Raw genomic sequence first — 54,926 nt, 5'->3', positions numbered from 1 at the left:
ACGCGCTCCGGATCGTTCAGCGCCCGGGAGGCGGTGATGGAGGAGACGCCGGCCAGTTCGGCCACCTGAGCGAGGGTCGGCTGGGCGGAACCGCGCCGTTGGCGTGTGTTGGCTTTGCGTTTAGACATTGGTCGTACCTTGCACCCTGGGCCTTGCTGGCTCAATCCCGATCTACTACAAGAATGGTAGCGCTAACATGTTAGCGCTACCAGTTAACTTTCATTCGTGGCGATCGATGCCATCTACCGTAGGAGCGCCAGGTGAGCCATCCAACCAATAGCCCGGATAGCCCGCGTATCGGAGTCATCGGCCTGGGTGCCATGGGCCGGGGCACCGCGCTGGCCCTGCATGAGCGCGGATTGGACATCCTGGGCTGCGATATCGCCGGCCAGGCCCGGCAGGCGTTCGAGGCCGAGGGCGGGCGCAGCGTCGCCACGCCGTCTGAATTGGCGGCGTGCGAGATCGTGGTGGTGCTGGTGGTCAATGCCGAGCAGGTCGAGGCGGTGCTGTTCGGCGAGCAGGGCGTGGCAGCCCGGATGGCGCCGGGGAGCCTGGTCATCCAGTGTGCCACCGTGGCGCCGGCCTTCGCCCGCGACCTCGGTGCCCGCCTGGAGGCCATGGGGCTCGCCATGCTCGATGCACCGGTGAGCGGCGGGGCCGCCAAGGCGCGCAGCGGCGAGTTGTCGGTGATGGCATCCGGCGCACCGACGGCCTTCGACCGGGCCGCGCCGGTGCTGGATGCCATGGCGGCTACCGTTTATCGGCTGGGCGATACCGCCGGCGTCGGCTCCAGCATGAAGCTGGTCAATCAACTGCTGGCCGGGGTGCACATCGCCACCGCCGCCGAGGCTATGGCGCTGGGCATACGCCTGGGACTCAACCCGCAGACCGTCTATGAGGTGATCACCCACTCGGCGGGCAACTCGTGGATGTTCGAGAACCGCGTGCCACACATCCTCGCGGGCGACTATACGCCGCTCTCGGCGGTGGACATCTTCGTCAAGGACCTGAACCTGGTGCACGAGACCGGCCGCGAGCTGGCCATGCCCACCCCGGTGGCAGCCTCTGCCCTGCAGCAGTTCATCGCCGCCAGGGGCGCCGGGTTCGGCCGCGAGGACGATGCCGCGGTGATCAAGGTCTACCAGCGGTTGTCGGGCATCGAGCTTCACGAAGCCGCCAACGATGCCGGGGGCGAGTGAAATGTCTCTCGTGCTGGGCGCCATCGCCGACGATTTCACCGGTGCCACGGATCTGGCCAACAACCTGGTACGCGCCGGCATGCGTTGCGTGCAGACCATCGGCGTGCCGCAAGCCGGGGTCGACCTCGGCGACGTCGATGCCGTGGTGGTGGCATTGAAGTCGCGCTCCACGCCTGCCGAGCAGGCGGTGGCGGATTCGCTGGCAGCGCTCGATTGGCTGCAGTCCCAGGGGGCCAGGCAGGTTTTCTTCAAGTACTGCTCCACCTTCGACTCGACCGACGCCGGCAATATCGGGCCGGTGGCCGATAGCTTGATGCAGCGGCTCGATGCCCGTCAGACGGTGATGGTGCCGGCCTTTCCCGCCAATGGTCGCACGGTCTACCAGGGCCACCTCTTCGTCGGCGACCGCCTGCTCAACGAGTGCGGCATGCAGCATCATCCGCTCAACCCCATGACCGATGCCGACCTGGTGCGGGTGCTGGGCCGACAGACGCCGCATGCGGTAGGCCTGCTGGCGCGGCCGGTACTGGCCAGCGGTATCGAGGCCACCCGGGCGCATCTGGCGGCGCTGGCCGCCGAGCGGGTGCGCCACGTGATCTGCGATGCCCTGGACGAGAACGACCTGGCGTTGCTGGCCGAAGCGGTCGTCGACTACCCCCTGGTAACCGGCGGCTCGGGACTGGGCCAGGCGCTGCCCGAACAGTATCGCCGCCGCGGCTGGCTGGCCGAAGTCAGCGAACCGGGCCGCCTGGCACCGGCCACGGGTAGCGCCCTGGTGCTTTCGGGCAGCTGTTCAAGGGCCACACTGGGCCAAGTGGCCCGCTTTCTCGAAGGTCAGCCGGGTTTCGCCCTGGACCCGCTCGCGCTTGCCGAAGGGGACGCCCACCTGGAGGCGGCGCTGGTCTTCGCCCGCGAGGCGCTCGCCAAGGGTGGCCCTGCGCTGGTCTACGCCTCCGCCGACCCTGAGCGGGTCCAGGCCGCTCAGGCTGCGCTTGGCGTCGAACGTGCCGGTGAGCTGGTCGAACAGGCACTGGGGCGGCTGGCTAGAATCCTGGTCGATGAGGGCGCGGGGCGCCTGGTGGTGGCCGGCGGCGAGACCTCCGGCGCGGTGGTCTCGGCGTTGGGGATTCGCCAGCTGCGGATCGGTGGCCAGATCGACCCCGGCGTGCCCTGGACCCAGGCGCCGCTCGACGGCCGTGAGGCACCGCTGTCGCTGGCGCTGAAGTCGGGCAACTTCGGCGCCGAGGATTTCTTCTCGCACGCCTTCACGGTGCTGGAAGAAATGACGGGGGAGGACAAGGCATGAGCATCCATGACGAGACCCGCCTGCGCGAGCAGATCGCCACGCTGGGTCAGTCGCTGTTCGAGCGCGGCCTGACCATGGGTTCCAGCGGCAACATCAGCGTGCGCACGGATGACGGCGGCTGGTTGATGACGCCCACCAACGCCTGCCTGGGGCGGCTGGATCCGGCGCGCATCTCGCGGCTCGACCGGCAGGGCGCCTGGCAGGACGGCGACAAGCCCACCAAGGAACACTTCCTGCACATGGCGATGTACGCCGAGCGCCCCCAGGCTCAGGCCATCGTGCATCTGCATTCCACCCATTCGGTGGCCGTCTCCTGCCTGCCCGACATCGACCCGTGCGACTGCATCCCACCGCTTACCGCCTATTACGTGATGCGCGTGGGCCGGCTGCCGCTGGTGCCTTATCACATTCCCGGTGACCCGGCCCTGGGCGATGCGGTGCGCGGCCTGGCGGGAGCGCACAGTGCCGTGCTGCTGGCCAACCACGGCCCAGTGGTGGCCGGCAAGAGCCTGGAGGCGGCGGTCTACGCCACCGAGGAGCTGGAGGAGACCGCCAAGCTGTACTTGCTGCTGCACGGCAGGAACCCGCGAGCCCTGACCCCCGAGCAGGTAGCGGAGCTAGAGGCGCGTTTTCCTCGCGACTAGGCTCATGCCCGAAAACTGACTGCGCTCGCCCTCACCGTAGGAGCCGATGATGATACGACTGGCCGCCAACCTCAGCATGCTGTTCACCGAGCATGATTTCCTCGACCGCTTCGCGGCGGCGGCCGAGGCAGGCTTCCGCGGCGTCGAGTATCTTTTTCCCTACGCCTGTACTCCCGAGGCGCTGCGCGCGGCGCTGGCCGAGAGCGGCCTGGAGCAGGTGCTGTTCAACCTGCCCCCCGGCGACTGGGAAGGCGGTGAGCGTGGCCTGGCCAGCCTGCCGGGACGCGAGGCGGAATTCCGCGATTCGGTGGTGGAGGCGCTGCGCTACGCCGAGGCGCTGGGCTGCCCCCGGGTGCATGCCATGGCGGGGCTGCTGCCGGCGGATGCCGATGGCCGCGCTCGAGAAGAAGCGAGGGCCGCGCATCACGCCAGCTATGTGGCGAACCTGCGCTACGCCGCCCGCGAGGCAGCGAAGCTTGATCGCGAGGTGCTGATCGAGCCAATCAATACCCGCGACATGCCCGGCTTCTTCCTCTCGCGCCAGGCCCAGGCCATGGCGGTGCTGGAGGAGGTGAGCGAACCCAACCTGCGCCTGCAGTTCGACCTTTACCACTGCCAGATCATGGAGGGCGATCTGACCCGCCATCTGGAGCGGCAGTTCGCGCGGATCGGTCACGTGCAGATCGCCGGTGTGCCGCAGCGCCACGAGCCGGACGTCGGCGAGGTGCATTACCCGGCGCTGTTCACACGGCTGGAAGCGCTGGGCTACGACGGCTGGGTCGGCTGCGAGTATCGCCCCGCGGCAGGTACCCGCGCCGGGCTCGGCTGGGGGCGGGACTACGGTCTGCGGCCCTGAACCAACCACAAGCACAACCACGGGAAGCACGACACCATGCATATCGCCATCACTGGTGCGGCCGGTTTTCTGGGGCATCGCCTGATCCAGCGACTCCTCGAGCGCGGCGAGCTCCGCGGTGAGCCGATCCGCCGGCTGACCCTGATCGACCAGCTCGAGGCCGGCGCCCCCGAAGCGGCCGGCGTAGAGATCGTTTCCCAGGCGCGCGACATCACCGCTCCCGGGGCCTTTGATGCCATGCTCGACGGCCGGCCCGACGTCATCTATCACTTGGCGGCGGTGGTGAGTTCCGCCGCGGAAGCCGATCTCGAGCTGGGCCTGGCGGTGAACTTCGACGCTACCCGGGCTCTGCTCGAGGGCTGCCGTAGCCGTGGTCTCTCGGCTACTCGCCTGGTCATGGCCAGCTCGGTGGCGGCCTACGGCGGCGAGCTGCCCGAGACCCTCGACGACATGACCGCCCTGCAGCCGCAGAACTCCTACGGCACCCAGAAGGCGATGTGCGAGCTGTTGATCAACGATTACAGCCGTCGCGGCCTGGTGGATGGCCTGGTGCTGCGCTTGCCGACCATCGTGATCCGACCGGGGCGGCCCAATGCCGCGGCCTCGAGCTTCGCTTCGAGCATCCTGCGTGAGCCACTGAACGGCGAGGAGGCGATCTGTCCCGTGCCGACTGACCTCGACCTTTTCGTGATGTCGCCGCGCAAAGTGGTCGAGGCACTGGTGCATGGGGCCGAGGTGCCTGGCGAAGTGCTGGGAAGCTTCAGGGCCTTCATGCTGCCGGGCATCACCGTTAGCGTTGCCGAGATGCTGGAGACGTTGCGTGAGCTGGCGGGGCAGGCGGCCGTGAAGCGCATTCGGCACGAGCCGGACGCGCGCATACAAGCCATCGTCGGCAGCTGGCCGACCCGTTTCAATACTCGACGTGCCGACCGGCTTGGCTTCGAAGGTGACAGAGACTTCCAGGAAATTGTCGAGGCTTTCCTCGTCGATTCAGGAAGGTAAGCAAGGGGAGAGCCGCTCCCCGGATGGCTGGCTCACGCAAACTGCGACTATGGTCGCATTTGACAGAGACAGGTGATTATCATGTCATTATACCAGTTGCGTACTGGCGACCGAGGGTCGTCGATTTCCACCAAGCCGTAACACCCAAGGGGATATAACAATGACCAAGCGCTTTGCTCGCAACGCCCTGCATGCCGCCGTCGCCGGTGTCTCGACCCTGGCCCTGGCCGCCACCAGCCTGGGCGCGCTGGCCGCCCAGTCCGTCACCGTGGGGCACACCACGTCAGACAGTTCGCACTATTCGGAGGGCATCGATGCCTTCGCCGCCAAGCTCGAGGAGCTCAGCGGAGGCGAGTTCACCGTAGAGGAACATCCCTCCGGCGCCCTGGGTGGGGAACGCGCCATGATCGAGGGGCTGCAGATCGGCACCATCGACATGGTGGTCACCTCGACCGGCCCGCTGGGAAACTTCGTACCGCAGACCTACGTGCTCGACCTGCCGTTCCTGTTCGAGGATTACGACCAGGCACGTTGCGTGCTCGATGGCGAGATTGGACAGGAACTGCTCGACCAGATGGGCGAGCATGAACTGGTGGGCCTGGCCTGGACCGAGAACGGCTTCCGTCACCTGACCAACAGCCAGCGTGACGTTCAGACGCCGGAAGACGCCAAGGGCCTGAAGATCCGCACCATGGAAAACGAGATGCACATGGCGGCTTTCCGCGAGATGGACGTGCATCCCACTCCCATGGCCTTTCCGGAGCTGTTCACCGCCTTGCAGCAGGGCACCGTCGACGGCCAGGAGAACCCCATTTCGGTGATTCTCACCGGCAATCTCTGGGAAGTGCAGGATCGCCTCTCGTTGACCGGCCATGTCTACTCGCCGGCGATCATGCTGGCCTCGCCGATCATGTGGGATGGCCTGAGCGACGAGGAGAAGGGCTGGTTCCGCGAGGCCGCCCGTGCCGGGGCCGAGGCCACTCGCGCCATGGTCTCGCGGCTCGAGACCGAAGGTGTCGAGGAACTGAAGGAGAAGGGCATGACGGTGGTCGAGGACATCGACAAGTCCCAGTTCCAGGAAGCCGTCGAGCCTTCCTACAAGGTCTTCACCGACGAGTACGGCAGCGAGATGCTGGATCGTATCCGTAACAGCAGCTGCTGATCGCGTTCACTGCCGCCCCCGACGTGCCTGCCGGGGGCGGCCCTCGCTAGGTGAATACCATGGTGGAACTGTTCCTGCGCTTCGAACGTGCGACCTCGCGCGTGGCGCTTGCCGCGGCCGTGCTGATGCTGTGCGTGTCGGTGACCACGGGCTTCTATCAGGTACTGACACGCTTCGTCTTCGACGCGCCTTCGACCTGGTCGGAGGTGGTGGCCCGGTCGTCGATGATCTGGTGTGTGTTCCTCGCTGCCGCCGCCTGTTTCCGCGGTGGCTACATGATGTCGGTCGAAGTCATCTACAAGATGATCCCCGCGCGCCGCCTGATCCTGCTCGAGGGAGCTATCGCCCTGGGCTGCCTCGTCGCTCTTGCCGTGCTGGTCTACTTCGGCACCGCTATGACGTTCAGGGTCCGCAATCAGATGCTCTCGGGCCTGGGTATCTCAATTTCCTGGGTCTACGCGGCCATTCCCATCGGCGCCGGCTTCTCCGTGCTGGCGGTGCTGGCGCGGCTGGTGGCGCAGGCCACCGGGCGTGAAGCCGTCGGGCTGGCCGACGTCGAGGCCGAGGCACCCCCCGCGGAGACGCTGCCTCCGGTTACTGCAGACGACACGCCGACGCCATCCGCGATAGTGCCGAACGGCGACGATACCGCTCAACCGACTCGGAGGTCCGGACAGTGAATCTCGCCATCGGTCTATCGCTGATCATCTTCTTCGCCGTCGGCGTACCCATCGCCGTCTCCATCCTGCTGGCGTCTATCATCGGCATCGAGTTCTTCACGCGGTTCCCGTTGCTGATGGTGCCCCAGCAGATGTTCGTGGGTATCGACAACTTCCCGCTCATGGCGATCCCGTTCTTCATCCTCGCCGGCAACCTGATGGCCGCCGGCGGCATCTCCCAGCGCCTGGTGGACCTGGCCAAGTCGATGGTGGGCGGCTTGCAGGGCGGCCTGGCCATGACCTGCGTGCTCACCTGTATGCTGTTCGCCGCGGTGTCGGGCTCCAGTGTGGCAACGACGTTTGCCATCGGCTCGATTTTGATCCCCGCCATGGTCAAGCATGACTACCCGCGCCCCCTGGCGGCTTCCATCCAGGCCTCGTCATCCGAGCTCGGCGTGCTGATTCCGCCCTCGATCCCGCTGATCCTCTACGGGGTCAGCACCGATACCTCCATCGGCCGCCTGTTCATTGCCGGAATCGGCCCGGGGCTGCTGATCGGCGGGGCCTTGCTGGTTTTCCTCTACTTCTTCTGCAAGGTGCGCGGCTACGGTCTGCGTGACCGCGACGACCGGGTTCCCTTCCTCGCCGCTTTCCGGCGTTCCTGGGCGGCGATGCTGATGCCGGTGGTGGTCATCGGCGGTATCTACGGTGGCGTCTTCACGCCTACCGAAGCCTCGGCGGTGGCGGTGGTCTATGCGCTGGTCGTCGGAGGACTGGTCTATCGCGAGCTGAGCCTCGGAGACCTGTGGCCGATCCTGCGCCAGAGCGTCATGGCGACCGCCACGGTAATGCTGATCATCTCCGCGGCGGCGCTGTTCAGCTTCCTGATCAGTCGCTCGGGGCTGCCGTCCCAGGTGGCCGACTGGGTCAGCCTGGTGTTCGAGAGCCCGTTCACCTTCCTGCTGGCGGTCAACGTCATGCTGCTGATCGTCGGCATGTTCGTCGAGACCTCGGCGGCCATCCTGGTGCTGGCGCCGATCTTTACCCCGATCGCCGTGCAGTACGGTATCGACCCGGTGCATTTCGGCCTGATCGTCGTCGTCAACCTGGCCCTCGGCATGTTCACGCCACCGCTCGGCGTCAATCTGTTTGCCGCCTGTGCGGTGGCCAAGCTCTCCATCGACCAGTTGATTCCCTGGCTGCTGCGCTTCGTGCTGGTGGTGCTCGCCTGTCTCATGGCGATCACCTACATGCCGTGGATCTCGCTGGGGCTGGTCGATCTGCTGTATTGATTCAAGACGCAGGACTGACGCAAGACACAGGAGTTCCTTGATTGGGAGAACGATCAATGTCAGAACAAAATGACATGCCCCGCAGCCAGGCCTTGATCGGCGGCGAGTGGGTGACGACCCAGGCCACGATCGAGGTCGAGGCGCCGGCACGCGGCGAGGCGATCGCCCGAATTGCCCGTTGCCAGGCGGAGGAGGTCGATGCGGCCGTCCAAGCCGCCGGGCAAGCCTTCTCCGGCCAGTTGGGGAGCTGGGCCAGTTGGAACGCCCGTCGGCGCAGTGAATGGCTGCTGGCGTTTGCGGCGGCCATTGAGGCCGACCATGAACGGCTTTCCGCCCTGGAGTGCGCCGATACCGGCAAGCCGATGACCCAGGCGCGTGGCGACATCACCGCCTGCGCGCGTTACTTCCGCTTCTATGGCGGGGCAGCCGACAAGCTGCACGGCGAGACGATTCCCTTCGAGAACGATTTTGCGGTGATGACCCTGCGCGAGCCTTATGGGATCTGCGCCCAGATCATTCCCTGGAACTATCCCGCCCAGATCTTCGGGCGCTGCGTGGCGGCGGCGCTGGCGGCCGGCAACACCATCGTGCTCAAGCCCGCTGAGGATGCCTGCCTGAGCGTGTTGCGTCTGGCCGAGCTGGCCTTGGAGCAGGGGCTGCCGCCCGGTGTTCTCAACGTGGTGCCGGGGCTGGGCCGCGAGGCCGGAGCCGCGCTGGCGGCGCACCCCGGTATCGATCACCTCTCGTTCACCGGCTCGCCGGAAACCGGCACCCTGGTGACCCAGGCCGCAGCGATGCATCACGTGCCCGTGACCATGGAACTGGGCGGCAAGTCGCCGCAGATCCTGTTCGGCGATGCGGACCTGGGCGCGGCGTTGCCTTTCGTGGTGCGCGGCATCATCCAGAATGCCGGCCAGACCTGCTCCGCGGGGAGCCGCCTGCTGGTGCAGCGCGACATCGCCAAGGAGGTGCTGGAGCGCCTTGCCGAACGCTTCGAGACCCTGCTCTGCGACGCCGGCGAGGCGGATGCCGACTGCGGCCCGCTGATCAATGCCCGGCAGAAGGCCAAGCTGGAGAGCCGCCTGGAGGCGGCCCGCGCCGATGGCATTCGCACCCTGGCTCGCGGCCGGCTGGCGGAGGGGGCGCCGTCAGGAGGGCACTTCGTGGTGCCGCAGGTCCTGAACGACATTCCCGAAGGGCACGAGGTATTACGCGAGGAGCTGTTCGGGCCCGTGCTGGCCGTGCAGCTGTTCGATGACGAGGCCGAGGCCCTGGCGCTGGCCAATGGCACCGACTTCGGCCTCTGCGCGGGTATCTGGACCCGCGACGGCGGCCGCCAGTTGCGTATGGCCAAGGGCGTGCGCAGCGGCCAGGTATTCGTCAACAACTACGGCGCCGCGGGCGGCATCGAATTGCCGTTCGGTGGTGTCGGCCGCTCCGGCTACGGCCGCGAGAAGGGCTTCGAGGGCCTCAAGAGCTACACGCGGATCAAGACGGTGGCGATCCGCCACGGCTGATCCACCCCAACCGAGAGACTGAGCCAACCGGGAGACAGAGATGACCCACAAGATCGCGGTACTGGCGGGGGATGGTATCGGCCTGGAGGTCGTGCCCCAAGGTTTGCGTGTGCTGGAGGTGGCGGCGCGGCGCTTCGATTTGCCGCTGGAGTTCGAGCACTTCGACTTCGCCAGCTGCGCCTACTATAGGGAACACGGCGACATGTTGCCGGACGACTGGTACGAGACCCTTACCCGGTTCGACGCCATCTTCTTCGGTGCCGTGGGCTGGCCCGACACGGTGCCCGATCACGTCTCGGCCTGGGGTTCGCTGCTCAAGTTCCGGCGCGCCTTCGATCAGTACGTCAACCTGCGACCGTGCCGGCTGATGCCGGGCATCGAGAGCCCGCTCAAGGGGCGCGAGCCCGGCGACATCGACTTCCTGGTAGTACGCGAGAACACCGAGGGCGAGTACTCGCGGCTCGGTGGGCGAGCCTTCGAAGGCACCGACCGCGAGGTGGTGCTGCAGGAGACGCTGATGACCCGCACCGGGGTCGACCGGGTACTGGCGTACGCCTTCGAGCTGGCCCGTTCGCGGCCGCGGAAGAAGCTCACCTCCGCCACCAAATCCAACGGCCTGTCGATCTCGATGCCGTACTGGGACGAGCGAGTAGCGGCGATGAAGGCGAACTACCCCGACGTCGAGGTCGACCAGTATCACATCGACATTCTCACCGCTCACTTCGTGCTGCATCCCGACTGGTTCGACGTGGTGGTGGCCAGCAACCTGTTCGGCGACATCCTCTCCGACCTGGGGCCGGCCTGTACCGGCACCATCGGCATCGCCCCCTCGGGCAACATCAACCCGACGCGCGAGTATCCGAGCCTGTTCGAGCCGGTTCACGGCAGCGCCCCGGATATCGCCGGGAAAGGCATCGCCAACCCCATCGGCCAGATCTGGTGCGGCGCCATGATGCTCGAACACCTGGGTGAGACCGAGGCCGGCACGGCGATCGTCGGCGCCATCGAGACGGTGCTGGGGCAGGGCGACCCGGCGGTGCTGACTCCTGACCTAAAGGGCAGCGGTACCACCGAGACCTTGGGGCGTGCCATCGCCGAGGCGCTGGACGAAGCCTGAGCGAGGGTGGGGGCTGGGTGTTTCAAAGGAACGCTTACCTACTGGGAGAAGAGACGAGATGAGCAAGACCTATCAGGTCGGCATGGTCGGCGTAGGGCTGATGGGCCACGGCATCGCCGCGAGCCTGCTGCGCGCCGGTCACCGGCTGAGTTTTCTCGATCATCCCGGCAACCAGCCGGTCGACGACCTGCTGGCGGCCGGTGCGGTGAGCCGGTCGAGTGCCCGGGAAGTCGCCGCCGATGCCGAGGTGGTGATTCTCTGCGTCACCGGCACGCCCCAGGTGGAGAGCGTGCTGTTCGATGCCGGCGGCGTGCTCGAAGGGCTGCGGGCCGGTGCGGTGGTCGTCGACTGCTCGACGGCCATTCCGCGCTCAACCGAGACGATCGCCGGGCGCCTTGCCGAGGCCGGCGGACGCTTCATGGACGCTGCAATGACGCGTACCCCCAAGGAGGCCGCCGAAGGGCGCCTCAACCTGATCGTCGGCGCTTCCGACGAGCTGTTCCGCGAGCTGCGGCCGCTACTCGAAAGCTTCTCCGAGCACATTACCCACGGTGGGCCGGTGGGCGCCGGGCACAAGCTCAAGCTGCTGCACAACTTCGTGTCGCTGGGCTTCACCGCGGTGCTCGCCGAGGCCGCCGCGGCCTCGCGGCGTGCCGGCATCGACGATGCCGTGTTCCTCGAGGTACTCGGCAACGGCGGCGGCGGCGGGGTGGTGCTGGAGCGCCTGCGCCCCTTCATCGTCTCCGGGGATCCCTCGGGCTTTCGCTTCAGCCTGGCCAACTCGCTCAAGGACGTCGGTTACTACCACGCCATGGCCGAGGACCTGGGTGCGGCCCGTGGCGTTGCCGAGGCCATCGACGCCCTGTATCGCGACATCAACGCACGCGGTCACGGCGACCGCTTGACGCCCGAGCTGGTGTCCCTGCTGGGCGAGTCTTGAGCGACGGGGGCTTCAATTTCTAGTTTATTATCCTTTAAAGCGGATAGCATGCTATTATCCTCTTGTGCGGATAAAGAATGAAATATCCGCTATGGAGGATGCACATGAAGATCACCTCGCCCGAGATGCTGGCACAGTCGATGAAGAATGCACGGCGCCACCACCAGCTGACGCAGCAAGGCGCCGCGGATCTGATAGGTATCAAGCAGGCGACGGTGTCAGCGTTCGAGAACCATCCGGAGAGGAGCCGCATCGAAACTCTTTTCAAGTTACTCTCAGCCCTGGAGCTCGAGCTGCACGTCACCGAACGCAACCGGCCGGAAGCGAAGGCGGCTGACGAGCGGGGCTGGGATCAGGAGTGGTAAGGCCATGGCGAGCCTCACCGTTGCAATGAATGGCATTGAGGTTGGCGTACTGTCGATGGCACGAACCGGTGCCATGGCGTTCCACTATCTCGAAGAGTGGGTCAACCGGCCAGGTGCGCGCGCCATCTCGTTGTCGTTACCGCTCTCGATGGCGCCTTACCGGGGGCCCGTCGTTTACAACTTCTTCGACAACCTTCTTCCGGACGCGGAATCGATTCGCGCTCGGATGCAGGCTCGATTTCGGATTCCGACCCGACATCCATTTGACTTCTTGGCCAGCATCGGCCGCGACTGCATCGGTGCCATACAGCTCTATCCGGATCAGATGCCGGTGCCGGACGTCAGGCACATGACTGGCGACCCGCTGGATGAACAGTCGATCGAGAGCTTGCTGGCAGGCTATCAGGAGACGCCGCTGGGGATGAGCCGGAACGATGATTTCCGCATCTCGCTGGCGGGTGCGCAGGAGAAGACGGCCCTGCTTTGGTATCGGGATCAGTGGCACCGCCCCTCCGGTAGTACACCGACAAGCCATATACTCAAGTTGCCGATCGGCTTCCTGGAACACAGCAATATCGACTTGCGACAAAGTGGTGAGAACGAGTGGCTCTGCCTACGGCTCCTTAAAGCCTTCGGACTCCCTGTCGCACATGCCGAGTTGGCGAGATTCGGCGGGCAGGATGCGCTCGTGGTCGAGCGGTTCGATCGGCGTTGGTCGAGAGACGGCGCTTGGCTCATGCGTCTTCCCCAAGAGGATTTCTGCCAGGCGTTGGGTGTATCACCGGCATTGAAGTACGAGAGTGATGGAGGACCGGGCATACAGGCCGCCATGCAGTTGCTGCTGGGCTCTCAGCAGGCCAGGCAGGATAGGGCACAGTTCTTCAAGGCCCAGGTGCTGTTCTGGCTGATGGCGGCTATCGACGGTCATGCCAAGAACTTCAGTCTCTACATCGAGCCGGGCAGCGCTTATCGCATGACCCCGCTGTATGATGTGATATCCGCTTATCCCCTCATGAACCAAGGCAGCCTGGCCCCCGAAAAGGCCAGAATGGCGATGGCATTGAAAGGCAAGAATCGCCATTACCGCTGGTCAAGGATGGAGCCCAGGCACTTCATCACCACGGCAGGCCAGGCGGGCTTCTCTGCTGACCAGGTAAACCGCATCATTCAAGAAATCGCCGAGCGCGCCGCCCCTGTCGTTTCGGATGTCGCTGGTCGAATTCCTCGGGACTTTCCCGCTGCGATCAGCGATCCCATTTTCGACGGCATACTCCGGCAGGCAGCCAAACTGGAAACCTTTCTTTCCCAGTAGCCTTTCTTCCTTATTAATAATGGTCAGTAGTGGTGGACCGATGCCATCACGATGGCGGCGCCATGCGCTGTTTTCGTCAGTCGAGGTCGGCGTTGCGGATCCTTCCAAAGTAGGCATCGTCGCCGACCTGACCGCCCTTGAAGGCGATCTGCAAGCCGTCGAGGGCGGGGTCGTTGCTGTGCGCGGTGCACAGCGGCGAGCCTGGTGTCTGCGGCAGCGGCAGGCAGGTGGTCAGCGCCTGGATGCCGAGTTCCTGGATGGCGTGGCTCGAGGTATCGCCCCCGGCGACCACTACGCGAGTCAGCCGCTGGCTGTATACCAGGTCGCGCAACAGCCTACCCAATCTCCGTCCGATGGCATGCGCACCATCTTCTCCGGAAAGCTTCGCCAGGCCGCCGTCCGGGCCCAGTGCGGTGTAGACGATTACGCTGCGCCCCGCTGCGAGCGCCGTCAGGGCCCGGTTGCCAGCCGTTGCCAGCTCGGCCTCGGCCTGACGATCGTCGGCCAGGCGCGCCGCATCCAGCTGGATGCCATCGAAGCCGTGAGCCTCGGCCCAGCGAATCTGCCGGGCAGTGGTCTCGGAGCAGCTTCCCGAGACCACCGCGATGCGCTCCACCGGGCCAGGGTTGGAGAAAGTGTCGGCGAACGCGGCGCCGGGGGAGGCCTCGACCAGTCCCAGGCGGCGCCATTCGGCGAGCAGGGCATACTCGACGCCCGAGGAACCGACGACGAAGCTTCCCCCCGGCGCACGTGTGCGCCATAGCTGGCGCCCGACCGCCGCCTGGCTGGCGGGATCCATCACGTCGTAGAGCAGTGCGGCATGCCGGGCGCGGGCAGCCTCGACCTGTGCATCGAGCTCGTCGCTGGCCAGCATCACCAGGTCGATCAAGCCGATGTCGAGCTCGGTCTGCTCACCCAGGTGGCGCCGCAGGTCGGCCTCGTGCATCGGCGTCACCGGGTGCCGCGACATGATCGGATGCCGGTCGATTCGGTACACCTCGCCCCGGACGGCGGCGAACAGCTGGCCGAAGGCAGTGTAGCGGCGCAGCTGCGGCGCGCCGACCACAATAGGCACGCAGCCCTGATCATGCAGACGGCGGCCGATCTCCATTGCGCGACCGATGCTGCCGACCTGGGGGGCGCTGTCGAAGGTCGAGCAGGTCTTGTAATGACACAGCGCCGCGCCGCGCTCGCGCAGCCAGGCCAGTGCCGGGGTCAGGTGACGCTCCATCCAGTCCGGCGTTTCGCTGCGGCTGGTGCCGGCCAGGCCGATGGCCCGGCAGTGACGGAAGCGCGCCAACTGGAAGGCATCGGGCAGGGCGGTGAACAGCACGGTGTCGACGCCTTGACCGCTCAGGGCTTCCATGACATCGGTGGAGCCGGTCAGGTCGTCGCCGTAGTAGGCGATCAGTGGTGCGCTGTCGGTCGGTGTCATCGGCGGAAGGTCTCCAGGGCACGGGCCAACTCGCGGTGATCGCGGGCGTAGGCGTCGACGTCGATGCCCGCCACGGCGGCATCCCAGGCCTGGCGCAGGCTGTGTACCCCGGCGCCGATGCCGTCGGGGTGGGCCATGATGCCGCCGCCGGCACAGAAGATCAGGTCGGTGCTGGCGATGGCGGCGTAGGTGTCGGCGGCCTGGTCGGCGGTCTGGCCGGAGGAGAACACCGGCATCACCTCGCAGCCCGGCGCGGGTGGGTCGAACATCGGCGTCAGGCAGGTGCGGGCGCTGGCGATCACGCTGGCGTCCTCCTCGCTGAACTTGTTGTGCAGGCCGTTGACGTGGATATGGTCGACGCCGGCCAGGCGCCACAGCTTCTGGTAGGCCACGAAGCTCATGCCCAGGTGCGGCGAGCGGCTGAACATCCCCCAGCCGGCGCGATGGCCATGCAGGGCCACCTGGCAGTGGCGGCGCAGTTGGGTCACGCCGGCAAGGCCAACGGCATTCAGGGCGACCATCACGCAGCTGCCGCCGGCAGCCACCACGTAGTCATGGTGCCTGCGCATCTCATCGGCTTCACCGGTGATGTTGAAGGCGTACATCACCTTGTGCCCGGTGCGTTCGGCATGCTCGCGAATCACCGGCATCACGGCGTCGACCCGCGCCTCGAGCGGGTTGTGCGGGCCGTTGGCCTGCAGCTCGTCGTCCTTGATGAAATCGATGCCGCCCGCCACCAGCTCGCGCACTACCTCTGCGGTGGCCGCCGGCGACAGCCCCACGCTGGGCTTGATGATGGTGCCGATCAGCGGCCGCTCGGGAATGCCGGTCAGCTCGCGGGTGCCGGCGATGCCGAACTGCGGGCCCGGGTAAGCCTCGGCAAAGGGTGTCGGCAGCGTCAGGTCGAGCAGCTTCAGCGCCGAGAACTCCTTGAGCTCGAAGAGGTTACCGGCCACCGTGGCGACCAGGGTGGGCAGCGAAGGGCCGAGGTTGGCGAGCGGCCAGGAGAGGGTGATCCGGGCCCGGCGGTAGACCGGCCTGCCGTTGCCGGGGGGCGGCGGCAGGGGCAGTGAGGGCGAGTCGAGGCTCTCCAGCGGCTCGATGCGCTCGACCCGCGCGCCGTGCGCCTCGCGCAGCGCATCGGTCTCGCTGGCCAGGCGGGTGAAGGTGCCGCAGGACTGTTCTCCCGCCATCACCTCGGCGGCGCGCTCCAGCGGGTAGGGGGTCTCGATCAGGTAGCTGGCCTGGATGCGATCACTCATGGGTCGACCTCGGTCAGGTGATCCGACGTATGCTGTCGGCGATCTCGTCGGGTTCGAACACACGCTTCCAGTCGTCGCGCATCAGCATCGGCTTGCCGTTCTCGATGGCCTTGTTGCAGGCGTCGGAGAAGGCGCCGGGCTGCACGTCGAAGATCACTGCGCCGAGGATGTTCATATGGCCGAGCAGGAAGTCGCGGGCGCACTCCTCGGGGACGCCGCGGTTCACCACCTCATCCATGGCTTCGCGCATCACTGCCAGCAGGGTAGCGCAGACGGTTTCGGAGAGCCCCGGCTCGAGCAGCGCCATCTGCTCGACGCTGACCCGATGGGAGCGGCCCACGGGGGCATAGATGGTTCGTGCCACCGCCTCGCCCAGGGCGTAGCTCTCCTCGGGGCCCTGCATCAAGGCGCTGACGATGTGCTGGGTGGCCTTGTAGCCGCCGAAGTAGTCGCGCTTGGCTTCGAGCTCGGTCTCGTCGTTGAAGATCGACGGGTGGCAGGGATGGCTGACGAAGTACACCAGGTCCTCACGCTCGGGCAGGTGACCGGCGAAGGGGGCCGCGGCATCCAGGGTGACCAGCATGGTGCCGCTTTCCATCAGCGGCGACAGCTGCCGGGAGATCTTGCCGATCAGCGTGTCGGGAACGGCCAGGATGACGACTTCGGCACCGGGTACCGCCTGCTCGGTGTCGACGCAATCGATGCCCAGCTCCTCCTTGAGGCGGGTGCGGCCGGCCTCGCTGACCTCCACGTGGCGGACCTCGAATGGCGAGGGCTTGAGGTTGCGGGACAGGCGAAAGCCCATCTTGCCGCCGGCACCGATCAACGCGATGGTGGTCATGAAGAATTCCTCTCTGGTCTGCTTGGATCAGGACATGGCACCCGGAAAGATGGGAATTGCCGAGCAACTGGTATAATGACATGATAATCACCTGTCTCTGTCAAATACGACGATGGTCGCAGGAGTGCTATCGATTTTTGTCGTCGATGCGTAAGCTGCGCTTCTGCTGCCGCCTTAGGAAGGTCAACGATCCATGAGTGATGCCTTGAAGATCAGCCGTCGCAAGCTGTCCGATGACGTCTTCGATCGGCTATACGCCATGCTGCTGAACGGCGACTACACGCCGGGCGATCACCTGCCCTCGGAGCGGGAATTGATGGAGCTGTTCGGGGTGGGGCGGCCGGCGATACGCGAGGCAATGCAATCGCTCGAACGCCTGGGCCTGGTGGCGATCCAGCATGGCCAGCGGCCACGGGTACTGGCGCCGACGGCCGAAGGGCTGCTGTCGCAAATCGAACTGACGGCCATGCACATGCTGTCGAGCTCGCCGCAGTCGCTCGAGCACCTCAAGGAGGCGCGTACGTTCTTCGAACTGGGCATGGTGGCGCGCGCGGCGAGAACCGCCGAGGAGGCGGATATCGTGCGCCTGGAGGAGCTGGTGGAGCGGCAGCGCCATGAGCTGAATCGCGATGCCGGGGCTTTCATCAAGGCCGACATGGCCTTCCATCAGGCCATCGCCGAGACCACCGGCAACCCAATCTTCATTGCGGTGAGTCGCGCCATGCTCGATTGGCTGGCGCACTTTCATACTTCGATGCTGCACTGGAAGGGTAACGAGCACATTACCCTCGAAGAGCACGGGCGCATTCTCGAGGCCATTCGCCGGCATGACGAGGCGGGGGCGGTGGCGGAGATGCGGGCTCACCTCGAGAGGGCTCGGGCTCTCTACGTATCGGAGCAGACCTGAGCGAGTTGCACTGGGCTATCGCGGCCGCGCGAATACCTGCGTCCAGAAGGGCGAGTAGCGCGACGCTTCGGCCTCGACCGAGGCGGCACCCATTTCCGTGAATTCATCGCTCATGATGTTGCTGCAGTGCCCCGGGCTGTCGAGCCAGCCCTGCATCACGGCCTCGACCTCGGCCTGGCCGGCGGCGATGTTCTCGCCCACGGCCATCCATTCGTAACCCGCTTCGTTCACCCGCGCGGCAACCCCTTCGTCGTCTTCACCGGCATGGCCGAAGAACTCCTCTTCGGCCATGGCTCGTGAATGGGCCTTGGCCGCCTCGGTCAGGCGACAGTTCCACTCCAGCGGCTCGGCCGCTTCATGTTCCTCGTCGCCGCACTGGCGTGCCTCGCTGCGCGCCTGGTTGACGCGCTCGAGCATTTCTCGCTGCTCTTCGTTCGGCTCGCACTCGGCCAGTGACGGAACGGAGTGGAAGGCAGCGCCGAGTGTCAGGAATGCCGCCGGCAGCGATGCAATGGACAGTTTCATCGACCTTCCTCTGGCCGTGGGTTTCCTATTGCACTGTAGTCGTGGTGCCAGGCGGATGCATGCCCTCAGCCCCGCGGCGGCAGGATGCGCCCGGGGTTCATCAGGCCGTCGGGGTCGAACAGGGCCTTGATGCCTTCGGCCAGTTCACGCTCCACCGGCGAGAGCCGGGCCAGGTAGGCGGATTGCTTGGTGCGGCCGATGCCGTGCTCGGCGCTGATGCTGCCGACGAAACCGTCGAGCACCTCGAACAGGCGTTCCTCCAGGGCATGCAAGTGAGCGCGCTTCTCGGCCTCCGGCATGGCAGGCGGCGGCAGGACGTTGAAATGCAGGTTGCCGTCGCCCACGTGGCCATAGGCGATGATCTCGCACTCCGGCGAGGCTTCCATCACGCTGCGGCTGGCCTCCTCGACAAAGGCGGGAATCGCCGAGATGGGCACCGAGATGTCAGTGCGCAGGTGTTCGCCGCGGCGTCGCTGGCCTTCCAGCATGCTTTCGCGGAACTGCCACAGCTGGCGTGACTGGACTTCACTGGCGGCCAGCGCGCCGTCGAGCACCAGCCCGCGCTCCATGCCCTGTTCCAGCAGGTGCTCGAGCATGGCGCCGAGATCCAGCGGGCCACTGGCGCTGACTTCCAGCAGCACGTACCAGGGATAGCTGTGGTCCATGGGGTCGCTGAGCGTCGAGGTGGCCTCCATGGCGAGCTCGATGCAGCGGCGCGGAATCAGCTCGAAGGCGCTGAGCAGGTCGCTGCAGTCGCAGCGGGCGAGTCCGTAGAGTTCGATCACCGCTTCCAGGGAATCCAGTCCGAGCAGCGCTGTGCGGGTCTGGGTGGCGCGGGGTGTGAGCTTGAGTACGGCGCCGGTGACGATCCCGAGCGTGCCCTCGCTACCCAGGAACAGCTGCTTGAGGGCATAGCCGCGGTTGTCCTTGTGCAGGGCGGTCATACCGTCCCACAGGCGGCCGTCCGGCAGTACCACCTCGAGCCCCAGCACCAGCTGGCGCATCATGCCGTAGCGCAGCACGTTGAGTCCGCCGGCGTTAGTGGCGATGTTGCCGCCGATCTGGCAGCTGCCCTGGGCGCCGAGGGCCAGCGGAAACTCGCACTCGTGCTCGGCCGCGGCCTGCTTGACGCTTTCGAGAATGCAGCCGGCGTCCACGGCCATGGTGAAACTGATCGGGTCGATGGCGCGAATGCGGTTCATGCGCTCCAGGCTGATCACCAGTTCGCCGCCGTCGGCTGCCGGCAGGGCGCCTGCCACCAGCCCGCTGTGGCCGCCCTGGGGCACCATGGGCACGCCATGGTCACGACACAGGCGAACGGTGGCGATGACCTCCTCGGTGGAGGCGGGGCGGGCCACCGCCAGGGGCATGCCGAGTCGGTCGCCGGCCCAGTCCGCCACGTAGCGGGTCATGTCGTCGGGCTCGCGCAGCAGGCCTCGCTCGCCAAGGCGTTGGCTGAGCGCGGCAACCAATGCATCTCGCTGCATATCAGCTCTCCTCCTGCCAGGCGGCGCCATCCGGGAAGCGATGCCGAGCCAGCGACTCGGGGTGCATGGTGATGCTGTAGCCCGGCGCCTCGGGCACCCGGTAGCGCCCACGTTCGACCACCACGGGATCGACGAAATGCTCGTGCAGGTGGTCGACGTACTCCAGTACGCGCCCTTCCAGGCTGCCCGAGACGGCGATGTAGTCGAACAGCGAGATATGCTGGACGTATTCGCACAGCCCGACACCGCCGGCATGGGGGCATACCGGTACGCCGAACTTGGCGGCCATCAGCACGACCAGGATCACCTCGTTGAGCCCGCCCAGGCGCGCGGCGTCGAGCTGGCAGTAGTCCAGCGCTTCGGCCTGGAAGAACTGCTTGAACATCACCTTGTTGTGGCAATGCTCGCCGGTGGCGACGCCGATGGGGGCGACGCGGTGGCGGATCTCGGCGTGGCCGAGGATGTCGTCGGGGCTGGTGGGCTCCTCGATCCACAGTGGATCGAATTCGGCCAGGCGGCGCATCTTGGCGATCGTCTCGTCGACCTCCCACACCTGGTTGGCATCCATCATCAGCACGTTGTCCCAGCCGATCTCCTCACGCAGCAGGGCGGCGCGGCGAACGTCCTCCTCCTGATCGCCGCCGATCTTCTGCTTGAAGTGGGTCCAGCCCTCGGCGAGCGCTTCGCGGGCCAGGTGGCGCACCTTGTCGTCGCTGTAACCGAGCCAGCCGGCCGAGGTGGTGTAGGCGGGGAAGCCGTCGCGCTTCATCTCGGCCTCGCGCTCGGCCTTGCCTGGCTCTTGCTTGCGGAGCAGTGCGATGGCTTCCTCGGGCGTAAGGACATCGGTGACGAAGCGGAAGTCCAGGCAGCGCACCAACTGCTCGGGCGACATGTCGACCAGCAGCTTCCAGATGGGCTTGCCCTCACGCTTGGCCCACAGGTCCCACACCGCGTTGACCAGGGCGGCGGTGGCCAGGTGGATCGCGCCCTTGTCGGGGCCGATCCAGCGCAGCTGGCTGTCGCCGGTGATCTCGCGCCAGAAGCCGCCCATGTCGTTAGTGATCGAGGCCAACGTACGGCCCTCGACCAGATGGGCCAGGGCGTCGACCGCAGCGACCACGATCTCGTTGCCGCGGCCGATGGTGAAGGTGAGGCCGTGCCCCTCCGGGCCGCCATCGTCGACGTGCAGGATGACGTAGGTGGCGGAGTAGTCCGGCGCGGCGTTCATGGCGTCCGAGCCGTCGAGATTGCGCGAGGTGGGAAAGCGGGTGTCCTGTACTTCGACCCGGGTGATGGTGGTCATGCGGCCTCCTTGCGAGGAGTCTGGTGTTTGGCCAGGACTCGTCTAACATGCTATCTGTGTTGTGTTGTATGACAGGTATGCCAAGCCAATGTCACTCTAGCGCAAGGTGCCGAGTCGGGTCGACAGCCAGCGTATCGGCAGCCATGCAGCATGCTAAGAGTGACCATATCCGATCGTGAAGGAGAATCCCGTAATGCTCGATGAGTGGAAAGGCAAGCGTGTGCTGATCACCGGAGCCAGCCGCGGTATCGGGGCGGCCGTGGCGCGCCAGCTGGGTGCGTTGGGTGCTCGGGTCGCGGTGCACTACCACGCCAGCGCCGACAAGGCCCAGGCCGTGGCCCAGGACATCCGGGAGGCCGGCGGTGAGGCCGTGGTCGTCAAGGGCGACGTGAGCCGTTCCGCGGAGGCCCGGCGTGTCGTCGACGAGGCCGCCGAGCAGTTGGGCGGGTTGGACATGCTGATCAACAACGCCGGGGATATGCTGGGGCGCGTCTCGCTGGGCGAGATCGACGACGAGCACTACGACCGCGTGCTGGACCTCAACGTGCGCTCGGTAGTAATGGTTTCCCAGGCCGCCTTGCCGCACTTGAGGCGCGCCGGCGGCGGCAACATCATCCATACCGGCTCGATTGCGGCGCGCAACGGCGGTGGGCCGGGCGCGGGGCTGTATGCTTCGGCGAAGGGCTTCGTCAGCACCCTGACGCGTAACATGGCCAAGGAGCTGCTGGAGGACAAGATCCGCGTCAACGCCGTGGCACCGGGCGTCATCGCCACCGATTTCCACGTACGCCATTCCACCGAGGAGCAACTGGCCGCAGTGTCCGCCTCCATTCCCATGGGGCGCACGGGGGTCGCCGAGGATTGCGTAGGGGCCTACGTGTTCCTGGGTACCGACAGCATGAGCGGTTACGTGACCGGCCAGATCATCGAAGTCAACGGCGGCCAGTTGATGCCATGAGCCCGACCCCAGCGCCCGATGCCGCAGCCCGCAGCGGGCATGACCTCGCCATCACCATGGGTGACCCTGCTGGTATCGGCCCGGAGATCATCTGCCGTGCCGTGGCCGGCATGACGCCCGAGCAGCGAGGCGGCGTGCTACTGGTCGGCGACCCCGAGATCTACCGTCGCGCGGCCGCCCTGATCGAGGCGCCGCTGGAGTTCGTCTCGTTCGAGGAGCGTCGTTCCGGCGACGACCGCGTGGCCGTGGCCGAGGTGCGCGTGGCCCAGGGCGAGGAGCTTCCCGATGGCCGTATCAGTGCCGCCGGCGGCGACCTGGCCTTTCGCTGCGTCGAGCGCGCGGTGGCACTGGTGCAGGCGGGGCACGCGCGGGTGATCGTCACGGCGCCGCTGAACAAGGCGGCGCTGCATGCGGCCGGCCATCATTACGATGGACACACCGGCATGCTGGCCGCACTCACCGGGGCGCCATCCTCGTTCATGTTGCTGGCTTCCGAGCGGCTCTCGACACTGCACGTTTCGACCCACGTGTCGCTGCGCGGCGCCATCGATCGGGTGACCGTGGAGCGTATTGCGGCCACCGTGGAAGCGGGGCATGAGCACCTGAAGGCCATGGGTGTGGCGTCGCCGCGCATCGCCGTGGCCGGGCTCAACCCCCACTGCGGCGAAGGCGGCATCTTCGGTGACGAGGACGAGCGGATCATCGCGCCCGCGGTGCGCGCGCTGCGCCAGCGCGGCTTCGACGTACAGGGGCCGATCTCGGCCGATACCGTCTTCTACCGTGCATCCCGCGGTGAATTCGACCTGGTGGTGGCGCAATACCACGACCAGGGGCACATCCCGGTCAAGCTGATTGCCTTCGATACCACGGTCAACGTGAGCCTGGGGCTGCCGGTCATGCGCACCTCGGTGGACCACGGCACCGCTTATGACATTGCCTGGCAGGGCCGTGCCGATGCCACCAACATGGGCGCGGCCATTGCCTACGCCAGGCGATTGGCGGCGCAGCGGGCAACGGCATGAATACGGGCTGTGACATCGCCATCATCGCCGATGACCTGACCGGGGCGCTCGACGCCGCCGCACCCTTCGCCGAGTACGGCATGGTCACGCGGGTGGCTGTGACGATGGAGGGGCTCGAGGCCGCCCTGGTCGGGGGCGAGGACGCTCCTCGGGTGTTGGCGGTCAATACCGGTTCGCGGCATCTCGATCGTGATACCGCCGCCCGGCGAGCGCGGAAGGCCGCCGAGATACTGCTGGCACAGCGCCCGCGCCTTCTGCTCAAGAAGGTCGACTCGACGTTGCGCGGCCAGGTCGTGGCGGAGACCGCTGCTCTGCAACGCCTCGACGGACAGCGTCGCCTGCTGGTTTGCCCCGCCGTACCGAGCCAGGGCCGCCGCGTGCTGGGTGGCGAAGTGTGGGTCGATGGCGAACCGCTCTCGACGACCGCCTATGCCCGGGACGGCCTTTCGCCTGCGCCGGCGGGGCCGCTGGTTCGCAGCTTCGCGGAAGATGGCGTATCGCTGGTGCGTCACGTTGCCGAAGCAGGGCGGCCTCTGCCGCTGACGGATTGCGTCGTCGATGCCACGGACGACGCAACACTGACGCGCCTCGCCGAGCGGCTCCTCGAAGCACCGGGAGAATGGCTGCCGGTCTGCGCGGCAGGCCTGACCCAGGCGTTGGCTGTAAGCCTGGCGTTGCCCAAGGGCCGGGCGCTGGCCCAAGGCCAGGTGGCAGCGTCGCGGCTGCCCGCGCTGAACGCGCCGGTACGCGTACTGCTTGCGGTGGGCTCACGGGCGCCCCGTGCCCGCCGCCAGCTCGAGCTGCTGCGCGAGGCGTTCCCCGAGATTCCCTGTCTGTCTGCCTTCGGCCCGGTACACGGCGATGACGACCGCCGCGAGTGCGTCATCGTGCCGGGCGTGCCTGCAGGGCGGGAGCCGAGTGCCGAGGCGGTCGCGGCGGCCATGGCGGAAGCCGTTGCTGCGGCGGGTGGGGAAGCGCGGGGCGTTCTGCTGTTCCTCTGCGGGGGCGATATCGCCCTGGCCGTGCTGGAGCGACTCGACGGCGACTACATCGAGCTTGCGGGCCAGTGGCGCCCAGGTGTTCCGCTGGGCCATGTCAACGGCGATGCCGAGCGGCCGGTCATGACAAAAGCGGGGGGCTTCGGCGCGGAGAACCTGCTCGTCACGCTGCTCGCGGGCATTAGACATTCGTCGCAAGCCTGACCTCTCGGTTGCAGCACGCGAAGCGAGGGACTAGCTTTCCTTATGATGGTATGACACGTATACAAGTACCCATCGACAAAAGACGGTAACCACCGTCGCAGGCACGCTCAACTGGGAGAACAACAAGATGGTCAAGCAGAGCACCCGCCAGTGGAATCGCTGGCTGTCGACCTCGCTGCTGGTAGTGGGGATGGGCGCCGCGGGCGCCGCAAGCGCCGAGTCGCTCACCTTCGCTCACGTCTACGAGACCTCCGAGCCCTATCATGAGTGGGCCCTGTGGGCGGCCGACGAGATCGAGGAGCGCACCGACGGACGCTATACGATCGAAGTGCATCCCGCCTCGTCGCTGGGCAAGGAGGAGGACATCAACGAGGGCCTGACCCTGGGTACCGTGGACATCATCTACACCGGGAGTCAGTTCGCCGGGCGCGCCTATGGGCCGATCGGCATTGCCGGCGCTCCCTACATGTTCCGCGATTTCGACCACTGGCAAGCCTACGCGGAAAGCGACCTGTTCCAGGAGATCGCCCAGGGCTACCAGGACGCGACCGGTAACGTGCCGGTGGCGCTCAATTACTACGGCGAGCGCCACGTGACCTCCAACGAGCCGATCGAGAAGCCCGAGGACATGCAGGATCTGAAGATCCGCACGCCCAACGCGCCGATGTACATGATGTTCCCCGAGGCGGTGGGGGCCAATCCGTCGCCGATCGCCTTCGATGAGGTATACCTGGCCCTGCAGCAGGGTGTGGTCGATGCCCAGGAGAACCCGCTGCCGACCATTCGCGCCAAGGCATTCTACGAGGTGCAGGATCACATCAACCTGACCGGCCACATCACCGATTCGCTGCTAACGATCATCGGCGGGCCGCTGTGGGATCGCCTTTCCGAGGAGGATCGCGAGATCTTCCGCGAGGTGTACCAGGAGGCGGGCGAGAAGATCACCGCCGACATCCAGCAGCAGGAGCGCGAGCTCGTGGCCTGGTTCGAGGAGCAGGGCGTGACGGTCAACGAAGTCGATCGCGAGCCGTTCCGCGAGGCGGTCATGCCCGAGCACAACGGTGAAGACGCCACCTGGGACCAGGAAACCTACGACCGGCTGCAGGAAATCGGCCAGTAACCGTTCGAGGCGTGCCGCTCCGAGCGGGGTGGCACGCCGGGGAGGGCTTGTATGTCTCACGATACCCTGCCGCCCGAGACCGCCAGCATCGATCCCATCGAAGAAGACGAGTTCGACTTCAAGGCGTACGGCTGGGAAGACTGGCCGACCTTGGTGGTCTTCTGGGTGCTGGCCTCGGTGGTGTTCCTGCAATTCTTCAGCCGCTACGTGATCGGCAGTTCGGTGGGCTGGACCGAGGAAATCGCCCGTTACCTGTTGATCATAGTGGGTTTCCTGGGTAGCGCCATGGCGGCGCGCAAGAACTCCCACATCGCCGTGGAGTTCTTCTATCGCTACATGCCGGGTAGCGTCGGCCGGGCGATGTCGATGCTGGTGGATATCGGTCGCACCGTGTTCTACGGCGCGGGCGTGTGGATCAGCTATGGCCTGGCGGCCAAGACCAACGCAATGATGGTGTCGATCGACGTGCCCAAGGATGTCATCTACTACGTCGTGATGGTCGGGTTCCTGCTGATGCTGGTGCGCTCGATCCAGGTCACGATCCGTCACTGGCGCGAAGGCGAGAGCGAGCTGACCACGGCGAAGGATAGATGATGACAACGACAATCAACCGGAGGGCTCGCCATGCCTGAGGTTTCGGTCGCACGGCGCAAGGGTTCGGTCGTCCCGCCGCTGATCGCCGCCATGGCGGTCGCCTTCTGTGTGCTCATGGCCATCATGGGCTACTACCTGACGTTTCTGTTCGCCACGATGTTCACCCTGCTGGTAATGGGATTTCCCATCGCCGTGAGCCTCGCGGGCTCGTGCTTGCTCTATGTCTACCTGACCGGCCGGGTGCCCGACATCGTGGTCGCGCACCGCATGATCAACGGCATCGACAGCTTCCCGCTGCTGGCGATCCCGTTCTTCATCCTGGCCGGCAACCTGATGAACCATGGCGGCATCACCACGCGGATCTTCGATTTCGCCCGCGCCTTGATGGGCTGGATGCGCGGTGGGTTGGGGCATGTCAACGTCGGCGCCAGCATCGTGTTCTCGGGCATGTCGGGGGCGGCGGTGGCCGACGCCGGCGGGCTCGGCACCATCGAGATCAAGGCCATGCGCGACGCCGGCTACGACCAGGAATTCGCAGTGGGAATCACCGCAGCCTCGTCGACCATCGGCCCGATCATTCCGCCCAGCCTGCCGATGGTGATCTATGGCGTGATGGCCGGCGCCTCGGTGGGCCAGCTGTTCGCCGCCGGTCTCATCCCGGGGCTGCTGATGGGGGCGAGCCTGATGATCATGATCGCCATCCTCGCGCGGCGGCGCGGCTATCCCCGCGATGCCTCGTTCTCGCCGGTTCTGGTGTGGCAGACGTTCAAGCGCGCCTTCCTGTCGCTGTTGACCCCGGTGATCATCGTCGGCGGCATCATCACGGGGGCTTTCACGCCGACCGAGTCGGCGATCGCCGCGGTAGTCTACGCGCTGATCCTCGGTACCCTGGTCTACCGTATCCTGACCTGGCGGCGTCTGCTCAAGGTCAGCATGGAGACCATAGAGACCACCGCCGTGATCCTGCTGATCGTTGCCGCTGCGTCGATCTTCGCCTGGATCCTGACCAGCAACCAGGTTACTCGACACGTGATGGAACTGCTGGGGCCGTTCTCGGACAACCCGATCGCCATCCTGCTGTTGATCAACCTGGTGCTGATCGTGGTCGGCTGTTTCATGGAGACCATCGCCGCCATCACCATCCTGGTACCGGTACTACTGCCGCTGGCCGTGAATGCCGGGGTCGATCCGGTGCACTTCGGCGTGATCATGGTACTCAACCTGATGATCGGCCTGCTGACCCCGCCGGTAGGCATGGTGCTCTACGTGCTGTCTCGCGTCTCGAACATCTCCTTCGAGAAGTGCATGCGCGGCACGCTGCCGTTCCTGGTGCCGCTGGTGATTGCGCTATTGCTGGTGACCTTCATTCCGGCCATCTCCATGTGGCTGCCCACGCTCGTATACCGCTGAGGAGTGTAGATGTCCCGATCCGACGAGCCCGCCGCATGCGTGGCGGGCGCCGATCTGCAGACTTTCATGCAGCGCGCCCTGGCCCGCTGCGAGGTCGACGAGGCCTCACGTAACGCGGTTGCCCGGGCTCTGGTCACCGCCTCGCGCATGGGGACCGACAGCCATGGGCTGCGCCTGCTGCCGCACTACGTCCGTGCGGTGCAGGGCGGGCGCATCAACCCGCGTCCCGCCATGCGCTTCACCCGACGCCTGCCGGGGACCGGCTATCTCGATGCCGACGACGGTTTCGGCCACTTGGCCGGCTACACCGCCATCGAGCACGCCATTGCCATGGCCGAGGAGATCGGCATCGGCGCGGTGGCGGTGGGGCACTCCTCCCATTTCGGAGCGGCCGGTTGCTACGCGCTGGAGGCAGCCCAACGAGGCTACATCGGGTTGTCGACCTGCAACGCCGATGCCTTGGTCAGCCTGCATCACGGGCAAGGGCCGTTCCATGGCACCAATCCCATCGCCTTCGCCGCACCGGTGCCCGATCAGCCGCCCTATCTGCTCGACATGGCGACAAGTTCGATTCCCTGGAATCGGGTCAAGCAATATGCCGCCATTGAGCGTGAGCTACCGCCCGACGTGGTCGTCGACCGCCAGGGGAACCTGACCACCGATGCCTCGCAGGCCGTTTCGTTGTTGCCGCTGGGAGGCGCCGACTTCGGTTTCAAGGGGGCGGGGCTCGCCGGTATGGCGGAGGTGCTCAGCGCGACCTTGACGGGCATGATCCACGGCTTTCGCATGCTGCCGATGAGCGGCGACGACATGAGCACGCCGCGTGGCGTCGGGCATTTCTTCCTGGTCATGTGCCCCGATGCGTTCGTCGAGCGGGGCGTCTTCGATCGCGGCATGCTGGCGTACCTGAAGGATCTGCGTGCGCAGCCCGCCCTGGAGGGCCGGGAGGTGCTAGCGCCCGGCGATCGGGAGTGGCGCTGTCAGGCGCGTCGCGATGCCGAAGGCATTCCGCTCGACTCGGCCAATGTGGTGGCCTATGCCGAGCTGGCCGAGGAGTTGGCGATACCGGCGTTGACATAGTGCCGGTGACATAGTGCCGCAGCGCGGGGCGAGGATGCAGTATCATATGGGCCGGCCCCTACAGGGCGCGGGTTGGCTGGCCAGGAGTTGCATTGCATGAGTCGATACAAGGTGGAGCGCAAGACGCTGTCCGAGCAAGTGGCCGAACAGCTCGAGGCGGAGATCCTCGAGGGTCGCTTGAAGGAGAATGACCAACTGCCCTCGGAGCGTGAGCTGATGGAGCAGTTCGGCGTCGGTCGCCCCGCGGTTCGCGAAGCGCTGTTCTACCTGCAGCAGCTCGGCCTGATCGCCATCAACAGCGGTACGCGCGCCCGGGTGATTCGCCCCACGGCAGAGTCGGTCATGGCGCGTCTATCCGGCGTCACCCGACAGTTGCTGTCCAAGCCGGATGGGCAGCAGTACTTCCAGGAAGCGCGGGCGATGTTCGAGATCTCGCTGGCGCGCTACGCGGCTCGCCATGCCAGCGACGAGGATCTTCAGCGCCTGCGTGACGCCTTGACGGACAACCGCGATGCCGTCGGCGACGAGGCGCGCTTCAAGCGCTCCGACAACGACTTCCACGGCGTGCTGGCGAGCATCGGCCGAAACCCCATCTTCGATGCCATTCACGTAGCGCTTTCGGAGTGGCTCGATGACCGTCGCGCCCTGGTATTGCAGCAGAAGGACGAGGACAAGGCGGCGCTTTCCGCCCATATCGAAATCGTCGAAGCGATCGAATCGCGCGACCCCGATGCCGCCGAGGCGGCCATGCGGCGGCACCTCGATCGGCATTACGGGACCTATATGCAGCTCAAGAAGCGCCTTTCGGAATAAACAAATGTCTGCGCGAGCGAATCGCTGCGTTGCGCGGTGCTCGGAATCCTCACATATACCCCATATGCTCCGGTTCCTGTGCTCCGTGCGCCTTGCGCTTCATCTCGCTCGCCAATTTGCTCAGCGCTTCCAAACTCCGCTTTCATCATTCAATTCCGCCCTATAAAGAGACGCCGCGCTTCCAAGGGATGAAGTCATACTGCGCCAGACGCACTGCGTGTGGGCGGTAGCGGCCGGAGGCGGTGTCGATACAGCGCTGCAGGAGTTCGTCGGCCAGCTCGGCGATGCTCGCTTCCCCGCGAATGATCGGCCCGGCATCGAAGTCGATGACGTCGCCCATGCGGCTGGCCAACTCACTATTGCTGGAGATCTTCAGAACCGGGGTAACCGGGTTGCCGGTAGGCGTACCCAGGCCGGTGGTGAAGAGGATCAAGTTGGCGCCCGAGCCGGCCAGGGCAGTGGTGGACTCCACGTCGTTGCCCGGGGTGCAGAGCAGGTTGAGTCCCGCCCGGGTCTGCGGTTCGGTGTAGTCGAGTACATCCACCACGGGGCTGTCGCCGCCTTTCTTGGCCGCACCGGCCGATTTCATGGCATCGGTGATCAGGCCGTCGCGAACGTTGCCCGGCGAGGGGTTCATTGAGAAATCGGCGCCCACCCGGGCGGCGTGTTGCTGGTAGGCCTCCATCAGCGCCTGGAAGCGCTCGGCCACGGCGTCGTCCCGGCAGCGGGCGATCAGTTCGTGCTCGACGCCGCACAGTTCGGGAAACTCACTGAGAATGCCGCTGCCTCCCAGCGCTACCAGGCGATCGACCACGGCGCCCACCAGCGGATTGGCCGAAAGCCCCGAGAAACCGTCGGAGCCGCCGCACTCGACCCCTAGCGAGAGAGCCGCGAGCGGGGCAGGAGCGCGCTCGACGCGATTGGCCTCAGCCAGGCCGTCGAAAATGGTCATCAAGGCTTCACGGATCAGCGCTTCCTCACTGGTGCTGGTCTGTTGCTCCAGGTAGTGAACGGGACGCAGTCCACGCGGGTCGCGCTCGGTCACGGCGGCTTTCAGCATCTCGATCTGGGCTTTCTGGCAGCCCAGGCTGAGCACGGTGGCTCCGGCCACGTTGGGGTGACAGATGTAGCCTGCCAGCAACTGGCACAATGCCCGGGCGTCGTCGTCGGTACCGCCGCAGCCGAGGGTATGGGTGAGAAAGCGCACACCGTCGACGTTGGGGAAAAGCCGCTCGCGCGCCGGTGTGTCCGGCTCGGTGGTGCTGTCGCCATGCAGTAGCGTTCGCGCCATGCGCTTGTAGTCGCGAAAGGGGTCTTCACCCAGCGCATCGGCAACGCACTGGCGCAACACCTCGATGTTGCGGTTTTCGCAGAACACCAACGGTACCACCAGCCAGACGTTGGCCGTGCCGACCTTGCCGTCGGGGCGGTGATAGCCGTCGAAGGTGGTACCGGCAAAGGTCGACACGTCCGGTGCCCGCCACTCGCCGCGTTTCGCCTGGGGCATGGTAGTGGCGGTGCTGTGTTCGGTGTTGTCGACGGTGATGGCCGTGCCTGCCGGAATGGGGCGAGTCGCGCGACCCACGGTCACGCCGTACATGATCACGGCGTCGCCAGGGGCCAGGTCGTCAAGACTGAACTTGTGCTTGTGGCGGATCGGTTCCAGCAGCTGCAGTTCACGGCCGCCGTCCTCTACCCTGGTGCGTGCCGGCAGGTCCTTCAGCGCCACGCGTACGTTGTCTGCGGCGTGAACGCGCAGGCTATCGAGTTGGCCGCTGTCGCTGGCAATGGTTTCGCTCATGGGCTGAGGCTCCAAGTACAGGGCGCTAGGCGTCGTTGCCCGCGGGTTCGGCGATTACGCCCTGGGTCTGGGTGCCCAACCCTTCGATGCCCAGGCGCATCCGCTGACCGGGCCGCAGGTAGACCGGCGGCTTCTGGCCCATGCCGACTCCCGGTGGGGTGCCGGTGGAGATGACGTCGCCGGGCGTGAGCGTCATGAACCGGCTCAGGTAGCTGATCAGAAAGGGGATTCGGTAGACCATGGTACGCGTGTTGCCGTTCTGGTAGCGGTGGCCATCCACCTCCAGCCACAGGTCGAGCTCATGCGGGTCGTCGATCTCGTCCGGTGTCACCAGCCAGGGGCCCAGCGGGCCGAAGGTATCGCAGCCCTTGCCCTTGTCCCAGGTGCCGCTGCGCTCGAGCTGAAACTCCCGCTCGGAGACGTCGTTGACCACGCAGTAGCCGGCCACGTGCTCCATGGCGTCGGCTTCGGCTACGTAGCGCGCCTGCTTGCCGATGACCACCCCGAGCTCGACTTCCCAGTCGGTCTTGCTGGAACCGCGGGGGATGATGACGTCGTCGTCGGGCCCGCAGATGGCGCTGGTCCACTTGTTGAAGACTACCGGTTCGGGCGGCACCTCGGCGCCGGTCTCGGCGGCGTGGTCGGAGTAGTTGAGGCCGATGCAGATGAACTTGCTCACTCGGCCCACGCAAGGACCGAGCCGGGTATCGGCGGCTACCTCGGGCAGGCGGGAGGGATCCAGCTCCGCGAGCCGGGTCAGGCTGCTTCGCCCCAGACGCTGACCGTCGAGATCGTCGATATGGGCGGACAGATCGCGGATCACACCATCGGTGTCGAGCAGGCCGGGTTTTTCATGGCCCTTGGGACCGAAGCGCAGCAGTTTCATGTCGTCTCCTCTCTCGGGATTCAGATCGGCTCGGGGGTCAGATCAACCAGCCGCCGTCGATGATCTGGGCGGTGCCGGTGGTATAAGCGGATTCGTCAGCGGCGAGATAAGTGGCCAGGGCGGCGATCTCCTCCGCCGTGCCAAGCCGCCCCAGCGGCTGGCGAGCAAGAAATTCGGCGCGCACTTCGGCCTCGCTTCGCCCTTGCCGTTGGGCCTGGTCGCGAATGCGCTGGCGCAGCGAGGGGGAGTCCACGGTGCCGGGGCAGATGGCGTTGCAACGTATGCCCTGGCCGATGTAATCGGCGGCGATCGACTTGGTCAGGCCGATCACTGCAGCCTTGGTGGTGCCATAGGCGCAGCGATTGGGCACGCCCTTGAGGCTGGAGGCCACCGAGGCCATGTTGATGATGCTGCCGCCGCCATGCTCGATCATGCTCGGCAGCAGGGCGCGGGTCATGCGCATCATGGCGGTTACGTTCAAGGCCAGCGACAACTCCCAATCACTATCGCTGCCCTCGAGCAGCGAGCCGCTGGCCACGAAGCCGGCGCAATTGAACAGCACGTTCACGGGAGGCAGCTCGCCGGCGAGGGCTTCGACGGCCTGCGAGTCCAGTACGTCGAGACCTCGGATCTCGATGCCCTCGCTGGGCGACAGATCGCCAAGCTTGTCCGCATCGATGTCGGTGGCGATGACATGGGCTCCCTCGGCGGCGAAGCGCAGGGCGGTCGCACGCCCGATTCCTTGCCCCGCGGCAGTGATCAGCGCCGTCTTGTCGCGCAGTCGCATGGCGGTTCCTCATTGTGGTTATAGAGCGGCGTGGTTTCGGGGCGGAGCCTGAGTCAGATGGTATGACAGGATACTAGCCTGACGTTTATCCCGATTATGGCCCAGTCCGGAGGAAATGCAACTCAACGCCGACGAAGCGTTAGTCAGCGCGCAAGCCAGCCGCCATCCACCGCAAGGGCATGGCCGTTGACGTAACCGGCGGCATCGGAGCAAAGGAAGATTGCGGCACCGGCAAGGTCGTCAGGCGTTCCCCAGCGACCGGCGGGGATGCGACCGAGAATCTCGGCGCTGCGCGTCTCGTCCTCGCGTAGCGCCTGGGTGTTGTCGGTGGCCATGTAGCCGGGGGCGATGGCGTTGACCGTGATGCCATGGGCGGCCCACTCGTTGGCCAGCAAGCGTGTCAGGCCGAGGATGCCGCTCTTGCTGGCGGTGTAGGAGGGCACGCGAATGCCGCCCTGAAACGACAGCATCGATGCGATGTTGACGATGCGTCCCGGTGCCTTGCGCTCCATCAGGTGACGAGCCACTTGCTGGCTGAGAAAGAAGGCGGCCTTGAGGTTAAGTTCCATTACCTCGTCCCAGTCCGCCTCGGTGAATTCCAGCGCCGGGGCGCGGCGGATGGTGCCCGCATTGTTGACGAGTGTATCGATGCGCCCCAGGCTTTCGACGCCCTGGGCAACGATCTCTTCGGCGCGATCATGGCCGAGCCGGACCTCGAGATTCACGTAGCGACGGCCCAGCGATTCGATGCGCCCACGGGTCTCGTCGGCGGCACGGCGGTTGACCCCGACGACGTCGGCGCCGGCTTCGGCCAGGGCCACGGCGATGCCTTGCCCGAGCCCCTTGTTGCAACCGGTGACCATGGCGACCCGACCATCCAGTGAAAAGCGTGACATGCGATTTCTCCCTCTGCGATGCGATTGTGCCTGCAGAGGTGAAGATAGCGTCGATCGTCATGAAAGGGCGAAGTCGCCGGTCACAGACGAGGGCTCGGTACCGCCGTCGATCCGCACCGCGCGGCCTGGCGCACGGGCAACCAACTGAAAGGAAAGTACAAAAGAGACTTTCCATTTGGGCTCGAACGCGCTAGTATACGCCTCGTTCTCAGGGGCGCCGACACGGTCGGTCAACCTGGAAGCGTCGCTCTTCGCTGCTTCTCGTGGCGCATGAGCGATGCGAAAAAAGTCGGAGCGTGGCGCAGCTTGGTAGCGCGCTGCAATGGGGTTGCAGAGGTCGCAGGTTCGAATCCTGTCGCTCCGACCATTGATTCAGAAAAACCGCCACTGACGGGTTCGCCCGGGTGGCGGTTTTTCGTTGCGCTCTGTCCCTCTTGCTCGCGCTGTGCGTCCCATTGTCTCGTTCAGAGTTCTTCCCAGATGCGACGCCTGAATTCCTGCGGTAGAGTGGTTACTTGCTTGAGCCGCTGCATGTGCTGGTCGGCAACCTCGCGGGCGATTTCCTCATAGCACTCCTGCATTTTCTGCGGGTCGGTACCGTGGGTTTCATAACATTTGCCGAGCTGCTCCCCGGCGGCGGAGAGAGCAGCGAAGAAGCGTGCTTCCTGCTGCATCACGTCGGTCAGGCTCTCCATCCAGGCAAGCTGCATGCGTGTCATCGGGGTGATTCCCTGTACCCATTGTTGAGCCCACCACTCCACGAGCGGCTGTGAAGGGCCGAGAGCCGGGAGCTGGCGAGAGGGCGTGGTGCTGGCGCTGGCCATGTCGAACTCCTGTCGCGAAAAGCGCTGATGAACGGGGGCGGGTTATCCATCTGAGTGTAGCTCAGCCATGGCTTGATCCATGTTTTTTTGCTGCGCTGCGTTATGAACATTTTGCGTTTTCCTGGCATGTTTCTTTACGCTTGGTTCATGGCATGCTTCCCTTGTGCGGGCTGGCAGATACGAGCTGGTTCGTGCCTCGGCGTGTGGCTCTGGCCTGGATAGGAGGACTTTGGCATGTGGGAAGTCATCAAGTCCGTACTTGCCGCTTTCCTCGGAGTGCAACGAGAACAGCAGCGGCTCAAGGACTTCGAGGAAGGAAACCCGATCGCCTTCATTGTCACGGGTATCGTGCTGGCAGCAGTGCTGGTGGGGGTGATTGCGTTGGTAGCGGTACTTGCGGCAGGCTAAGCGGGCTGACGCTGCGTTGATTGGCGCGTTAGCCAGAAGGCTTAGGCGTAGGCAGTGACTTTCAAGATTAGATCTCTATATACTCGATGAAGAAGCGGCTAATGTTCTCCATGGATGAGAGCCCCCGACCCCTGACACTCGGGGCAGCCGTTCGCTACAACTACAAGTTTTCGGGAGGCGTCGATGCGGACTCTGCTCGTCTGGCTGGCAGGGGTCTTGATCCTTGTTGGCTCGAGCCAGGTGGCTCTGGCAAACGGCTGGAACATGCCCGTTGGGGTTTCGAGCCTCAGTGGCGAAATCTATGGCTTGCACATGACCATTTTCTGGATCTGTGTGGTCATTGGTGTAGTCGTGTTCGGGGCGATGTTCTATTCCCTGTTCCGCTATCGCCATTCCAAGGGCGCCAAGTCAGCCAACTTCCATGAGAACACTACCGTAGAGATCATCTGGACAGCGGTTCCGCTGCTGATCCTGGTCGGTATGGCGGTGCCGGCCACCGCGACGCTGCAGAAGATCTACGATCCCTCCGACGCCGATCTCGACGTGATGGTCACGGGGCAACAGTGGCGCTGGCGCTACGAGTACCTTGGCGAGGACGTCTCCTTCAATTCGAACCTGGCCACGCCCAGGGCGCAGATCAACGGGGAAGAGGAGCGCGGCGAGCACTACCTGCTCGAAGTCGATGAGCCGCTCGTTCTCCCCATCAATCGCAAGGTTCGCTTCCTGTTCACTTCCGATGACGTCCTGCACGCCTGGTGGGTGCCCGAGCTGGCCGTCAAGCAGGACAGCATTCCCGGCTTCGTCAACGAAAACTGGGTCCGCATCGAGGAGCCGGGCATCTACCGCGGCCAGTGTGCCGAGCTTTGCGGCGTCGATCACGGCTTCATGCCGATCGTCGTGCAGGCCGTCGAGGAGGAGGAGTTCGACACCTGGCTGGCCGAGCGCAAGGAGGCGGCTGCCGAGGAGGCCATGGGCATCGACCGCGAATGGGAGATGGATGAGCTGATGGAGCGTGGCGAAGGCGTCTTCGGCAGCATCTGCGCCTCCTGTCACCAGCCAGAGGGGCAGGGTTCGCCGCCCGCCTTCCCGGCTCTGGCCGGCAATGAGCAGTTGATCGAAGATGCCGACTGGCACATCGAGACCGTCCTGAACGGCGTCTCCGGTAGCGCCATGCCGGCGTTCCGCAGCACGCTCAACCCCGTCGAGCTGGCTGCAGTCATCACCTTTACGCGTAACGCCTGGGGCAACGAGACCGGCGACGTGGTTCAGCCCTCCGAGATTGCCGAACGGCTGGAAGAGTGAGCGGCGGGCACGGCGTGCGCGCCGTGCCCTGACCTGACGCGCGATAACAAGACATAGTTTATGGAGTTTTCCGATGGCCCCAAAGGTACCTCCTCAAGCGATTCTCGAGCAGAGCAGCACCGCCGCGGAAGCCGGGCATGGACATGCTCATGAGACCCCGCCGAAGGGCATGCTGCGCTGGCTGCTGACCACCAATCACAAGGAGATCGGGACCCTTTACCTGATCTTCTCGCTAACCATGTTCTTCATCGGCGGCATCTTTGCCCTGGTGGTTCGGCTCGAGCTCTTCCAGCCTGGGTTGCAGTTCGTCAGGCCCGAATTCTTCAACCAGATGACCACCATGCATGGTCTGATCATGGTATTCGGGGCGATCATGCCGGCGTTCACCGGCCTGGCCAACTGGATGATACCGCTGCAGATCGGCGCCCCCGACATGGCGTTGCCGCGCCTCAACAACTTCAGCTTCTGGCTGCTGCCGGTGGCCTTCGGTCTGCTGCTTTCCACGCTGCTGATGCCTGGTGGCGGCCCCAACTTCGGCTGGACCTTCTATGCGCCGCTGTCGACCACTTACGGGCCACCTTCGACGACGTTCTTCATCCTGTCGCTGCATATCGCCGGTATCAGTTCGATCCTGGGCGCGATCAACATCATCGCGACCATTCTCAACATGCGCGCACCGGGCATGCGCTTGATGGACATGCCGCTGTTCGTGTGGACCTGGCTGATTACCTCCTTCCTGCTGATCGCCGTCATGCCGGTGCTCGCCGGGGTGGTGACGATGATGCTCATGGACATCAATTTCGGCACCAACTTCTTCAACGCCGCGGGGGGGGGTGATCCGGTACTGTTCCAGCACCTGTTCTGGTTCTTCGGGCATCCCGAGGTCTACATCATGATTCTGCCGGCGTTCGGCATCGTTTCGGCGATCATCCCGACTTTCGCCCGCAAGCGACTGTTCGGCTACGCCTCCATGGTGTACGCCACCGCCGCCATCGCCATTCTCTCGTTTCTGGTGTGGGGGCACCATATGTTCGCCGTGGGGATGCCGCTGGTCGGCCAGTTGTTCTTCATGTACGCCACCATGCTGATCGCGGTGCCTACGGGGGTGAAGGTCTTCAACTGGGTGGCGACCATGTTCCGCGGTTCGATCAGCTTCGAGCCGCCGATGCTGTTCGCTCTGGCCTTCGTGGTGCAGTTCACCATCGGCGGCTTCTCGGGCCTGATGCTGGCTATCGCCCCGGCCGATTTCCAGTATCACGACACTTACTTCGTGGTGGCGCACTTCCACTACGTACTGGTACCCGGGGCACTCTTCGCCATCCTGGCGGGGGCTTACTACTGGTTGCCCAAATGGACCGGGCACTATCCTCACCTGCGCCTGTCCCAGTGGCACTTCTGGCTTTCGGTGATCGGCGTCAACCTGACCTTCTTCCCGATGCACTTCTCGGGGCTGGCCGGCATGCCGCGGCGGATTCCCGACTATGCACTGCAGTTCGCCGACTTCAACCTGGCGTCCTCGGTCGGGTCGTTCATCTTCGGCTTTTCCCAACTGCTGTTCGTCGCGGTGATCGTGCTCTGTGCGCGAGGTGGCCAGAAAGCACCGGCGCAGGCCTGGGGCGATCATACGGATGACCTCGAGTGGAGCGTGCCGAGCCCGGCGCCGCTGCACACCTTCGAGACGCCACCGACCTTTCATCGCCCGGCGCATTGAGCGCAGGCTTCCGGCCGAGGCTCGATGGCCGGAAAGTGAGCAGGAGTGACGCATGGTTCGTAACGAGACGGATGAGCGTCAGGCGGGGGTCAAGCGTACGGTCTGGCGCAGCGCGGCGGCATTGGCCGGCATGTTCGCCTTCGCCTTCGCCCTGGTGCCGCTGTATGACGTCTTCTGCAAGGTGACGGGTATCAACGGCAAGGTCGATACCACGGCGCAGGCCCTCGTTCACGAGAATGTCGATGAATCGCGCACGGTTACCGTGCAGTTCATCACTCGCAGCGGGGCGGGGCTGCCATGGCGAATGGAGGCGGAAACCCGCCAGGTTCGCCTGCACCCGGGGCAGACCTCCGAGGTGTACTTCACTTTCGTCAATCAGAGCGATGCGGTGAGTTGGGGGCGTGCAGTTCCCAGCGTCTCGCCTTCCACGGCCACGCGTCACGTACGCAAGGCAAGCTGTTTCTGTTTCGAGGAGCAGCAGTTGCAGGCGGGGGAGCGGCTGGAGCTGCCGTTGGTGTTCCAGCTGGATCGCGACCTGCCCCCGGAGGTCGGTACCGTCACCCTGGTCTATACCCTCTATCCGATCGAGGGCAAGCATGAGCCGCTTCAGGCGGATGTCCAGACCATACAAGGAGAAGAGGCATGAGTGGCAGTTACTATGTCCCGGCAACCAGCAAGTGGCCCGCGCTGGGCTCTTTGGCCCTTGGGGTGATGATGATCGGGGCTGGCATGATGCTGGTTCACGACCGCGGCAGCATCGTCATGCTGGTTGGCCTGGCAGGTGTCCTGGCGGTGATGGCGCTATGGTTCCGCGATGTTATCGCCGAGTCGCGAAAAGGCTTGTACGACACCCAGATGGACCGCTCCTTCCGTTGGGGAATGGGCTGGTTCATCTTTTCCGAGGTCATGTTCTTCGCCGCCTTCTTCGGTGCCTTGTTCTATATCCGCTTCTTTGCCATTCCCTGGCTGGGTGGCGAAGGTACCAAGGGCGCCACGGCGCTGCTCTGGCCCGAGTTCACCGCGCACTGGCCGCTGATCAGCCCGCCTGACTCCTCCATTGCCGGCCCGGCCCAGGTCTTCAGCCCCTGGCAGCTGCCGCTGGTCAACACGCTGATCCTGATCTCTTCCAGCATTACCCTGACCGTAGCGCACGAGGCGCTCAAGGAAGGCCACCGCAAGGTGTGCCGCAATTGGCTAGCCGGCACCGTGCTGCTGGGCCTGTGCTTCATCGCCATTCAAGGCGTCGAATACTACGAAGCCTATGCCCACTACGGCATCACCTTGAAGGCCGGCGTCTATGGCGCGACCTTCTTCATCCTGACCGGGTTCCATGGGCTGCACGTCATCGTCGGTACGATCATCCTGATCGTAATGCTGGCGCGGATCGTGCGTCGCCATTTCACACCCGAAGAGCACTTCGGCTTCGAGGCGGCCAGTTGGTACTGGCACTTCGTCGACGTGGTCTGGGTAGGCCTGTTCATTACCGTTTACGTATTCTGATCGCCAGCGCCTGCCTCGCTCGGTAGGCGCCCCCCGTGGCAGCCTGGGGTCATGCTTCGCCCAGGCTGCCGAAGAAGAAACCGTAGAACAGCAGGGCGAGAAGCAGCGCAGCGAGTGTGACGCGAATCTTCAGCGATACCAGCAGCCGGCGTGATTGGCTGTCGTCGCGCAACAGGAAACCGACACCGGCTGCCAGGCTGGTCAACATGGCCAGAAACACGACGGCTATCAAGGTCTTGAGAAACATGGGGGACTCCGTTGGAGGTCAGGGACCGAGGCGTGGCAAGCGCATGCCCGGCTGGCGGTCGAGCATATGGTACCTGCTCTGGTCGCTGCTGGTGATATTGGGATTGTTGCTTGGACTATGGCAGTGGGAGCGGGCCGACGACAAGCGCAGTTATCTTGCCCGGCTGGATGCGGCACCAACGTTGGAAGCCCCGAAGGAGATACCGCCAGCCGGGTCTCATCTGATCCTGCGTGGTGAGTACCTGGCGGGGGAGACACTATTCCTCGATAACCGCACCCACGAGGGGCAGTTGGGGGTAGCCGTGCTGACGCCGCTGCGCGCTGAGGACGGACGCCTGTGGCTGGTGCAGCGCGGTTTCCTGCCGACCGGGCCGAGCCGGGCGACACCCGAGACCACGACGCCCGAGGGCGAGGTTGCGCTGCGGGGGCGCTGGCAGGCCGCCGGCGATCCACCGCCGCTCTACGGACCCAATCGGGAAGGGAGGCGCCTGCAGCGCATCGAGCTCTCCGCCTGGGATCTGCCGGGCGGCTTTGCGCATGATGGCTGGCTGCATCTCGAACAGGGGCCTGGCCGTCTTGAGCCCTGGTGGACGCCCAACGTGGTGCCACCCAGTCGCCATGTCGGCTATGCGGTCCAATGGTGGGGGTTGGCACTGGCGGCCTTGGCGGTGATGATCATCGGGGGGCGCCGGCTGGCCGGAGATAGGCGCCATGCGCTGGGCGGCTCCCCTCATGAAGGTGATGAACGATGAGCAAGCATTACGAGGAAGTGCCGTGCAGGAAGCCATGAACGTCCGTCATCAGCGCTTGAAGCTGTTGGCTCTGATCGCCGTCTTCGCACTGCCGATGTTGACGGCATGGATCATGCTGACTTGGCGCGTCGGCATCCCGGAAGAGCATACCGCTCATGGAGAGCTGGCTCCCCCAGTGCCATCGTTGCCGGAGTGGCCGTTGGTCGAGCGCCAGGCGTCTTTCGATGGCGGCGACTGGGTACTGGCTTTCGACTGTACCCGTGACTGTGAGGCCCTGGCGGACCGCTGGTGGCGTATGCATCGGGCGCTGGGTCGCGAGGCTCCTCGCGTCACGCGCTTGCGCATAGGCGGCAGCGCCGAAGCCCTGCCCGGCGAGGAAGTCAGCCAGTGGAGGGAGATGCCCGAGTGGCAGGCAGCGGGCGCTGTCTGGCTGCTCGACCCGCAGGGGCGGGTGGTGTTGCGCTACGATGATAGCGTTGCGGAGCGCGACGTAAAGGACGACCTGACTCGTCTGCTGAAACGCAATCCCGATCCGCGCGCGGCCGAGGAATTCGAAGGAAGCTAGCGTTGAAGCCGTCTCCTCCCGGTTCGCCGAGCGATGTGACATGTTCGACTCGAGACATGACAAGATCCAGGACGCCATTCATGCAGGATGTGTCGATGCCAACTCTTCACGGTCAGGCGCATGTGCGTCGGCTTCGTCTATTGTTGAGCCTAAGCCTGGTGGGCGTCGTTTTCACCAGTGTCGTGGTCCTGATCGGCGCCTGGACGCGTCTGGTCGATGCCGGCCTTGGGTGCCCCGACTGGCCCGGTTGCTACGGTGAGCTGGTGGTGCCTGATGTGGAACGTGCCTTGCTGCACTCACCCGACGCCCCGCTGGAAGCTTTCAAGGCCTGGGTCGAGATGATTCATCGCTATCTGGCATCGACGCTCGGGCTGCTGGTAATCGGCCTGTTGCTGCTGGGTGTCAGGTTGCGTCACAGCCCCGGCTATCCGTGGAAGACCAGCGTGGCCCTGCTGGGCGTGATCCTGCTGCAGGGCGCCTTCGGTGCCTTCACGGTGACGCTCAAACTGTGGCCGCAGGTCGTGACCCTGCACCTGCTGGGAGGGCTCTCGGTACTGGTGCTGTTCCTGTGGCTGCATCTGGGGCTGCGCCGTTTTGCCAAGGGTGCCCAAGCCGCCGCGGCGAAGCGTCGGCTGACTCCGTTGTGGATAGCGGCCGTGGCGTTGCTGGTGCTGCAACTGGCGCTGGGGGGTTGGGTCTCGAGCAACTATGCCGGTATCGCTTGCCAGGGCTTTCCCACCTGTAACGGACAGTGGTGGCCCGCGATGGATTGGAGCGAGGGGTTCCACCTGACGCAGACGGTGGGGCCAAATTATCTGCATGGCCAGTTGCATGCCGATGCCCGCACCGCCATCCACCAGGGGCATCGCATCGGTGCGCTGCTGCTGGGGTTGGCGCTGCTCATGCTGACGTTGCGCTACTGGAGAGAGGCGCGCATGCGCCCCTGGCTCGGTGGGCTGCTCATCGCCTATGGTGTTCAGCTAGGGTTGGGGATCGCCAACGTACTGATGTGGCTTCCCTTGTGGCTGGCACTGCTGCACACGGCCGGAGCTCTGTCGCTCGTGCTGCTGCTGGCACTGGCCGTATGGCACTGGCGAGAGCCGGTCACGGAAGTCGAGGATTCGACACGAAGGGAGAAGGAGTGGGTGCATGTCTAACGCACTGACGAAGCGTGAGGGGATCAAGGGCACGCTGTTGATGCAGCTGGGCCTGCACGAATCGGCCGCCTGGACCTGGCAGGACCTGCTCACGCTATGCAAGCCCAGGGTAGTAGTGGTGATGCTGGTGTGCGCCCTGGTGGGCATGGCACTGGCGACACCGAGTTTGCCGTCGCTTGCCACGGTGGTGTTCGGCCTGGCCGGTATCGGTATGGCCGCCGGCGGAGCGGCTGCCTTCAATCACGTGGTCGATCGCAGGCTCGATGCGATGATGCTGCGCACCTCGCAGCGCCCCCTGGCAAGCCAGCGCATGCCCACCGTGCTGGCGCTGGGCTGGGCGTCGCTGCTCTCCATTGCCGGCATCGCCCTGTTGCTGTGGCAGATCAACGCGCTGACGGCTTGGCTGACGCTGGCGTCGTTGATCGGTTACGCCCTCATCTATACGGCTTTCCTCAAGCGCGCGACACCGCAGAACATCGTCATCGGTGGCGTGGCTGGGGCGGCGCCCCCCATGCTCGGCTGGACGGCGGTTACCGGACAGCTAGGGCCGGAGCCGCTGTTGCTGGTGCTGATCGTGTTCGCCTGGACGCCGCCGCACTTCTGGGCGCTGGCGATCCACAAGCGTGATGAGTACGCTCGCGCCGGTGTGCCGATGCTGCCGGTGACCCATGGCGAGGCGTTCACGCGGCTGCAGGTATGGCTTTATGGCTGGTTGACCGTTGCCGTGACGCTGCTGCCTTTCGTCATCGGCATGAGCGGCGCCGTTTATCTGCTTGGCGTGATGGCGCTGAATCTGCGCTTCATGTACTGGAACTGGAAGGTTTGGCGCGGCGCGGATTCCAAGGCCCCTTTGGCTGCCTTCTGGTTTTCTATCCGCTACATCCTGGGTGTGTTCGGTGTGCTGTTGCTGGATCACTATGCGGGACTCTGGGCGATGTAGCGACGCTGCGCGATATCAGTCACCGCTCTGCAAGCGCCCGGTATGGATATGCCGGGCGCTTGCCGTTGCGTCACTGCCGCTGTGGCTGAAACGTACTGGACCTGTATCAGGACCTGGCTTGCGTTACAATTCGATGGATCATTCGTCAGCCTGGAGATTCGATGACGACGACAACGGCATTGATCCTGCTTGCCGTGAGCCTGGCCATCGTGGCTGGCTTGGCGGCTTATGCCTTTACTCTGTGGCAGGAGGTGAAGCGCCGAGAGGCCTTTCGTGAGGAAGAGCTTCGCCGCGCTCACGAGAACTGTCTATCCAACCTCGAAATCGTCGCTTCCTCACTGCTGCAGGAGCAGGTGGACATAACGGAAGGCGCCTGGCGCTGCAAGCTGTTGCTCGACATCCTCGATCCCAGTCTGATCGAGAGGCCCGGCTTCCAGGCCTTCGGCGAGGTTTACTCACGCACCCAGCATCTGCATACTCATTCCGCACGCAAGCAACTGACGCCGCGCGAGCGAATGCGTGAGGATCGTGAGCGTCTCGAGGTCGAGGCGGAGTGGCGTCAGCCGGTACTGGCGGCAGCGGAAGAGCTCCTTGCGTTTCGCCGCGGCTGGCCGGGTAGCCTGCATTGAAGCTATACAAATACTTTACGGCAAGGTATGTTGGCGGCGCCTAGCGTACTCCGCCAAGCTAATCAATGGCCATTTCCCGGGTTTTTCCTGGCAATATTCGGCACAATGGTCAACGAATGGAGTGTGACGGCGCTTTGAGCAAGGGCGGGAAAGGCCTACACTTGAAGCCGTTGGGTCAATGAATGTCCTGACCTTCGGGGTAGTTCGCTTTACGTAGCCCCGAGATGAAATCAAGAAGGAGTCTTGCAATGAAAAAATCAACGACTGGCTTGCTGTTGGGTTCTGCGCTGGTGATCGGCCTCTCCGGCTGCGCCACCGATTTCCAGAAGGGCGGCGATAGAGCGGGTGGTACGGCAACGGCGTCGACCGGTAATGCCTGGTATCAACAACCTCTGGTCTGCGGTATCGCGGGTGGTCTGATTGGCGGCAGCATCGGCTATGCCACCAGCGGCGAATCCGACGAGGAAAGTGGTGCCGCAACCGGTGCAGTGGCTGGCTCCGCGATCGGTGCCCTGCTGTGTGCCGATCGTTCGCCGGAGCCCGTAGCCGAGCCCGAGCCGATGCCGGAGCCCGAGCCCGCGCCCGCTCCGGCCCCCGAGTTCGAGCCGGTGGTGCTGGACAGCGAAGTAACTTTCGCCTTCGATTCAGCTGAAATTCGCGAGAGCGCCTACCCGACTCTGGACCAGGTGGCTTCGACCCTGCGCGAGAATCCTCGTATGCGGGTTAGCATCGAAGGCCATACCGACTCCGTCGGTTCCAACCAGTACAACATGGACCTGTCCCAGCGTCGTGCCGACTCCGTTCGCGATTTCCTGGTCTCTCGCGGAATCGACACGAATCGCATGACCACACGTGGCTACGGCGAAGAGCAGCCGGTTGCGACCAACGAGACCGACGCAGGTCGTGCTCAGAACCGTCGCGTCGAGATCAATAACTGGGATTGATCGAAGCGGTACGGACCTTCGTCCGGTCACGCTTTCGGCAGGGGCACCTTCGGGTGCCCCTGTTGCGTTACACGATCTCTTCCTGCCTCGTCATGGCGCAGGAGGGCCTGATTCTGTTAGTCTTGTCGACCGCCGTGACGTGCAGCGGGGCCGTTTGACACGGCACTCGTATCGCCCAGGGTAATGGGCGGGCTGCACACCTCGCGGACTGATGACCTTTTTCTAATCTGCTATCAACCGCGACACGTGATCTTTGGTATGGATCACCACTGCGCAAAGGATGTTTTGATGCCCATCGTGACCCTGCCGGACGGCAGCCAGAGAACTTTCGACGAACCCCTCAGCGTAATGCAGCTTGCCGAGTCCATCGGCCCCGGGCTGGCCAAGGCCTGCGTGGCCGGCAAGATCGACGGTGCGCTGGTGGACGCCGCCGACATTATCGATCATGACGCTGATGTGGCGATCATCACGGCCCGCGACCCAGAGGGACTGGAGGTCATTCGCCACTCCTGTGCCCACCTGATCGGGCACGCCGTCAAGCAGCTCTATCCCGAGGCCAAGATGGCCATCGGCCCGGTGATTGACGACGGCTTCTACTACGACATCGACTTCGACCGCTCCATCACGCCTGATGACCTGGCCGCGATCGAAGAACGCATGAAAGTGCTGATCGACAGCGAATACGACGTGATTCGCGAGTATGTCGACCGCGACCATGCGATGCGCACCTTTGAGGAGCGCGGTGAGCCCTACAAGCAGGAAATCATTCGCGACATCCCCGAGGGCGAGACCATTCGCCTGTATTTCCATAAAGAATATACCGACATGTGCCGGGGGCCCCACGTGCCCAATACGCGGCACTTGAAGGCGTTCAAGCTGACAAAGCTGGCCGGCGCGTACTGGCGTGGCGATGCCAGCAAGCCGATGCTGACCCGTATCTACGGCACTGCCTGGGGCGACAAGAAGCAGCTCAAGGCCTACCTGCAGCGCCTAGAGGAAGCCGAGAAGCGCGACCACCGCAAGCTGGCGCGCAAGCTCGACTACTTCCACATGCAGGAAGAGGCGCCAGGTATGGTGTTCTGGCACCCCAAGGGCTGGACGCTGTGGCAGGTCGTCGAGCAGTACATGCGCAACGTCTACCGCGAGGGCGGCTATCAGGAGATCCGCTGCCCGCAGATCATGGACGTCTCGCTGTGGAAGAAGTCGGGCCACTGGGACAACTACGCCGAGAACATGTTCTTCACCGAGTCGGAGAAGCGTGAGTATGCGCTCAAGCCGATGAACTGCCCGGGGCACGTCCAGGTCTTCAATTCCGGGCTGCGCAGCTATCGCGAGCTGCCGGTACGCTATGGCGAGTTCGGCGGCTGTCACCGCAACGAGCCGTCGGGTGCACTGCATGGCATCATGCGCGTGCGCGCCTTCACCCAGGATGACGGCCACGTGTTCTGCACCGAAGCCCAGGTCGAGCCGGAGGTGACGGCTTTCCACCGCCAGGCGCTCAAGGTCTATCGCGATTTCGGCTTCGAGGACATTGCGGTCAAGATCGCCCTGCGTCCCGAGAAGCGCCTGGGTGGCGACGACGTCTGGGATCGCGCCGAAGCGGCACTGCGTGGGGCTCTTTCGGCCTGCGAGGTGGAGTGGGAAGAGCTGCCCGGCGAAGGGGCTTTCTACGGCCCCAAGATCGAGTATCACATGAAGGACTGCCTCGGGCGCGAGTGGCAGGTCGGCACCATGCAGGTCGACTTCATGATGCCGACGCGCCTTGGTGCTCAATACGTGACCGAGGAGGGGGACCGCAGGCCTCCCGTCATGCTGCATCGCGCCATCGTGGGGTCGATGGAGCGCTTCATCGGTATTTTGATCGAGCACTATGCCGGGGCCATGCCGCTGTGGCTGGCACCGGAGCAGGCCGTGGTGATGACCATCACCGATTCGCAGCGCGATTACGCTCACGATCTCGAGCGTCGCTTGCAGAAAATTGGCCTTCGCGTCAAGGCGGACTTGAGGAACGAGAAGATCGGCTTTAAAATCCGCGAACATACGTTGCAGAAGGTTCCCTATCTTCTGGTGGTAGGAGATAAGGAAGTCGAAGCCGACTCGGTTGCCGTGCGCACGCGCACCGGCGAAGACCTTGGTACCATGACCGTTGATGCCTTCATTGAGCGGATTCGGGCCGAAGGGTGGTAGCATAGGTTGGTAAAGACAGGTTGGTAACGACATCGTCAATTACCGGAACGGAGACGGAACGATCAAGCGAAGCAGCCAGCGCGCACGTCCACAGGACAAGCGCCCCCCTATGAACGAGCGGATAACCGAGGATCAGGTTCGCCTGATCGACAGCGACGGCGAGCAGCTGGGCGTAGTGCCCACCAGCGAAGCGCTCGAGCGTGCCGAAGCGGCCGGTCTTGACCTCGTCCAGATTTCCAATGCCGATCCGATCGTCTGCAAGATCATGGATTACGGCAAGTTCGTCTTCGAGCAGAAGAAACAGAAGTCAGCTCAGAAGAAGAAGACGAAGCAGATTCAGGTCAAGGAAGTCAAATTCCGGCCTGGCACCGACGAGGGCGACTACCAGGTCAAGCTGAAGAACCTGATTCGTTTCCTCGAAGGTGGCGACAAGGGCAAGGTCACGCTGCGTTTTCGTGGCCGTGAAATGGCGCACCAGGACATCGGCCGCAAGCTGATGGAGCGGATTGCCGCGGATCTCGAGGACATCGGGACCGTGGAGGCCTTCCCCAAGATGGAAGGGCGCCAGATGATCATGATCATTGCCCCCAAGAAGAAGTGATCCGAAGGCCAGCCAAACGGGTGGTCGGCGCGAGCCGCCCACCGGCCCCGGGTTTTCTGAAAAATCTCGAGCGGAGTTATTCTCATGCCGAAAATCAAGAGCAACAGCGGCGCTGCCAAGCGCTTCAAGAAGACGGCCAACGGCTTCAAGCACAAGCAGTCGTTCCGTAGCCACATCCTGACCAAGAAGTCGACCAAGCGGAAGCGTCAACTGCGCGGTATGAAGCAGATTCACGACGCCGACAAGGCACTGATCCAGCGCATGCTGCCGAATCTTTAAGCCTTTGGTTGCCCCACTTTAACGTCAGGAGAAAGCCATGACTCGTGTCAAGCGTGGTGTCGTCGCTCGTCGTCGTCACAAGAAAGTTCTCAAGCTGGCCAAGGGCTACTACGGTGCGCGTTCGCGCGTCTTCCGCGTAGCCAAGCAAGCCGTCATCAAGGCCGGTCAGTACGCCTACCGTGACCGTCGCCAGCGCAAGCGTCAGTTCCGCGCCCTGTGGATCCAGCGTATCAACGCCGGTGCCCGCCAGCACGGCCTGTCCTACAGCCGCTTCGTCGGTGGCCTGAAGAAGGCCGGCATCGAGATCGACCGCAAGGTGCTGGCCGACCTGGCCGTTCACGAGAAGGCTGCCTTTGCCGCCATCGTCGAGAAGGCCAAGGCTGCCCAGTAAGTGACATCGGCCGATGGCGACGGGCCGGCCCAGGCCGGTCCGTCACGATGCCAGACCGTCGCAGGGGAAGAGCAGCCGCTCTTCCCCTGTTTTTTTAGGGGCACCGTCCATGGCGGCCACCCTACGGGCCGTCGCTGGCGCGACGTCAGCAATTGCTAACGGCGATTGCTGCCACGCGCCACTGACGCGTTAACAGTAGAATCAACGATTTCGGAGCTCAGCGGATGGACCATCTACCGACATTGGTCACCGAGGCCCGTCAGGCCATACAGGCCGCCGAGAGCATCGCGGCGCTCGATGAGCTGCGGGTGCATTACCTTGGCAAGAAAGGCGAGATTACCGCCCAGTTGAAGGGGCTGGGCAAACTGCCGGCGGACGAGCGGCCGGCAGCCGGAGAGCGCATCAACCAGGCCAAACAGGCCCTGGCCGAGGAGCTCGATGCCCGCCGCAAGTCGCTGGCGAAGGCCGCACTCGAGGCCCAACTGGCGGCGGAGCGCATCGACGTGACCCTGCCGGGGCGCGGCCATGTCAGTGGCGGTCTACATCCGGTCACCCTGACCCTGGAGCGTATCGAGGGGCTGTTCGGCCGTATCGGTTATGACGTTGCCGTAGGGCCGGAAGTCGAGGACGACTACCATAATTTCGAGGCCCTAAACATTCCGGCGCACCATCCGGCACGGGGCATGGCCGATACCTTCTACTTCGACGCCACGCGACTGCTGCGTACTCACACCTCGCCGGTACAGGTACGCACGATGAAGGAACAGGCGCCGCCGATCCGCATCGTCTGCCCGGGACGAGTCTATCGCAGCGACTCCGACCTGACGCATACGCCGATGTTCCACCAGGTCGAGGGGCTACTGGTGGACGAGGACGTGAGCTTCGCCGACCTCAAGGGCACCATCGAGGATTTCCTCCACGCTTTCTTCGAGCGTGACGATCTCTCGGTGCGTTTCCGGCCCTCCTATTTCCCGTTCACCGAGCCGTCCGCCGAAGTCGATATCCAGTGCGTGATGTGTTCGGGCGACGGCTGCCGTGTCTGCTCCCACAGCGGCTGGCTGGAAGTGATGGGTTGCGGCATGGTGCACCCGGAAGTCTTTCGCCACTCCGGCATCGATTCGGAGCGCTACAAGGGCTTCGCCTTCGGCATGGGCGCCGAGCGTCTGGCCATGCTGCGCTATGGCGTCAACGACCTGCGAATGTTCTTCGACAACGACCTGCGCTTCTTGCGCCAGTTCGCCTGATTCGAGCTTCGCACGAGCCCGGATGGCGTGACATGAATTTCGGCCGAACACAGGATTGACCATGAAATTTTCCGAACAGTGGCTGCGTGAGTGGGTATCCCCGCAGCTGGGCGTACAGGGGCTGGCCGACCAGATCACCATGGCCGGCCTGGAAGTGGATGCCGTCGAGCCCGTTGCCGCGGACTTCAGCGGCGTCGTGGTAGCCGAGGTCGTCGACAAGCAGCAGCATCCCGACGCCGACAAGCTGAACGTATGCCAGGTGGTCGATGGCAGCGGCGAGACGGTGCAGGTCGTGTGCGGCGCCACCAACGTGGCGGTTGGGCAGAAGGTGCCTTTCGCTCGAGTAGGCGCCGTGCTGCCCGGCGACTTCAAGATCAAGCGGGCCAAGCTGCGCGGTGTGGAATCCCGCGGAATGATCTGCTCTGCTTCCGAACTGGGACTGGCCGAGGAGACTTCGGGAGGTATTCTGGTACTGCCCGCCGATGCTCCGGCCGGCGAGGACTTTCGTGCCTGGATGGGGCTCGACGACCATACCGTCGAGGTGGACCTGACGCCCAACCGCGGGGATTGCCTGAGCCTCAAGGGGCTGGCGCGGGAAGTCGGCGTGCTCAATCGGTTGCCGTTGACACCGCCCGCCATCGAGCCGGTCGCGCCAAGCCACAACGAGACCTTCCCGGTGCGGGTCGAAGATGCAGAGCGTTGCCCGCGTTATATCGGCCGGCTGATCAAGGGCGTCGACGTCACCGCAACAACGCCGCTGTGGATGGTCGAGCGCTTGCGGCGCAGCGGTATTCGTTCGATCGACCCGGTGGTCGACGTGACCAACTACGTGATGCTCGAACTGGGCCAGCCGCTGCATGCCTTCGACCGCGAGAACCTGCATGGTGCGGTGGTGGTACGGCTGGCACGCCAGGGCGAACAACTGACCCTGCTCGACGGTCAGGAGATCAGCCTGGATGCCTCCACCCTGGTGATCGCCGACGAGCGCGGTCCGCTGGCGATTGCGGGGGTGATGGGGGGTGAGTATTCCGGGGTCGGGCCGGCAACGCGCGACATCTTCCTCGAGTCAGCCTTCTTCTCTCCGCTGGCGGTGGCAGGCCAGGCTCGCTCCTATGGCCTGCATACCGATGCATCCCATCGCTTCGAGCGCGGTGTCGACCCGCAGCTCACCCGCGATGCGGTGGAGCGTGCCACGGCACTTCTGCTGCAGATCACCGGCGGCGAGCCGGGGCCGCTGGTAGAGGCGGCAAGCGCGGCGCACCTGCCGGGCGAGCGCGAAGTCACCCTGCGTGCCGAACGGCTGGAGCAGGCACTGTGCAAGACACTGCCCGGCGAGGAGGTGCAGGAGATTCTCGAGCGGCTGGGCATGCGGATTCGTGCCGCTGAGGCCGGTTGGCAGGCGCAGGTGCCGAGCTGGCGTTTCGATATCGCCATCGAGGAGGATTTGATCGAGGAGGTGGCGCGCATACACGGCTACAATCGCTTGCCGGTGCGTCGCCCGGCGGCGCGTCTGGCACTGCGCCCCGATCATGAGGCGCGTACGCCCCTGGCACGATTGCGTCACCAGATGGTGGCGCGCGGCTATCAGGAGGCCGTCACTTACAGCTTCGTTGCCCCCGAGCTGCAGCAGGTACTGCTGCCGGACGCGGTATCGCCGCGGCTGGCCAATCCCATCTCCAGCGACCTCGCGGTGATGCGGGCGAGTCTGTTCCCGGGGCTGGTGCGGGCGCTCGAGTACAACCTCAACCGTCAGCAGACCCGTGTACGCCTGTTCGAAACGGGGCTGATCTTCCGCGGCGACCTGGACGAGCTGGAACAGACGCCCATGGTCGGGGCATTGGCCTGCGGCGAACGCTTCCCCGAAGGCTGGTCCGGTGGTCGCGAGAAGGTCGATTTCTTCGACCTCAAGGGTGATCTCGAGAGCCTGATGGCGCTCGGCGGCGAGGAGGGGGCCTGGCGCTTCGAGCCCGGCGAGCATCCTGCTCTGCATCCGGGACAGAGTGCGCGAATCATCTTCCGCGGCGAACCGGTGGGCTGGATCGGAGCGCTGCATCCTGGGGTCAAGGCCGAGTTGGGGCTCAAGGTCGAGGTGTTCCTGTTCGAGGTGCGCCAGGACGCGCTGACCCACGGCAGCTTGCCCAGCTTCGAGCCGTTGTCGCGTTACCCGGAAGTGCGCCGGGACCTGGCCTTCCTGCTCGAGGAAGATCGCCCCGTACAGGCGCTGCTGGATTGCGTGCGCAATCAGGCGGGTGAGTGGTTGCAGGAGCTGAGGTTGTTCGACGTCTATCAGGGCAAAGGGGTGCCCGAGGGCAGCAAGAGTGTTGCCTTGGGCTTGACCTGGCAGCATCCTTCGCGCACGCTGAATGACGAGGAAATCAATCAGTTGGTCGATGCCATCGTCGTCGAATTGCATCAGCATCTGGGAGCCGAGCTGCGCGGATGAACGCGCGAAGGATCGCCGGAAGCCGTGCAGGCGGCGGGCTGGACCGCCACTCTGAGGAGGGGACATGGGAGCGTTGACCAAGGCGGAACTGGCCGAACATCTTCACGCCGAGTTGGGTCTGACCAAGCGTGAAGCCAAGGCCATGGTAGAGGCTTTCTTCGAGGAGATCAGGGCGTGCCTGCGCGAGAACGAACAGGTGAAACTGTCGGGGTTCGGCAATTTCGACCTGCGCGACAAGCGTGAGCGCCCCGGGCGAAACCCGAAGACCGGCGAGGAGATCCCCATCTCGGCACGTCGTGTCGTGACTTTCCGCCCGGGTCAGAAGCTCAAGAGCCAGGTGGAGCGCTACGAAGGTTCGGCGCCTAGCTAAGGCTCGCGCCTAACCAGGTTTCGCGACTCACTGTCGGCGCAGGATGCCTCCAAGGGGGTATCCTGCGTACTACACGCCCCCGCCACTCTCCATCAACCAGGTGACGACCACCTTGAGGATGTAGCCCATCATGCCCGCTCCGAGCACTACGAAGAGCATGATGGTGCCAAAGCGGCCGGCCTGGGATTTCTTGGCCAGGTCCCAGATAATGAAGCTCATGAAGAGGATCAGCCCGCCGATGAGCAGGGGGGTGATCCAGGCTTCGAATGTCTGCGTCTGCAGCATGTCGCCTCCTCGAACGAAAGGCCGACTATTATACTCGGGCATGCCCCGAGCTGCATGCGACACCTCGTCGCCGAGCGGCGAGGCTGGCTGTCGAACTGCGTCAGTGGCCTGCGCCGTGGTATTATCTCGTTGAATAGTTCAGGTTTAGCCCCGACATGCCAATGTTGAAGATCTTCGTAGGAACCATGTATGGCGGTGCGCTCGATGTCGCCGAACAGGTCGCTCCGCTGTTCGAAGCGGCCGGCTACGATACCGCCATTCTCGAACAGTCGACGCTCGAGGACTTGACCGAGGAGCGGCCCGACTTGGCGCTGTTCTGTGTCTCCACGACCGGTAGCGGCGATTTTCCCGGCAACTTCGTGCCCCTCGCGCGCGCGCTCGACGAGCAGAGTCCATCGCTGGTGGGACTGCGCTACGGCGTTATCGCCCTGGGCGATAGCTCCTATGGCGACACCTTCTGTGGCGCCGGGCGCCGCCTCGATGAGATGCTCGAGGGGCTGGGTGCCACTCGCCTGGGAGAGCGCCTGGAGGTCGACGCCATGGAAACTTTCATGGCCGATGACGCGGCGCTGCCCTGGGCCGAGGAGTGGATCGAAACCCAGCAGCTCAAGGTGGCCTGAGATGAATGCCGCGCCGACGGCGGAACGGCTGAGCCTGATGGCGGGCCTGCTGGTGCTGATGTTTGCCACCGTGCCGCGCTATCTCGCCGGCGGGCACCAGAACCGCCTGACCTTGATCGTCATTGCCATTGCGGTGGTGGCGGTCGTGGCGGCCGTGAACTGGCGCATGCTGGAAGGCAGGGAGCGTGCCCGGCTGCCCCGGCTGGGCAAGCGACTGGCAGTGTCGCTAGTGGCCGGGCTGGCACTGATGGGACTGTGGCATGCGCTATTCACCGCCTGGATCAGTTGGCAGCTGCTGATCGCGCATGGTGCCACTCTTGGATTGCTGCTGCATGCCTTGTGGCTATGGTGGCGTCCCGTCAGCCAGTCGGCTTGACCTACGCCGGGTGCTGTTGCGCCCGGCGCTTTTGCTGTTAGCGGGTATCTTTTTCACACCAGTCGGTAGCAGGGCTCGTACTCGCGCCCCGGCAGCTTCATGCGGCCCTGGGCTACGAAGGAGCCAAGCAGGTCATCCAGGCGGCGCATCAGCTCCGACTCGGCGTGCAGTTTGAAGGGGCCATGGGCCTCGATGGCACGCAGCCCATGCTCCTTCACGTTGCCGGCTACGATTCCCGAGAACGCACGGCGCAGGTTGGCCGCCAACTCATGGACCGGCTGGTTGCGGTGCAATGCCAGGCCAGCCATCGCTGCGTGGGTAGGTTCGAAGGTTTCCTGAAAATCGCGGGCGATGGTCAGCCGCCAGTTGTAGTGGAAGGCGTCCTGCTGGACACGGCGGAATTCGGTGACGCTGTCGATGCCCTGACGCATGGTGCGAGCGACCTCGACGGGATCGTCGACGATGATGCGATACTTGTCGCGTACCGCCTCGCCCAGGGTATAGACCAGGAACTCGTCGATGCGCTGGAAGTAATCAGCCGAATTGGCCGGGCCGGTGAAGATGACCGGCAGTGTCATGTCGTGGTTGTCCGGGTGGAGCAGGATACCCAGCAGGTACAGGATCTCCTCGGCCGTGCCAACGCCGCCGGGGAAGACCACGATACCGTGACCGAGGCGCACGAAGGCCTCCAGGCGCTTCTCGATGTCGGGCATCACCACCAGCTCGTTGACTAGCGGGTTGGGCGCTTCGGCGGCGATGATGCCGGGTTCGGAAATGCCCAGGTAGCGGCCATCGCCGATACGCTGCTTGGCATGCGCCAGGTTGGCGCCCTTCATCGGCCCCTTCATGGCGCCGGGGCCGCAGCCGGTACAGATGTCCAGCTCGCGCAGGCCGAGCTGATAGCCGACGTCCTTGGTGTACTCGTACTCCTCGCGGGTGATCGAGTGACCGCCCCAGCACACCACGATGCCAGGATCGCGTCCGGGCTTCAGGGTGCCGGCCTTGCGCAAGATATGGAATACCGCATTGGTGGTGCCTTCACCCGTGGTGAGGTCGAACCGCTGGTGCTGCTGAATCTCGTTGTAGACGTAGATGATGTCGCGCAGCACCGAGGAGAGGTGCTCGCGAATACCACGAATCATCTTGCCATCGACGAAGGCCTCGGCAGGGGCATTCGTCACCTTGAGACGTATGCCGCGGTCCTGCTGGATGACCTCGATATCGAAGTCGTGATAGGTCTCCATCAGCACCAGGCTGTCGTCGGTCATGCTGCCAGAGCTGAGTACGGCGAGAGAGCAGCGCCGCAGCAGGTCATGCAGGCCGGCCTTGGAGGTGTCGCGCAGGCGGTTGACCTCGTGCTGCGAGAGCACTTCCAGGCTTCGCAGGGGCGAGATGGTGGCGGAGATGGTGTCGGGCATGAAACGATCCTTGTGGTGTCGGCTTGCGTCCCTG

At 64.7% G+C, this 54,926-nt stretch carries 57 protein-coding genes and 1 tRNA gene (1 of these 58 running past the window's edge); 43 read left to right on the top strand and 15 right to left on the bottom strand.

The window, feature by feature from the left end:
- Nucleotides 1-128, bottom strand: the 5' end (the start) of a protein-coding gene (locus HBJ55_RS01650) for a LacI family DNA-binding transcriptional regulator (protein ID WP_167110394.1). It extends 904 nt beyond the left edge of the window; 128 of the gene's 1,032 nt are visible here — the first part of the coding sequence; the start codon lies at nt 126-128; the stop codon falls past the left edge of the window.
- A gap of 132 nt (nt 129-260) precedes the next feature.
- Between HBJ55_RS01650 and ltnD the strand changes: the two genes are divergently transcribed.
- The 13 genes from ltnD (at nt 261) to HBJ55_RS01585 (ending at nt 13,371) form a co-directional block, all read left to right on the top strand.
- A complete protein-coding gene (ltnD, locus tag HBJ55_RS01645; protein ID WP_338071949.1) occupies nt 261-1,199 on the top strand; it encodes an L-threonate dehydrogenase in 939 nt (312 codons plus the stop codon).
- Between the two features lies 1 nt (nt 1,200).
- Nucleotides 1,201-2,505 (top strand): 3-oxo-tetronate kinase, encoded by a 1,305-nt coding sequence (otnK, locus tag HBJ55_RS01640; RefSeq protein ID WP_167110392.1) that lies wholly within the window; start codon nt 1,201-1,203, stop codon nt 2,503-2,505.
- Nucleotides 2,502-3,149 carry a 3-oxo-tetronate 4-phosphate decarboxylase gene (gene otnC, locus HBJ55_RS01635; RefSeq protein ID WP_167110390.1) on the top strand — a complete coding sequence of 216 codons (648 nt, stop codon included), beginning with the start codon at nt 2,502-2,504 and terminating at the stop codon, nt 3,147-3,149. Before otnK ends, otnC begins: the two co-directional genes overlap by 4 nt.
- Nucleotides 3,150-3,198: 49 nt before the next feature.
- The gene (gene otnI / locus HBJ55_RS01630; protein ID WP_167110388.1) at nt 3,199-4,005 is read left to right on the top strand and encodes a 2-oxo-tetronate isomerase; all 807 of its coding nucleotides are present in this window, start codon (nt 3,199-3,201) and stop codon (nt 4,003-4,005) included.
- A 36-nt stretch (nt 4,006-4,041) separates the two neighbouring features.
- Nucleotides 4,042-5,007 carry a D-erythronate dehydrogenase gene (gene denD, locus HBJ55_RS01625; RefSeq protein ID WP_167110386.1) on the top strand — a complete coding sequence of 322 codons (966 nt, stop codon included), beginning with the start codon at nt 4,042-4,044 and terminating at the stop codon, nt 5,005-5,007.
- Between the two features lie 160 nt (nt 5,008-5,167).
- Nucleotides 5,168-6,169, top strand: coding sequence for a TRAP transporter substrate-binding protein (locus HBJ55_RS01620; RefSeq protein WP_167110384.1), 1,002 nt, complete (start codon nt 5,168-5,170; stop codon nt 6,167-6,169).
- Between the two features lie 59 nt (nt 6,170-6,228).
- Nucleotides 6,229-6,849 carry a TRAP transporter small permease gene (locus HBJ55_RS01615; protein ID WP_167110382.1) on the top strand — a complete coding sequence of 207 codons (621 nt, stop codon included), beginning with the start codon at nt 6,229-6,231 and terminating at the stop codon, nt 6,847-6,849.
- Nucleotides 6,846-8,120: a TRAP transporter large permease subunit gene (locus tag HBJ55_RS01610; protein ID WP_167110381.1), complete on the top strand. Its 1,275-nt coding sequence runs from the start codon at nt 6,846-6,848 to the stop codon at nt 8,118-8,120. The genes HBJ55_RS01615 and HBJ55_RS01610 overlap by 4 nt, the downstream gene beginning before the upstream one ends.
- 56 nt (nt 8,121-8,176) lie before the next feature.
- The gene (locus tag HBJ55_RS01605; protein WP_206022135.1) at nt 8,177-9,637 is read left to right on the top strand and encodes an aldehyde dehydrogenase family protein; all 1,461 of its coding nucleotides are present in this window, start codon (nt 8,177-8,179) and stop codon (nt 9,635-9,637) included.
- 40 nt (nt 9,638-9,677) lie between these two features.
- On the top strand, nt 9,678-10,754 hold the full coding sequence (locus HBJ55_RS01600; RefSeq protein ID WP_167110379.1) for a tartrate dehydrogenase: 1,077 nt from the start codon (nt 9,678-9,680) through the stop codon (nt 10,752-10,754).
- A 58-nt stretch (nt 10,755-10,812) separates the two neighbouring features.
- Entirely contained in the window at nt 10,813-11,694 is an 882-nt protein-coding gene (locus HBJ55_RS01595; RefSeq protein WP_167110377.1) for an NAD(P)-dependent oxidoreductase, read from the top strand.
- 104 nt (nt 11,695-11,798) lie between these two features.
- Entirely contained in the window at nt 11,799-12,059 is a 261-nt protein-coding gene (locus HBJ55_RS01590; protein WP_167110375.1) for a helix-turn-helix domain-containing protein, read from the top strand.
- Between the two features lie 4 nt (nt 12,060-12,063).
- Nucleotides 12,064-13,371 (top strand): type II toxin-antitoxin system HipA family toxin, encoded by a 1,308-nt coding sequence (locus HBJ55_RS01585; protein WP_167110373.1) that lies wholly within the window; start codon nt 12,064-12,066, stop codon nt 13,369-13,371.
- Nucleotides 13,372-13,447: 76 nt separating this feature from the next.
- Here HBJ55_RS01585 and HBJ55_RS01580 read toward each other — a convergent pair whose 3' ends face one another.
- The 3 genes from HBJ55_RS01580 to HBJ55_RS01570 are packed head-to-tail and all read right to left on the bottom strand — an operon-like array spanning nt 13,448 to nt 16,909.
- Complete coding sequence (locus tag HBJ55_RS01580; protein WP_167110371.1) at nt 13,448-14,806, bottom strand: four-carbon acid sugar kinase family protein; 1,359 nt, start codon at nt 14,804-14,806, stop codon at nt 13,448-13,450.
- Nucleotides 14,803-16,068, bottom strand: a complete 1,266-nt coding sequence (locus HBJ55_RS01575) for a ribulose-bisphosphate carboxylase large subunit family protein (protein ID WP_167110369.1) — start codon at nt 16,066-16,068, stop codon at nt 14,803-14,805. Before HBJ55_RS01575 ends, HBJ55_RS01580 begins: the two co-directional genes overlap by 4 nt.
- Nucleotides 16,069-16,081: 13 nt before the next feature.
- Complete coding sequence (locus HBJ55_RS01570; RefSeq protein WP_167110367.1) at nt 16,082-16,909, bottom strand: phosphogluconate dehydrogenase C-terminal domain-containing protein; 828 nt, start codon at nt 16,907-16,909, stop codon at nt 16,082-16,084.
- 193 nt (nt 16,910-17,102) lie between these two features.
- Here HBJ55_RS01570 and nanR (HBJ55_RS01565) point away from each other — a divergent pair, with 193 nt between their 5' ends.
- Nucleotides 17,103-17,816: a transcriptional regulator NanR gene (gene nanR / locus HBJ55_RS01565; RefSeq protein ID WP_167110365.1), complete on the top strand. Its 714-nt coding sequence runs from the start codon at nt 17,103-17,105 to the stop codon at nt 17,814-17,816.
- Nucleotides 17,817-17,831: 15 nt separating this feature from the next.
- Here nanR (HBJ55_RS01565) and HBJ55_RS01560 read toward each other — a convergent pair whose 3' ends face one another.
- From HBJ55_RS01560 to HBJ55_RS01550, 3 genes are all read right to left on the bottom strand, one after another.
- Entirely contained in the window at nt 17,832-18,341 is a 510-nt protein-coding gene (locus tag HBJ55_RS01560) for a CAP domain-containing protein (RefSeq protein ID WP_167110362.1), read from the bottom strand.
- Nucleotides 18,342-18,406: 65 nt separating this feature from the next.
- The gene (locus HBJ55_RS01555) at nt 18,407-19,828 is read right to left on the bottom strand and encodes an FAD-binding oxidoreductase (protein WP_167110360.1); all 1,422 of its coding nucleotides are present in this window, start codon (nt 19,826-19,828) and stop codon (nt 18,407-18,409) included.
- Nucleotide 19,829: 1 nt separating this feature from the next.
- Complete coding sequence (locus HBJ55_RS01550; RefSeq protein WP_167110358.1) at nt 19,830-21,131, bottom strand: L-fuconate dehydratase; 1,302 nt, start codon at nt 21,129-21,131, stop codon at nt 19,830-19,832.
- Between the two features lie 193 nt (nt 21,132-21,324).
- Between HBJ55_RS01550 and HBJ55_RS01545 the strand changes: the two genes are divergently transcribed.
- From HBJ55_RS01545 to nanR (HBJ55_RS01510), 8 genes are all read left to right on the top strand, one after another.
- On the top strand, nt 21,325-22,089 hold the full coding sequence (locus HBJ55_RS01545; protein ID WP_167110356.1) for an SDR family NAD(P)-dependent oxidoreductase: 765 nt from the start codon (nt 21,325-21,327) through the stop codon (nt 22,087-22,089).
- Complete coding sequence (pdxA, locus tag HBJ55_RS01540) at nt 22,086-23,111, top strand: 4-hydroxythreonine-4-phosphate dehydrogenase PdxA (protein WP_167110354.1); 1,026 nt, start codon at nt 22,086-22,088, stop codon at nt 23,109-23,111. Before HBJ55_RS01545 ends, pdxA begins: the two co-directional genes overlap by 4 nt.
- A complete protein-coding gene (locus HBJ55_RS01535; protein ID WP_167110352.1) occupies nt 23,108-24,313 on the top strand; it encodes a four-carbon acid sugar kinase family protein in 1,206 nt (401 codons plus the stop codon). Before pdxA ends, HBJ55_RS01535 begins: the two co-directional genes overlap by 4 nt.
- A gap of 127 nt (nt 24,314-24,440) precedes the next feature.
- Nucleotides 24,441-25,433, top strand: a complete 993-nt coding sequence (locus tag HBJ55_RS01530) for a sialic acid TRAP transporter substrate-binding protein SiaP (RefSeq protein ID WP_167110350.1) — start codon at nt 24,441-24,443, stop codon at nt 25,431-25,433.
- Nucleotides 25,434-25,484: 51 nt separating this feature from the next.
- Complete coding sequence (locus tag HBJ55_RS01525; protein ID WP_167110348.1) at nt 25,485-26,027, top strand: TRAP transporter small permease; 543 nt, start codon at nt 25,485-25,487, stop codon at nt 26,025-26,027.
- A 30-nt stretch (nt 26,028-26,057) separates the two neighbouring features.
- Nucleotides 26,058-27,437, top strand: coding sequence for a TRAP transporter large permease (locus tag HBJ55_RS01520; protein ID WP_167110346.1), 1,380 nt, complete (start codon nt 26,058-26,060; stop codon nt 27,435-27,437).
- A 9-nt stretch (nt 27,438-27,446) separates the two neighbouring features.
- Nucleotides 27,447-28,517 carry an Ldh family oxidoreductase gene (locus HBJ55_RS01515; RefSeq protein ID WP_167110344.1) on the top strand — a complete coding sequence of 357 codons (1,071 nt, stop codon included), beginning with the start codon at nt 27,447-27,449 and terminating at the stop codon, nt 28,515-28,517.
- Nucleotides 28,518-28,613: 96 nt separating this feature from the next.
- A complete protein-coding gene (nanR, locus tag HBJ55_RS01510) occupies nt 28,614-29,330 on the top strand; it encodes a transcriptional regulator NanR (RefSeq protein ID WP_167110342.1) in 717 nt (238 codons plus the stop codon).
- Nucleotides 29,331-29,490: 160 nt separating this feature from the next.
- On the opposite strand, the gene HBJ55_RS01505 is transcribed toward nanR (HBJ55_RS01510), so the two are convergent.
- The 4 genes from HBJ55_RS01505 to kduD form a co-directional block, all read right to left on the bottom strand.
- Nucleotides 29,491-31,131 carry a UxaA family hydrolase gene (locus HBJ55_RS01505; RefSeq protein WP_167110340.1) on the bottom strand — a complete coding sequence of 547 codons (1,641 nt, stop codon included), beginning with the start codon at nt 31,129-31,131 and terminating at the stop codon, nt 29,491-29,493.
- 25 nt (nt 31,132-31,156) lie between these two features.
- Nucleotides 31,157-32,017: a fumarylacetoacetate hydrolase family protein gene (locus HBJ55_RS01500; protein ID WP_167110338.1), complete on the bottom strand. Its 861-nt coding sequence runs from the start codon at nt 32,015-32,017 to the stop codon at nt 31,157-31,159.
- A gap of 37 nt (nt 32,018-32,054) precedes the next feature.
- On the bottom strand, nt 32,055-32,804 hold the full coding sequence (locus tag HBJ55_RS01495; RefSeq protein ID WP_167110336.1) for an SDR family oxidoreductase: 750 nt from the start codon (nt 32,802-32,804) through the stop codon (nt 32,055-32,057).
- 143 nt (nt 32,805-32,947) lie between these two features.
- Entirely contained in the window at nt 32,948-33,700 is a 753-nt protein-coding gene (gene kduD, locus HBJ55_RS01490; protein WP_167110334.1) for a 2-dehydro-3-deoxy-D-gluconate 5-dehydrogenase KduD, read from the bottom strand.
- Between the two features lie 290 nt (nt 33,701-33,990).
- Between kduD and HBJ55_RS01485 the strand changes: the two genes are divergently transcribed.
- Nucleotides 33,991-34,067, top strand: a tRNA-Pro gene (locus HBJ55_RS01485).
- Between the two features lie 97 nt (nt 34,068-34,164).
- Here HBJ55_RS01485 and HBJ55_RS01480 read toward each other — a convergent pair.
- Nucleotides 34,165-34,524: a hypothetical protein gene (locus HBJ55_RS01480; protein WP_167110332.1), complete on the bottom strand. Its 360-nt coding sequence runs from the start codon at nt 34,522-34,524 to the stop codon at nt 34,165-34,167.
- A gap of 234 nt (nt 34,525-34,758) precedes the next feature.
- On the opposite strand from HBJ55_RS01480, the gene HBJ55_RS01475 reads away from it, so the two are divergent.
- The 5 genes from HBJ55_RS01475 (at nt 34,759) to HBJ55_RS01455 (ending at nt 39,445) form a co-directional block, all read left to right on the top strand.
- Nucleotides 34,759-34,932, top strand: coding sequence for a DUF2970 domain-containing protein (locus HBJ55_RS01475; RefSeq protein WP_167110330.1), 174 nt, complete (start codon nt 34,759-34,761; stop codon nt 34,930-34,932).
- Nucleotides 34,933-35,115: 183 nt separating this feature from the next.
- Nucleotides 35,116-36,234, top strand: coding sequence for a cytochrome c oxidase subunit II (gene coxB, locus HBJ55_RS01470; protein ID WP_167110328.1), 1,119 nt, complete (start codon nt 35,116-35,118; stop codon nt 36,232-36,234).
- Nucleotides 36,235-36,307: 73 nt separating this feature from the next.
- A complete protein-coding gene (gene ctaD, locus HBJ55_RS01465) occupies nt 36,308-37,945 on the top strand; it encodes a cytochrome c oxidase subunit I (RefSeq protein ID WP_167110326.1) in 1,638 nt (545 codons plus the stop codon).
- Nucleotides 37,946-37,997: 52 nt separating this feature from the next.
- Complete coding sequence (locus tag HBJ55_RS01460) at nt 37,998-38,591, top strand: cytochrome c oxidase assembly protein (RefSeq protein ID WP_167110324.1); 594 nt, start codon at nt 37,998-38,000, stop codon at nt 38,589-38,591.
- The gene (locus HBJ55_RS01455; RefSeq protein WP_167110322.1) at nt 38,588-39,445 is read left to right on the top strand and encodes a cytochrome c oxidase subunit 3; all 858 of its coding nucleotides are present in this window, start codon (nt 38,588-38,590) and stop codon (nt 39,443-39,445) included. Before HBJ55_RS01460 ends, HBJ55_RS01455 begins: the two co-directional genes overlap by 4 nt.
- A gap of 49 nt (nt 39,446-39,494) precedes the next feature.
- Here HBJ55_RS01455 and HBJ55_RS01450 read toward each other — a convergent pair whose 3' ends face one another.
- Nucleotides 39,495-39,692, bottom strand: coding sequence for a DUF2909 family protein (locus tag HBJ55_RS01450; protein WP_167110320.1), 198 nt, complete (start codon nt 39,690-39,692; stop codon nt 39,495-39,497).
- A 43-nt stretch (nt 39,693-39,735) separates the two neighbouring features.
- On the opposite strand from HBJ55_RS01450, the gene HBJ55_RS01445 reads away from it, so the two are divergent.
- From HBJ55_RS01445 to ihfA, 13 genes are all read left to right on the top strand, one after another.
- Nucleotides 39,736-40,443: an SURF1 family protein gene (locus HBJ55_RS01445; protein ID WP_240935940.1), complete on the top strand. Its 708-nt coding sequence runs from the start codon at nt 39,736-39,738 to the stop codon at nt 40,441-40,443.
- The gene (locus tag HBJ55_RS01440; protein ID WP_240935939.1) at nt 40,424-41,008 is read left to right on the top strand and encodes a redox-active disulfide-containing membrane protein; all 585 of its coding nucleotides are present in this window, start codon (nt 40,424-40,426) and stop codon (nt 41,006-41,008) included. Before HBJ55_RS01445 ends, HBJ55_RS01440 begins: the two co-directional genes overlap by 20 nt.
- A gap of 95 nt (nt 41,009-41,103) precedes the next feature.
- A complete protein-coding gene (locus HBJ55_RS01435) occupies nt 41,104-42,165 on the top strand; it encodes a COX15/CtaA family protein (RefSeq protein ID WP_167110316.1) in 1,062 nt (353 codons plus the stop codon).
- A gap of 40 nt (nt 42,166-42,205) precedes the next feature.
- Complete coding sequence (cyoE, locus tag HBJ55_RS01430; protein ID WP_167110636.1) at nt 42,206-43,105, top strand: heme o synthase; 900 nt, start codon at nt 42,206-42,208, stop codon at nt 43,103-43,105.
- A 161-nt stretch (nt 43,106-43,266) separates the two neighbouring features.
- Nucleotides 43,267-43,734 (top strand): DUF2489 domain-containing protein, encoded by a 468-nt coding sequence (locus HBJ55_RS01425; protein WP_167110314.1) that lies wholly within the window; start codon nt 43,267-43,269, stop codon nt 43,732-43,734.
- A gap of 248 nt (nt 43,735-43,982) precedes the next feature.
- Nucleotides 43,983-44,678: an OmpA family protein gene (locus HBJ55_RS01420; RefSeq protein WP_167110312.1), complete on the top strand. Its 696-nt coding sequence runs from the start codon at nt 43,983-43,985 to the stop codon at nt 44,676-44,678.
- A 288-nt stretch (nt 44,679-44,966) separates the two neighbouring features.
- Nucleotides 44,967-46,865: a threonine--tRNA ligase gene (gene thrS / locus HBJ55_RS01415; protein WP_167110310.1), complete on the top strand. Its 1,899-nt coding sequence runs from the start codon at nt 44,967-44,969 to the stop codon at nt 46,863-46,865.
- A 31-nt stretch (nt 46,866-46,896) separates the two neighbouring features.
- Nucleotides 46,897-47,466, top strand: a complete 570-nt coding sequence (gene infC / locus HBJ55_RS01410) for a translation initiation factor IF-3 (RefSeq protein ID WP_442907174.1) — start codon at nt 46,897-46,899, stop codon at nt 47,464-47,466.
- An 84-nt stretch (nt 47,467-47,550) separates the two neighbouring features.
- Nucleotides 47,551-47,745 (top strand): 50S ribosomal protein L35, encoded by a 195-nt coding sequence (rpmI, locus tag HBJ55_RS01405; RefSeq protein ID WP_089725334.1) that lies wholly within the window; start codon nt 47,551-47,553, stop codon nt 47,743-47,745.
- A 37-nt stretch (nt 47,746-47,782) separates the two neighbouring features.
- Nucleotides 47,783-48,136 (top strand): 50S ribosomal protein L20, encoded by a 354-nt coding sequence (gene rplT, locus HBJ55_RS01400; protein ID WP_104203667.1) that lies wholly within the window; start codon nt 47,783-47,785, stop codon nt 48,134-48,136.
- A gap of 224 nt (nt 48,137-48,360) precedes the next feature.
- Complete coding sequence (gene pheS / locus HBJ55_RS01395) at nt 48,361-49,380, top strand: phenylalanine--tRNA ligase subunit alpha (protein ID WP_167110306.1); 1,020 nt, start codon at nt 48,361-48,363, stop codon at nt 49,378-49,380.
- A 61-nt stretch (nt 49,381-49,441) separates the two neighbouring features.
- A complete protein-coding gene (pheT, locus tag HBJ55_RS01390) occupies nt 49,442-51,823 on the top strand; it encodes a phenylalanine--tRNA ligase subunit beta (protein WP_167110304.1) in 2,382 nt (793 codons plus the stop codon).
- A 64-nt stretch (nt 51,824-51,887) separates the two neighbouring features.
- Entirely contained in the window at nt 51,888-52,193 is a 306-nt protein-coding gene (ihfA, locus tag HBJ55_RS01385) for an integration host factor subunit alpha (RefSeq protein WP_167110302.1), read from the top strand.
- A gap of 69 nt (nt 52,194-52,262) precedes the next feature.
- Here the strand turns inward: ihfA and HBJ55_RS01380 are convergent, their stop codons facing one another.
- The gene (locus tag HBJ55_RS01380) at nt 52,263-52,478 is read right to left on the bottom strand and encodes a DUF2788 domain-containing protein (protein WP_167110300.1); all 216 of its coding nucleotides are present in this window, start codon (nt 52,476-52,478) and stop codon (nt 52,263-52,265) included.
- Nucleotides 52,479-52,633: 155 nt separating this feature from the next.
- Between HBJ55_RS01380 and HBJ55_RS01375 the strand changes: the two genes are divergently transcribed.
- Both HBJ55_RS01375 and HBJ55_RS01370 read left to right on the top strand, forming a co-directional pair.
- Complete coding sequence (locus HBJ55_RS01375) at nt 52,634-53,098, top strand: flavodoxin domain-containing protein (RefSeq protein WP_167110298.1); 465 nt, start codon at nt 52,634-52,636, stop codon at nt 53,096-53,098.
- Nucleotide 53,099: 1 nt separating this feature from the next.
- Nucleotides 53,100-53,474: a hypothetical protein gene (locus HBJ55_RS01370; RefSeq protein WP_167110296.1), complete on the top strand. Its 375-nt coding sequence runs from the start codon at nt 53,100-53,102 to the stop codon at nt 53,472-53,474.
- 53 nt (nt 53,475-53,527) lie between these two features.
- Here the strand turns inward: HBJ55_RS01370 and ppnN are convergent, their stop codons facing one another.
- Nucleotides 53,528-54,892, bottom strand: a complete 1,365-nt coding sequence (ppnN, locus tag HBJ55_RS01365) for a nucleotide 5'-monophosphate nucleosidase PpnN (protein WP_206022144.1) — start codon at nt 54,890-54,892, stop codon at nt 53,528-53,530.
- Nucleotides 54,893-54,926: the final 34 nt, after the last annotated feature.

Source organism: Billgrantia bachuensis (assembly GCF_011742165.1).
Classification (GTDB): Bacteria; Pseudomonadota; Gammaproteobacteria; order Pseudomonadales; family Halomonadaceae; genus Halomonas; species Halomonas bachuensis.
This window is presented reverse-complemented; position numbering and strand designations above follow the sequence as displayed.

Bases quoted from the DNA above. Each gene is read 5' to 3' on its own strand.
- otnK (WP_167110392.1), top strand. From the start codon at position 1,201: ATGTCTCTCGTGCTGGGCGCCATCGCCGACGATTTCACCGGTGCCACG.
- otnC (WP_167110390.1), top strand. From the start codon at position 2,502: ATGAGCATCCATGACGAGACCCGCCTGCGCGAGCAGATCGCCACGCTG.
- otnI (WP_167110388.1), top strand. From the start codon at position 3,199: ATGATACGACTGGCCGCCAACCTCAGCATGCTGTTCACCGAGCATGAT.
- denD (WP_167110386.1), top strand. From the start codon at position 4,042: ATGCATATCGCCATCACTGGTGCGGCCGGTTTTCTGGGGCATCGCCTG.
- HBJ55_RS01620 (WP_167110384.1), top strand. From the start codon at position 5,168: ATGACCAAGCGCTTTGCTCGCAACGCCCTGCATGCCGCCGTCGCCGGT.
- HBJ55_RS01615 (WP_167110382.1), top strand. From the start codon at position 6,229: ATGGTGGAACTGTTCCTGCGCTTCGAACGTGCGACCTCGCGCGTGGCG.
- HBJ55_RS01605 (WP_206022135.1), top strand. From the start codon at position 8,177: ATGTCAGAACAAAATGACATGCCCCGCAGCCAGGCCTTGATCGGCGGC.
- HBJ55_RS01600 (WP_167110379.1), top strand. From the start codon at position 9,678: ATGACCCACAAGATCGCGGTACTGGCGGGGGATGGTATCGGCCTGGAG.
- HBJ55_RS01595 (WP_167110377.1), top strand. From the start codon at position 10,813: ATGAGCAAGACCTATCAGGTCGGCATGGTCGGCGTAGGGCTGATGGGC.
- HBJ55_RS01590 (WP_167110375.1), top strand. From the start codon at position 11,799: ATGAAGATCACCTCGCCCGAGATGCTGGCACAGTCGATGAAGAATGCA.
- HBJ55_RS01585 (WP_167110373.1), top strand. From the start codon at position 12,064: ATGGCGAGCCTCACCGTTGCAATGAATGGCATTGAGGTTGGCGTACTG.
- HBJ55_RS01580 (WP_167110371.1), bottom strand. From the start codon at position 14,806: ATGACACCGACCGACAGCGCACCACTGATCGCCTACTACGGCGACGAC.
- HBJ55_RS01575 (WP_167110369.1), bottom strand. From the start codon at position 16,068: ATGAGTGATCGCATCCAGGCCAGCTACCTGATCGAGACCCCCTACCCG.
- HBJ55_RS01570 (WP_167110367.1), bottom strand. From the start codon at position 16,909: ATGACCACCATCGCGTTGATCGGTGCCGGCGGCAAGATGGGCTTTCGC.
- nanR (WP_167110365.1), top strand. From the start codon at position 17,103: ATGAGTGATGCCTTGAAGATCAGCCGTCGCAAGCTGTCCGATGACGTC.
- HBJ55_RS01560 (WP_167110362.1), bottom strand. From the start codon at position 18,341: ATGAAACTGTCCATTGCATCGCTGCCGGCGGCATTCCTGACACTCGGC.
- HBJ55_RS01555 (WP_167110360.1), bottom strand. From the start codon at position 19,828: ATGCAGCGAGATGCATTGGTTGCCGCGCTCAGCCAACGCCTTGGCGAG.
- HBJ55_RS01550 (WP_167110358.1), bottom strand. From the start codon at position 21,131: ATGACCACCATCACCCGGGTCGAAGTACAGGACACCCGCTTTCCCACC.
- HBJ55_RS01545 (WP_167110356.1), top strand. From the start codon at position 21,325: ATGCTCGATGAGTGGAAAGGCAAGCGTGTGCTGATCACCGGAGCCAGC.
- pdxA (WP_167110354.1), top strand. From the start codon at position 22,086: ATGAGCCCGACCCCAGCGCCCGATGCCGCAGCCCGCAGCGGGCATGAC.
- HBJ55_RS01535 (WP_167110352.1), top strand. From the start codon at position 23,108: ATGAATACGGGCTGTGACATCGCCATCATCGCCGATGACCTGACCGGG.
- HBJ55_RS01530 (WP_167110350.1), top strand. From the start codon at position 24,441: ATGGTCAAGCAGAGCACCCGCCAGTGGAATCGCTGGCTGTCGACCTCG.
- HBJ55_RS01525 (WP_167110348.1), top strand. From the start codon at position 25,485: ATGTCTCACGATACCCTGCCGCCCGAGACCGCCAGCATCGATCCCATC.
- HBJ55_RS01520 (WP_167110346.1), top strand. From the start codon at position 26,058: ATGCCTGAGGTTTCGGTCGCACGGCGCAAGGGTTCGGTCGTCCCGCCG.
- HBJ55_RS01515 (WP_167110344.1), top strand. From the start codon at position 27,447: ATGTCCCGATCCGACGAGCCCGCCGCATGCGTGGCGGGCGCCGATCTG.
- nanR (WP_167110342.1), top strand. From the start codon at position 28,614: ATGAGTCGATACAAGGTGGAGCGCAAGACGCTGTCCGAGCAAGTGGCC.
- HBJ55_RS01505 (WP_167110340.1), bottom strand. From the start codon at position 31,131: ATGAGCGAAACCATTGCCAGCGACAGCGGCCAACTCGATAGCCTGCGC.
- HBJ55_RS01500 (WP_167110338.1), bottom strand. From the start codon at position 32,017: ATGAAACTGCTGCGCTTCGGTCCCAAGGGCCATGAAAAACCCGGCCTG.
- HBJ55_RS01495 (WP_167110336.1), bottom strand. From the start codon at position 32,804: ATGCGACTGCGCGACAAGACGGCGCTGATCACTGCCGCGGGGCAAGGA.
- kduD (WP_167110334.1), bottom strand. From the start codon at position 33,700: ATGTCACGCTTTTCACTGGATGGTCGGGTCGCCATGGTCACCGGTTGC.
- HBJ55_RS01480 (WP_167110332.1), bottom strand. From the start codon at position 34,524: ATGGCCAGCGCCAGCACCACGCCCTCTCGCCAGCTCCCGGCTCTCGGC.
- HBJ55_RS01475 (WP_167110330.1), top strand. From the start codon at position 34,759: ATGTGGGAAGTCATCAAGTCCGTACTTGCCGCTTTCCTCGGAGTGCAA.
- coxB (WP_167110328.1), top strand. From the start codon at position 35,116: ATGCGGACTCTGCTCGTCTGGCTGGCAGGGGTCTTGATCCTTGTTGGC.
- ctaD (WP_167110326.1), top strand. From the start codon at position 36,308: ATGGCCCCAAAGGTACCTCCTCAAGCGATTCTCGAGCAGAGCAGCACC.
- HBJ55_RS01460 (WP_167110324.1), top strand. From the start codon at position 37,998: ATGGTTCGTAACGAGACGGATGAGCGTCAGGCGGGGGTCAAGCGTACG.
- HBJ55_RS01455 (WP_167110322.1), top strand. From the start codon at position 38,588: ATGAGTGGCAGTTACTATGTCCCGGCAACCAGCAAGTGGCCCGCGCTG.
- HBJ55_RS01450 (WP_167110320.1), bottom strand. From the start codon at position 39,692: ATGTTTCTCAAGACCTTGATAGCCGTCGTGTTTCTGGCCATGTTGACC.
- HBJ55_RS01445 (WP_240935940.1), top strand. From the start codon at position 39,736: ATGCCCGGCTGGCGGTCGAGCATATGGTACCTGCTCTGGTCGCTGCTG.
- HBJ55_RS01440 (WP_240935939.1), top strand. From the start codon at position 40,424: ATGAAGGTGATGAACGATGAGCAAGCATTACGAGGAAGTGCCGTGCAG.
- HBJ55_RS01435 (WP_167110316.1), top strand. From the start codon at position 41,104: ATGCCAACTCTTCACGGTCAGGCGCATGTGCGTCGGCTTCGTCTATTG.
- cyoE (WP_167110636.1), top strand. From the start codon at position 42,206: ATGCAGCTGGGCCTGCACGAATCGGCCGCCTGGACCTGGCAGGACCTG.
- HBJ55_RS01425 (WP_167110314.1), top strand. From the start codon at position 43,267: ATGACGACGACAACGGCATTGATCCTGCTTGCCGTGAGCCTGGCCATC.
- HBJ55_RS01420 (WP_167110312.1), top strand. From the start codon at position 43,983: ATGAAAAAATCAACGACTGGCTTGCTGTTGGGTTCTGCGCTGGTGATC.
- thrS (WP_167110310.1), top strand. From the start codon at position 44,967: ATGCCCATCGTGACCCTGCCGGACGGCAGCCAGAGAACTTTCGACGAA.
- rpmI (WP_089725334.1), top strand. From the start codon at position 47,551: ATGCCGAAAATCAAGAGCAACAGCGGCGCTGCCAAGCGCTTCAAGAAG.
- rplT (WP_104203667.1), top strand. From the start codon at position 47,783: ATGACTCGTGTCAAGCGTGGTGTCGTCGCTCGTCGTCGTCACAAGAAA.
- pheS (WP_167110306.1), top strand. From the start codon at position 48,361: ATGGACCATCTACCGACATTGGTCACCGAGGCCCGTCAGGCCATACAG.
- pheT (WP_167110304.1), top strand. From the start codon at position 49,442: ATGAAATTTTCCGAACAGTGGCTGCGTGAGTGGGTATCCCCGCAGCTG.
- ihfA (WP_167110302.1), top strand. From the start codon at position 51,888: ATGGGAGCGTTGACCAAGGCGGAACTGGCCGAACATCTTCACGCCGAG.
- HBJ55_RS01380 (WP_167110300.1), bottom strand. From the start codon at position 52,478: ATGCTGCAGACGCAGACATTCGAAGCCTGGATCACCCCCCTGCTCATC.
- HBJ55_RS01375 (WP_167110298.1), top strand. From the start codon at position 52,634: ATGCCAATGTTGAAGATCTTCGTAGGAACCATGTATGGCGGTGCGCTC.
- HBJ55_RS01370 (WP_167110296.1), top strand. From the start codon at position 53,100: ATGAATGCCGCGCCGACGGCGGAACGGCTGAGCCTGATGGCGGGCCTG.
- ppnN (WP_206022144.1), bottom strand. From the start codon at position 54,892: ATGCCCGACACCATCTCCGCCACCATCTCGCCCCTGCGAAGCCTGGAA.